We start from the raw sequence: 54,650 nt of genomic DNA, 5'->3' as shown, positions 1-54,650 counted from the left end.
GTTTCGACATTACAGCGCAGTCACGCAGTTTCCTGTTGCTCATGAGCGCTGATAACGCGAATAAGGATGAACTGTTCTGATTCATCCTGTTCAAGCGTACTGCAGCCCGCTCACTGGTCGGATGCGAGACGGGATTCCAGGGACGGCTCGACCGCTGTCCCTGAGATCCCGTTCTCGTGGCGGCGAGGCCAGTGCCAATGATGCCGCTTTCCACTCGTACCGTCATGGGCGTCCGGCGTATTGTTCGCGGACGATTCACGGGTGACCGGCACATTCACAGGGATGGGAACGGTTCGCATGCTGTCAGCCGTAGGATTGGCTGTCGCCGCATCATACTGCGCGTGAAGCAGTTGCGCTTGCATACGGTCGGTTTCAATCGCGGCAATCTGCCGGGTGAACACGACAAACCATCCGAGAAACAGCAGTCCGGCAAGCGCTTCGACATTGGTGAGCGTATTGTTGCCCTCCAGCCAGATGACGCCCGCATACGCGCACACCACAATCGCGAGATCGGAAATCACGTAGACGGCTTTTGACAGTTGTGGAGCCAGCCAGGGCAGTGCGATAAGCAGAATACCCATGACGCCGGGAAGGCTTCTGGCGAACACGTTGTGCAGGATGGGGTGGGGCGTGTAGCGGAACATGCCGATGCCGAAGAATTCAATGCCGGCGAGCGTCAACAGGATAGCGAGAATAACGGTGCGCTGAACGAAATGGGGGATAGGGCCCGACCCTAGTTTGGTCGCATCGCCATGCCAGCGCAACCGTTGCCGGTAGTTTGCTACCAGTTCGGTGATGGCGAAGTAGCTGATGATGACGATGCAAATGCCGCCAAGCATGAGCGTGGAATTGAACATGCGCGCGGCGAACGTGGTGCGGTCACCCAACTGAGAGAAATTGTTGTTCGCCCAATACGGGTCGTCGCTGGTCGAGCCGGCGGTGCTCACGCCTGCGATGATGAAGAACGACAGCAGCGATGCCAAGGTTTTCGCGTTCATCAACTCCGCTTGCACGAACGTGACGTAGCCGAAGATTGCGCAGAACGCCGCGCAGATTGCGGGGAGGTATCCGCTCATGGCCTTGCCCATCATCCCGTTGATCATGTCGAGGAACATGAAGGATGTCAGGAATATCGTCGACCCGTAGACCACGGATAGGGCGAGGACCTCGAACAGCCGGCGTACTACGAGATACCAATGGCGCTGCTCGTGCAGCGAGCGGGAGAAATGCGTGTATCCGACGATGAACGAGAAGACCGCGCATGCGGCGTCGATTGCGGCGCATGCGGTGAACGTGCGTTGGGTGAGCTGCCAGATCGCGGGAGCGTGAGCGCGATACAACGTCATCGCCATGAATCCGACCGCCGCACAGATGACGCAGGAAATAAGCCCGAACGATTCAGCCCGCTGATTGCGCCCCACCTTGGTCTCCTCTCTGTCTGACTGAGGCCATTGTATCGCCAGCGATAGAGGGGCGGCGATGCGGGCTTTTCAGCCAAAGCCGTTACGATTGAACAGCAGGATGGAGGCGGTGTAGCATTTAGGCGTATGCGTGGATTTCTGTGTCCATGTCAATGTGTGGCGAAAACAGGTGTGACGCAATCTTTGTCGACAACCATGGTGTTATCGGTGGAGTGCCAGAAACTAAGCTGTGAGCGGTAGGAATTGCCGCCGCTGGTTGTGCGATTTAGCGTAAGCTTGCCGTGTACGCCGTCGAATACATCGCACACGATTGTTCCGTTGTTCTGTGGTTTGCACTCGCTTATGTACAGTGAGTCGCTGCTGAGCTTGCCTGGTGTGTACGTGACCGTCCACGCGGAATAGACTTGCGGATCGAGGTATTTCGAGATGAACGTGCACGTGTTGTCTGACAGGTCACGCGCATTGAGCTTGCTGACGCAGCTGCGCGTATGAACGTCCAACTGTCGCAACATCGAAGTCTTGGCTTGATCGGTGAAATCATAGTCAATGGAGAAGGAATATGACAAACTCGCATTGACGACGGCAACCCATGTGCCGTCGTCGGAACGTGTTTCACCGTAGCGATAACGGTCTGATTCGGTATCGTCAGTACTGGTGGCGTCGGAACCATCCGTATTGCCGGAACCGTCGGCGCTGCCGGCAGCGTTGTCACCATCGGTTCCGGATGTTTCAGGAACTCGCGTATTGGAGGAACCATACGGAATGAAGAAATGTCGTTGGACAACGGTGAACAGTTTCGGATTGTCCGCAGGTAGAGGCGTGCTGACCGCATAGATGCCTGGGTATGCGGGAACATAGAAATCATCGTTGTCGATGTCAAGCATTAACTTGCTCTTGCAGTATTTCTTCGATGTAGGACATATCGAGTTCAGGTTGAAACCGGTATCGGACACTGGCACACCATTCACCGTGAATCGTTCGGACCGTGGCAGTTTCATCACGTTGAGCAGGCTATCATCAAACGCCCATGAGCCATTGGGCTTCATGTGCAGGCGGAGTATGCTTGAACCACGATATTGTTCCCCTTGCTTATTGCCCAGAGTGTAGAACATATGAACCGAGTATTGCAACGGCGAGAAGGATTCGTGCTTGAAATCGATGTCATACGATGTGATGCGATGATTGGCATCCAGCACGCCGTGGGCGAACAGTGCACGCGCGGATTGCGGCACATTTGGGTTGGCGAGTTGTGTAGCATGTTCGAAATCGCCATTCGCAACGGCACGGACATACGAGGCAACCAGTTCACGCGGCGCCTTAACCCGAGGCAAGATAAGCGAAGCCGCGATAAGCGCCACGATGATGACGACAACTGCGACGATACACGACGAGGGCTGCAATGCGGCAAACGGCGATGTCTTCTTGGAAAAGATATCGAGCTCCTGATCCGCGGATGTGTCGGCCGACGATTCCTCGAAGGGAAAAGCTGAATCATGGTACGATGATGAATCCATGTCGACCGGTGTCGGGGCCGTGTCGTCCTCGCCGTTTGGAGCATCCAGGTGGGAGCGCCATCCGTCCATATAATTGCCTTTCGTGAATCGGTATTCGTCATTGTGCTACGGTCACTTGCAGCGTCATGCCACGGTGACATGTCATGGTGAGTCTTGGAAAGGAAAAAACCAAATCATTGGACCCCCAACGATTTGGCTTTTGCGGTCGGGCTGACAGGATTTGAACCTGCGACATCCTGTTATATCTGGTGGTTCTTAGGTTTGGTTTGACAGAATGTTTGGAGATTGGGAAACGTTGGTATTTCAACGCTTTTGCCATCCTGCAAGTTGTGACTGGTTATGACTGTATGGGATGCAACGTGACGGTCTTTGTATGTGGTTTGTATGCGGAATGTATGCGGAATGAAGAAAAAGCCCCTTCCATGGAGCGAATACCACGGAAGGGGCTATATATGGACTCTTAGTCAGAGATTTGAGTCTTGCTGAGCTTGCCGCCGAATGCCTGATTGACCAGCACGTACACGGCCTGCGCGACGCCCACCACTGCGGCGAGCGCCACTGCCCATGTCGCGTGGTTGAAGCCTCCGGTAGCGCCGACGGCGATGACGCCGAGGATGATGGATGAGCCGAGGCTTGCCAGTCCGACGTAATCGGCTGGGATGTATTTCTTGAACGCCTGCACCAGTGCCGGTGCGACGAGTGCGACGATCGCGGATGCGAGCGCCGTTGCGTTGGAGATGTCCATTTTGATCCTTTCTGAATGTTGTAGATATGGCTCCCGCAACGTTTGCGTTGCGGGAGTGTTTTATCAGCGGAGCACTTGGCCGGGGTGGATGATGTAGGGGTAGCTGAGGCCGTTGCGTTGCGCGGCCGCCTGCCATCCAGCCGCGCCGTAGATGGTCCACAGGCTCTCGCCTGCTGTGACCACGTGGGACGTGCCGATGACGTGCGCGCCGACACTGGAAGCGGTGGAGCCTCCATAGCAGACGCGCTGCCCAGGCCAGATGCGGTTGATGTTGCCGCTTGGCACGCTCCACGCGCTGGCCGGGGTGCGGCCGGTACGGCTGGCGATCGCTCCCATGGTGTCACCGCTGGACACAACGACGCAGTAGGCTCCGCCGTTGTTTCCGGACATGCTGCCCGAGGATCCGGCTAGACGACGGTTGACGATGGCCATGACCTCCGTGTAGCGGCCGCCGAGCAGCTGGCGGCGTTGCGGGTCGTTGCCGTACTCGCCTCGGATCACGGCCGAGGCGAGTGTGTTCGCGTCGGCGACCGGGGCTCCGTTGGTCTTGTTGTTCGTCGGCGGCGTGGTCGCGTTGGACGTGACGGAGGATGCCGGAGCGCCTGCGTACTTCGCCCAGGTCACGGCGTCGCCGTAGAACCAGTTGACGTCCACCGCGCCGCTGATGCCGCCGACCGCGCCGGAACTGGAATACTGCCACGCGGCCGCGAACGGCCACGGGCTGACGCTGTACGGCACGGAGCCGGGATTACGCAGCCGGTCGCCCATGTAGCCGTGCGGATAGCCCGCGACCCACAGTCCGGCGTTCGTGGCCACGACGGCCGACCAGTCGCCGGTCGGAATCATGGCCGCGCTCATGTAGATCATCGGGTTGACGCCCCATGTGGACTTGACGCGGTTGACCCAGCGCAAAGCCCACCATGTCTGCTTGCCCCAATATCCGCCGGGAGCGGAAGGCTCCCAGTCGAGCACTGGGATGGCGCGGCCGACCATGCCGCGCGCCCGCGCCTCGGCCACGAACTTGTCGGCCTCGGCCTCCGGACTGCTGGTCTGTGGACTGGCGAAGTCGTAGGCGCCCTCGCGGATGCCGTTGGCTCGTGCGGCGTTGACCTGGCATGTGGCGTATGGGTTGACGTATCCCGTGCCCTGATTGAGCTTGATGAACGCGAAGTTGACGCCGGACGACTTGGCCTGCGCGCCGTCCCAGCAACCTTGATAGCTGGCCGTGTCGATGCCGGTGTCGGCCATCGCACATGGGGCGATGGCGAGGCATGCGGCGATGAGGAACGCGATCGTCGGCTGGCGGTAGCGTCGTCGTGACTTGGCGAGCTTCGGTGTTCCTTTGTTGGCTGTTGTCATTCCTTTCCTTTTCCTTTCCTTTCTTGTGTCTGTCAGTAGTCCCAGTCGTCGGATGCGAGACGGCGGCTGTAGTCGGCCTTGAGCTGCGTGATGCGCACATGGCCGGCGCCGTTGTATCCGGCGGCGAGGTATCGTTTGCCGACCTCGAGCTGGTGTTCGTGTTGGGTTCGGTCATGGGTGGCGGCGAAGAGCTCCGATCTCATGGCCGACTGTTCGATGCTGTTGAGGCGTCGGTTGTCGTTGTCGAGCTTCGAGCAGACTTTGGCGAGCTGGACGTCGAGTTTGGCGATCTCGCCGGCGAGACGGTCGATGTCGGCCTTGGTGGCCCAGCCTGCGTCGAAGCGTTTGGTGGCCCAGCCGACGATGCCTCCGCCGCACGCCGTGATGATGCTGACGATGATGGTGAGCCATGCCGGCGAGCTCATGTCACTCCCTCGTGTTCTCGGCGGCCCCGGCCTGTTCCTCTTCCTTGGCGCCGAGGGCTGTCTTGACGTCGTCTCGTATGGGGGCCGGCACCTGGTCGATGGTGCGCAGGCCGTTGCGGACGAGGGCGACGTAGATGGGGATCATCTTCTTCCTCACTGTTCACCTCCCATCGATTCGTACAGGCTTGCGATCGCGTCGAGTCCGTCGAGCTGGAGCTGTTTGAGTTCATCGATGCGCTGACGGTCGGTCTTGGAGTCCTCCTCGGCCTCGGCGAAGAGCTGGTCGGCCTGCTCGACGGCTTCCTGTTCGAGCAGGTTGTATCTGACGATGTAGGCTTCGCGCGCGGTCCACTGTTCTCCGGCGGGCTGGCCGTCGATCGCCGGGGTCTCGACCTTGGCGATGTCCCTGCGGATGCGGATATCGGCACCTCCGTCGGCGCGTGGATGGTAGTCCACCTCCGCCGGTTCGGCCGAGTAGGTCACGGTCTGGATCATGGTGTCTCCTTTCACGCCGCGAGGACCTTCCTCGCGCGGCGCATGGTCTTGTCGATGCCGTTGCGACGCCGATATGTGATCGAGTCGCTCCATTTGAAGTAGCCGTAATAGCTGGCCAAACGGCGAGCCAGCCAGACGGGGATGCTCGCCGTCCGTCGTGCGCGGCGGAAGTGATGAGGGGGCGTTCGTCCCCTCGCTTCGCTCACCCCCACCGCTCTCGTCTACGCCTTCGAGCGGCCAAGCGCAGACAGGCGGCCCCCGTTGCTCCACCAGCGGCCGGCCGGATCGTTCCCGAGGTTCGAGGCGAAAGCGCCGTAGTGCGCGCCGTCCCAGAGGTTGCCGAAGCGCCGGTGCATCTTGATGCCGGGCTGTTTGATCGGGTCGCCGCCGAAGGCGTCGCACAGGCCGGTGGCGCTGCTGGCTCCGGTGCCGACCGGCAGCGGGATGCCGGCGGCGATGGAGATGTCCTGGCCGTACTGCCATTGGCCGGAGGTCTGGGCGGTGAAGGCCGGGAAGTCTCCGATGTGCGTGTAGTCGGCGGTGACGGCGGTCTTGTTGGCCTTGGTGGTGTCGTAGGTCTTCCACAGTTCGCAGTGTCCTGCGGTGTCGGAGTCCTTGACCGCCTTGATGAGCGTGTCCTGTTCTCCTTCGTACATGCCGCAGAACAGTTCGATGTTCTGGAGCTTGATGGGCTGGTGCATGATGCTGAGCTCGCCGTGTGGGATGCCGTCGGTGCCGAGGATCCGGTCGGTGGCGCCGGTCTTGTATGGCATGACGGATACGTAGTCCTTGAGGTTGCCGGTCGGGTTGGTGGTGGTGATGGCGTCGCCGTCCAGGTCGAGGGCCGTGTTGGTGGCGTCGATGACGGTCTTGCCGATGATCCTGCGGCATTCGGCGACGGAGTGGTTTCCTGTGTTGTTGCGTTCGCCGTCTGTGCCGACGTTGACGTAGTTGTCGATGTCGAATCCTGCGGCGTCGGCGGTGCTGACGATGACGCGGTGCGCGTTCGATTCGCCTTTGGTGACGGTGGCCTGCATGGTGTGCTGGAACATGCCGCCGAGCACGTCGCTGTTGGTGGTGGCCCATTTCATTAGGAGCATGATCTGGATGTATGCCGCGTCGGCGGATGTGAGGCCGCTGTAGCCTTTGCCGAGTTTCGCGGCGCGGTCGATGTAGTCGTTCTGGCATCCGAAGTCTTGCGACGGCTGGATGCCGCTCCAGCTGGTCGGCTTGCCGTTGGCGTCGAGGCCGGCCATGTATTTGGCGTGCAGCATGCAGGCTCGTTCCGTGCCGTCCGGCAGGAGCAGGCCTGGCATCGGCGAGAAGCCGGTCCATTTGCTGTCGGAGATGAGGATCTCGATGCTGGTGGAGGTCTCGCGGACCGCGTAGTAGAGCGGCGGGGTCATGATCCAGACGAGGCCGTTGCGCCCGTACTGGTCGTAATGCTGGTCATATCCTTCGATCGCGGTGACGTGCGGCTTGCCGTCGTCTCCGACGGTGGCGTTGACGTTCATGCATTGGAAGGCGTTGAGCGCGCGGTAGTCGTCGCGTCCGGCGGTGGTGTTGGTGGATTTCTCGATGACGAGGCCGGTGTTGTCGCGGGTCTTGACGCATGCTGGGCTGTTGGACGCGGCCCATTTCGGTTTCTGTACGCCGTAGACGGCGCCGGTGCGGTGCGCCTTCCAGTATTCCGCGATGTTCGTGTATTCGCCTTTGGCGTCGTCGCGGGTCAGCGCGCGGCCCGTGTCGGCTTTGCCGATGGTGGCGTTGAGGCTCGCGGTGATGGCGCGGGCGAGGCCGTCGACGCGGACGACTTTCTTGGTGTCGACTGTCATTCCTGTTCCTTTCAGTTGGCGAGGTGTGTGCCGGCGGCGACGAACTGGCTGATCCAGTCGATGTCCTCGTCGGTGAGTTCGGTGAGCGGGCTGGTCTGGCCGAGCGGCGCGAAACTGCCGCCGTCCACGTAGCTCAGGTCGCTGTAGTTGGCGGTGTCGCTGCCGGCCGGTAGCTCGAAGTAGCGGATGCGTTGGACGGTGTCGCCGATCATCTCGGCCACCTTCCAGACCCACCTGCCGTCGGTGTTCTCGAGCTTCACGGTGGCTTTGCCCTGTTTGTCGAGGTCGATTTTGAACGGCTTCGGCAGGATCAGGTCGGTGCCGGCGAAGTGGTGGCGTTCCGGCTGGAAGATCAGCGTTCCGGCTGCGGGATCGGTGGTGCCGTCGCTTTTGGGAAGGCGGATGCTGATGTTGATTGTCGTGGCCATGGTTTCGTTCCTTTCTCTAGGCCGTGTACCAGGTGGTGTGCAGGTAGATCGGATTGCTGGACCCGTCGTTGCCTTGCTCGCATCGGATGGTGCCGTCCGTGCCGATGACCCACCACTGTGATGAGAAGTAGTGGTTGGGCGTCTTGGTATGACGGTCTGGCCGGTAGCCTTCTGGGATGGTCGCGCAGACATATCCGGTCTGGAAGCCTCCGGTTCGTGAGATGGAGCCGTCGAGTGTGACCATGCCTCCGTCTTTGCGGATGGCAAGTGGCGGATTGTTTTGTTTCCAGCTGCTGTCGGTCGGTTGGAGCGTGGTCCATTTGCTTGCGCCGGTGGCGGGCGGGAGCAGGTGCGTGGCGATGGCGAGCGCTCCTTGGATGGTGATGAGGCATCGGTCTCCTGGGTTTGCGGTGATGGTTTCCGGTGTGGCTTGGATGTTGGTGAGTGTGGTGCCGTCGATGGTGATGTCGACGGTGGTGTTGTGGGTTTGGGTGATGGTGGCGATGCGGGTGGTGGTGTTTTGTGTGGTTGGTTGGTTGGTGATTTGCAGGCCGAGTTGTCGGCCGAGTTGTCGTGCGATGGTGGTGTCGGTGTTCATGAGGCTTCTCTGAGTTCGGTTTGGGTGGGGAGTCCTGGTTTGAGGGTGATGGTTTGTGTTCGGATGGCGTAGGTGCCGTTGATGTGTTGTGTGGGGAGGTCGAGGGTGATGGTGTCGCCGATGGTGATGGGTGCGATGATGTGTGTGCCGGTGACGCGGTGGATGGCGTGTTGGTTGGTGGCGAGGAGTTCGGCGGCTTTTTGGTCGGCCATTTGTTGGAGTTGTTGGTCGGTTTGGTTTTCGGGGATGTCGTCGTATCGGTATTTTTTGCTGATGACGCGGCCGCGGTTGGGGATGCTTGTGGGGCTGTTTGGGTCGGTGTCTTTGGCGGTGCCGATGATTTCTTTTTCCTGGCTGGTGTAGATGGTGATGATCTGGTTGGCGGTGTCGAAGGTTTCGCGTTCGTCGGTGGTTTGTTTGGTCCATCGGCAGGTTGGTCCTTCGGTGAATGTCCAGGATGGTTTGCGTCGGCTTGGGTTGGTGTATGGCTGGAGGATGACGTGGCCGTATGGGTCGGTGCGGCAGGTGGTCCAGCCGGCGATGGTGAGCAGGTCGTTGGCGATGGCGAGTTTGTTGTCTGTCTGGTCGTCGGTGAGCCCGTAGGTGAGGGTGGTGCCGGTGCGGTAGTCGCTGTTGGGGTGTGGGAGGACGGTGAGGCCGTTGCCTGTGATGATTTTCTCGGCTTCGGCGACGGGGTCGCTTCCGGCGGGGATGCTGATCGGGGTGGCGTATTGGTCGTCGGCGAGTTCGCGGAGGCGGCCGTAGAGGGTGAGCGGGATGGTGGTGGTCGGTCCGTTGGTTTGGCGTTTGTCGGCAGACCAGAGGTAGGTGCCGAGTGGGATGCTTTCGCTGGTTTGGTCGGCGTAGGTGATGTCTGCCCAGATGCGGAGCAGGTCGCTGCCGAACAGGCTGGAGCCTTCGAGGTCGAGGGTTGCCTGTTCGGTGACCGTGGTGTCCTGGTTGCGTTCGATGCTGCCGCCTTGGACGATGCCATGGACGATGCCTGTTTCGTTGCCTGTGTTTCGGTCGACGCGCATGACGCGGATTTCTGTGTCGAATCGCATGGCGTGGTGGCGCTGGTCCATGGCTTGCCCCTTAGTTGTTTGGTTCCTCCCAGAGGATTTCGGTCATGTCGATGTCGAGGGTGGCCGTTGGTCCTTTGGCTTTGATGTGTGTGCTGATTTCGGCTTTGACGAAGGCTCTGGTGCCGTCGACGTTTCGCCACCATGCGTAGGTGTTGGCGCGGGCGAGGCGGCGGATGCGCTGGTAGAGTTGGCCGTCGAGGTAGTCGAGGGTTGTGCTGGCGGTGATCTGGTTGTCGAGCCGGCGGCTGGAGTAGCTGGCCGGCAGGTCGGTGTCGCTGCCGAGTTCGAAGTGGTATTCCTCGGTGTCGTGCGACTGTTTTTCGCCGATGTCGAAGCTTCCGCCGATGGGGATGGCTTCGCCTGCGTCGCTGCCGAAGTTGAGCATGCACATGTCCGTGGTGACGGTGGTGGTGACGATGGTTTCGCTGACCGCTCCGCTGGCGGCGTGGGCTGTGATGCGGTAGCCGATCTTCCGGTTGAGCGGCGGGAGTCGGTCGATGGTCTGCCGTCCGTCTGCGAGGCGTGACGAGAGTGTCAGTTCGTTTCCGTCGAGGAGGCGGGTCACGGCCATCCATTCGGTCTTCGGCTGGTCGTCTTTCGGGGTGCCGGCGAGCGCGGTGACCATGATGCTGAGGTTGCTTCCGTCGATGTCGATGTTGGCGGTCGGCGATGCGGGTGGGGTGTAGGAGACAGTCGCTCCTCGGCTGGCGGTGGTGGTGAGGGTGCTGCCGCCTTGGACGGTGACGTCGATGATGAGTTCGGTGCCGTTTTCGGGCAGGTATGTCGCCTGGTCGATGGTCAGGCTTCTGGCGGTGCCGTTGAGGTCGGTCTGGTAGACGACGGCTCCGTCCTTGCGGATGCGGACGCTCTGGTGGGCGACTCCGGTGGTGTCGGCGACCGACCATGCGATGTCGAACGGGCTGGCGGTGATGGTGGTGGGGTCGGTGACGGTGACGTTTGGCGGTGTCGCCGTGCGGATGGTGGTTGGTTGGCTCCATTCTCCCCAGTCGGCGTGCAGGCCTTTGGTGCGGACTCGGATCTGCCATCGGCCGTTCTCGTCGGTATGGAGCCTGTAGGCGGTGTCCGTGGCGACGGATGCCGTCGTGACGGTTCCGTCCGGATTGGTGAGTTCGATCTGGGCGGCGGTCTGGCTGGATCCGTCCGGATGGTTCGGCGTCCATCTGATGTCGGACGTGAGCGGCGTGGCGAGGGTCGCACCCTGCGCTGGAGCGGTGATGGTTGGAGCGCCCGGCGGGCAGATGGTGGTGATCTGGTTGGATTGCGTCCACTCTCCGGTGAGGATGCCTTTGGCCGCGTCGTCGTCGTAGATGGGGCGGCGCGCCCGTGCACGGTATTCGATGACGCCTGCCGGGGTGTCGCTGTCGAGGACCTGTGCGGGTTTGCCGGCGTAGGCGCCGGTGGTGAGGTCCTGCCAGTCTCCTCCGGCGAGGCGTCGTTGGACGTCGTAGCCGTTGGCGTAGCCGCCGGACAGGTCGATGAGGATTTGCGCGGATTTGGCTCCGGTCTTGATGGCTTCGACCTTGGCTGGCGTGCGTGGCGTGGTGTAGATGACCGGCGAGTCGACGTGTGTGGAGTCGCCGGCCTGGTTGCGGGCGTAGACGGCGAACTGGTAGCGGCCGTTCGGTCGCAGGTTGGTCGCGTCGAAGTTGGTTTTGTCCCAGTTGAGGACGCCGGAGCCGCCTTGATAGTTGCTCCATGTGTTCCAGTTGCCGCCGTCGAGCGCGATGCGCTGGTCGACGAGGATCTGTTTCCATGGTTTGAGCGCGCCGTTGTCCCAGTTGCCTTGCCAGGTGATGGACGCCTTGTTGTCGCTCACACGTTTGAACGATACGTTTTTCGGTGGGTTCGGGCTGTGGTAGTTGATGCCGCCGGTGTACACACCGCAGCTGGAGTTGCTGGTGCCGGAGTTGGGGCCGTTCCAGTAGATGTTGCCGCTGCAGGTGATGTTGCGCGCCGATTCCGCTTTGGCGACCGTCAGGTCTGCGGCGAGGATGCACACCTCGCTGTTGTGGCCGAGGTTTTTGTTGCCGGAGTTCGGGGTGTGCGCGACCTGCTGTCCGTTGATCCACGCCGTGGCCGCGACCCAGCCGTAGTAGTTCCATCCGTTGAGCGACTGCCACCATACCTCGACGTGGATGGTGTCGGTGGTGTCGGTCCATCCGGTGACCCACGCCTTGACGTGCGTGCGCCAGTTTCCGCAGATGTTGCCGTATCCGTCGGCCATTGTTCATCAGCTCCTTGCGGTGACGGTCGCGCCGCAGGCGGAGACGAGTTCGGCGAGGAGCCGTTGGAGTCGTTCGTTGCCTTCGATGGCGCGGTTGTTGAGTGTGATGTTGTAGGTCGTCGCCGTCGACGCGGACGGTATCGCCGTGGACTGTGCGGAGCAGCGCATGTCTCCGGCGGTGATGGATGACGTGGCCTTGCGCACGCTGTCCTTGAGCGCGTCGGTCGAGATTGTCGGCAGCGGGATGCTTTGCGGGATGGCGTCGGCGACCATGGCGTCGGCGGCGGCCTTGAACGCCGGAGCGCTTCGTTCGACGCCGATGGCGGCGCCTCGGCCGATCATCACGCCGACCTGGTCGCGGAAGACTCGTGATGGCGAGTGGATGCCGAGCTTGCTTTTGACCCAGTCGAGCGCGTTCTTCGCCGCGTTGACCGCAGCGTTGACGAGCTCTCCGGCTGCGGAGGCGACACCGCTGGCGATGCCTCTGATGATGTTCATGCCGACGCTGCCCCAGTTGACGCTGGTGAATGCGTTTTTGATGCTCGAGATGATCGATGGGATCTTGCCGACCAATTGCGGGATGGCGGAGACGAGGCCGGATGCGAGTGTGACGAGCATCCGGACGCCTGTGGAGAGGATCTGCGGCAGATGGCTGGCGATCGTGTTGACGATGCCGGCGATGATCTGCGGCACGTAGGCGACGAGCCGGGGGAGCGCCTGCGCGAGTCCGGTCACGAGGGTGGAGAGCATCTGCATGCCGGTGGAGAGGATGTTCGGCAGGTTGGCGCACAGTCCGTCGATGAGTGTCGAGATGATCTGCGGCACCTGCTCGACGAGCTGGGGCATCGCGGACACGAGGCCGTTGACCAGGTTCATGACCATCTGCACGCCCTGCTCCATGAGCTGCGGAAGCCCCGTGGCGAGCGCGGTGATGATGGCCGTGATGATCTGCGGGATGGCCGCGGCGAGTGTAGGCAGGCTGGAGACGATGCCCTGCAGGAGTCCGTCGAGCAGTGTCAGACCGGCGCTCATGAGCTGTGGCGCGGCGGCGATGAGGCTGGTCACGAGGGTGGTCACGAGGGTGACGGCCATCGGCATGAGCACGGGCAGGTGGGAGGCCAGACTGGAGACGATGGTGTCGATGAGCAGCGTGCCTACCGAGACGAGCGACGGGAGTGCCGTGGTGACGCCCTGGAGCACCATTTCGATGATGTAGGTGCCCGAGGAGACGAACTGCGGCAGGCTGGACTGGATCCACGTCTCGGCTTTGGAGAGGATGTCGGGCAGTGATGCGAACGCGGAGTCGATGACCCGCGACAGTTGTCCGCCCATCTGGCTGTCGATCATGCCGATGCCGGCCACGAGTGCGGCGGCGAGCGCTCCGATGCCGAGGAATTTGATGAAGTTTCCAGGTGCGAAGAATCTGGTGACGAGGCCGCCGATGGCGTTGAGGCCGTTCTGCAGTCCTGTTCCGGCTTTGCCGATGGCGTTTTGCAGTGGTCCGCCGATGGCGTCGCCGAGGCCGCCGAAGATGTTGCCGAACGCGGTTTTGAATGGTGCGGCGAAGCTGGAGAGTTTGCCGGTGATGGCGCTGGTTTTGCCGCTGATTTTGGAGAGTGCGCTGGCGAAGGGGTCGCCGTCGAGGGTCATGGCTTCGCGGATGGTTTTGTTGAACAGCGGTTTTGTTTTGTTGCCTATGGCGGTGATGGCGCTGCCGAGTGGTGAGGTGTTGATTTTTCCGGCGGCGGTTCCGAGGCCTTTGGTGATGGCGTCGCCGATTTGTCCGGCTTTGGTTTTGATGCCGGTGGTGGCGGCGGTGAGTCCGGTGTATAGGCTGCTGTTTTCCCATTTGAAGGCGATGCTTGCCATGCCTGGCGTGAGTTTCGTGCGGATGGTTTTTAAGATGCCGTCTGTGGCGGAGGCGAGTTGGCTTCCGCCTTGTTTGATGCGGTTGATGGCGTTGGCGAAGGGGTCGCCGTCTATGGCCATGGCGTCGCGCAGGCTTGGGCTGAGGTAGCCTTTGGCGTTGGCGATTTTGGTTTTGATGGCGTCGAATGCGCCGCCGATGTCGCTGCCTCCTTTTTTGAGGTTGGCGATGAGGTCGGCGATGCCTTTGTCTCCGGATTTGCCGAGTTGGTCGAGGACCGAGGTGATTTTGTCCGCGTTGCCTCCGACGGTGGCGAGGGTGGCGAAGCCGCCGGCGAGGGTGGCGACCTGTGCGGCGAGGTCGGCGATGCTGGTTTTGCCGCTGGCGATGCTGTTGCCGAGGTCTTCGATCTTCTGCGCGGCGATGGATGCGGCGGTGTTGAGGCGGTCTTGGAATTGGTCGGCGAGTTTTCCGGTGGCGCTGGCGGTCTGGTCGATGATGGGGATGAGCTTGCCGCCTACTTTGGTGGCGGCGCTGATGAGTGGGGTCTCGAACTGCGCGCCGAGTCGGCCGATGGCGGCTTTGACGTTGCCGACCATGCCGTCGAAGCTTTCGCCGGCGTTTTTGGCGGCGCCGCCGATGTGTTCCTTCATGGCGGCCTCGAAGTCGGCGAAGCTGACTTTGCCGTCGGACACCATGTCGCTGGCCGCTTCGGTGGTGGTGTGGAAATGATCGGCCAGATACTGCAGGACGGGAATGCCGGAGCCCATGAGCTGGAGCATGTCGTCGCCCTGCAGCTTGCCTTTCGCGGCGACCTGGGAGAAGATCAGGCCCATGTCCTGGAAGCTGCGGCCGCTGATCTGGGCGGCGTCGCCGACCGTGGTCAGCACTCCCTCGAGGTCGCCGCCCTGCTTGATGCCGGATGCGACGAGCGTGGCGGCGACGCTTGCGGCGTCGCCGAGTCCGAAGGCCGTGCCTTTGACGGAGGCGAGCGCGTTGCCCATGATCTTGTCGACGCTGGCGGTGTCGTATTTGAGGGCTTTGAGCTTGGTTTGGGCGCGTTCGATGTTGAGTGCGCGGTCGAAGCCGCCTTTCGCGGTCAGGCCGGCGATGCCGGATGCGATGCCGGCGATGGTGCCGACTCCGACTTTGCCGATTTTGCCGAACGCGCCGCCGATGGTGGAGATGATGCTTTTGCCGCTTTTTTTGGTGCCGGTGGTGGTGCCGTCGCTGATGGAGCCTTCGATGGCTTTGCCGAGGCCTTTGGTGCTTGGGCTGATGATGATGTAGCCGGTGCCGAGTTCCTGCGCCATCGTTGGCTCCTTCGCTTTTCGGTTATTCCTCGTTCATGTAGCCCTCCGGCAGGCCGAGGCGGCGGTTGAGCAGTGCGCGCCTCCTGTGGTCGTGCTGGTGTTTGGGTGGTGTCGGCTCCGAGAGGAGCGTGTCCGGTTTCGCCCAGTCGGGCGTGAGGCTGAGTTTCGACTGGCCCTGGTTGATGGATTGAACGAGTTTGTCGGTGTCGTCCGGGATGTATGCCCAGCCGGCGAGTGCGGCGAAGCTGTGGCTTCGTCGGTTTTTGAGGATTTCCCTGCACATCGGCCATGCGATGTTGAGGGGTGTGGTTTTCGGGTCGAGGGGCTGGTGCCAGACTTGCATCCAGTCGTATTGCAGGGCTGCACGGTGGTCCTGCCAGAGGGTGATGAGGATCAGGCTTTTGGGTCGGTCTTGCCTGCCTGCGCCCATGCGTCGATGATGCGGCCGATGTCGGCGATTTTGTCGCCGCTCTTGGTGTCGAGTTCGCGTTCGATGAGCGGGTATTCGCGGACGAGGTAGGTGAGGATGGTGGCCATGAAGTTGATTTTTTCCTCTTGGGTGAGGTTCTTCCATCCGCGGCTGACGGCGGTGAGGCCGACGATGATGACGCTGGTCGGCAGGTTCGCGCTGTCGTCGAGGCGTGGGAGGTCCATTTTCACGTCGCCGTATTGGATGTGGACGGGGCGAGCCTCTTCGGGGTCGGCGATGGCTGTGGGGGTGATGGTCTGGATGTTGTCGGTCATTGGTCGCCTTTCTGCAATGCGCCGGCTGCTTTGTGGGCGGGTGGGCCCCGCCGCCGGCAGCAGGCGCGGGAACGGCGGCGGGGCGTGGGTTGAGGGTCAGACGTCCATGGGGAAGCCGTAGAGCTTCATGAAGTACGGCGTGGCGGGCACGTCCTTGTAGGTGCGCAGGGTCATGCCGAAGTTCATCAGGTCGCTGACCTTCCATTCGATGTCCTCGCGTTCGTTGACCTTGCATTTCGGCGCGTGCAGGAGCAGGAGGTGGTCGGATTGGGTGACGCCTGCGACGACGTACTGCGCGGTCTTGTTGCATTCCACGTGGTCGATGGTCAGGCTGCCGTCCGCGCCGACGGATGCGTCGAAGTACGTTTCGACGATTTCCTTCTTCGATTCGAGGCCGGTGAAGCCGATGGTCCAGTATCCGCCGGAGCTCCAGGAGAGCACGTTGTCTCCGTTGTGGGCGGTGAAGTCGTTGGTGTCGCCGTCCTCCGGGTGGATGGTGATGCCGTCTTCGGAGAAGTAGCCGAACGGCTTCTTTCCGGATGCGGGACGCCAGTCCTTGCCGAAGGTGCCGATGTTCTCTCCGACGTCGTACCGGTAGATCGCCGCCTCTTTGATGAGGTTGACGTAGTTCTTGTTGTTGCCTTCGGACGCGAAGCTCAGGCCGGCGGCGCCGGCGGCGAGCAGCTGCGCCTCGAGGGCGGCGGTGTCGTTTGCCATTGGTGTGGCTCCTTTGTTTGTGGTGTTGGTCATGCGGCTTCGACGGTGAGCAGGATGACGGTGTAGGCGAAGTCCTGTCGCAGGTCGTCGTCGTGTGTCTGGAGTGGTCCGGATTCGACGCTGGCGTCGATGAGGGGCCGCTTGCGCCGGTTGTCGAGCAGCCATCGGCAGATGGTCTCGCTGAGCGCCAGGGCTTTGGGCCAGTCGCATGTCCTGCCGTCGTCTTGTGGCGCGTACACGCTGGCGCGCAGACGCATGTACTGGCTGACCGCCGTCGGATAGGCGGCGCGGTCGAGCGCGAGGCGCACGCGCGGCATGGTCGACGAGGCGGGCATGTCCCAGCCGATGGCCGCTTCGGGGATGGCCTGTGCGAGTCCGTCGAGGATGAGGCCGCTTGGATCCCTGCCGATCGCGTTCATACGCTCACCTGGCCGAGGATGCGGGTGAGTGTGCCGTGTTTGGCTTCGAGCGCGACCGGTGCCGTGGCGACGACGTTGCCGTGCCTGGCGTCGTCGTTGCGGTACACGGTGATGCGCGGGTCTCCGGCTGCGGCGCGTTCGACCTGGGCCTGCACGTTGTCGAGTAGGGCCTTGTTGTGCAGGAGCTGTCGTTCGACGTTCCCGCGGTTGAGGACGAATCTGATGTTGCTCATTGGTCCTCTCCTTCCTCGGCGTGGATCTTCACGCCGATGCCGGTGTCGCCGCGCTGCCAGACCTCGGGTGTCCGGGTGACGCGCATGGTCCGGCCCCGGACGGTGAGCAGGTCGCCGGCGAGGATCCCGAACGGCAGGCCTCCGCGGTGGTAGAGGTTGCAGCCGTGCGTGACGGTGCGTCGTCCGGCGGTGTCGGTGAGGTCGTATGCGCATGGCTCCACGAGCGCCTGTATGGCGCCGACCGTGGACGGCGCGCCGGCGGTGCGGCGTCCTTCGGTGGTTGTTTCGTCGGCTCGGGCGACGGTGATGGTTTCGGTCGGCGGTGTTCTCATGTGCCTCCCGTCATGGCGATGGTGAACATGCGGCCGCTGCCGGCGGCGTCGAGGTCGGCGACCTCGCTGGATGTGAGGTACAGGTCTCCGTTTGGGTTGCTGTACGACCAGCTGTCGGCGAAGGGGCCGGTGGTCTGTGATCCCTGGCTGAGTCCTTCGGGGTTCGTCTCCTCGGCGACCATGGCGCGTTTGACCATGTTGCAGCAGATGTCCTTGCAGATGCCGGGCTCGGCCTCCTCCGCCTGCGCCCATGAGGGGCATTGCAGGCGGATCTTGCGGCTCGCCGCGGCGAGGAGGCGTTCGGCCTTGGTTTTGTCCGTGTCGTCGAGTGTCCGCCAGATCTCCTCGAGGTCGGCGGCGGTGGCGAAGGGGTCGGCCATGGTCATGCCTCTGCGATGCGTTGCTCGCCGGTGTCGATGTCGCGGGTGACGGTCACGCGCGTGCCGTCCGGGCGGACCGTGTCGAATCGTTCGCTGCGGTGTCCGGCGGGAGGGAACGGGGCGGGCTCCTCCGGCTGCGGGTCCGGAGTGGTGGCGGGCTCCTCCGGCTGCGCCGGGGTGTCCCCGCCGATCTCCTCGGCCGGTTCCTGCGGGGTGACGTCAAGCTTCCTGTCAGCCATTGATGACTCCCTTCAGTCGTGCCGCGGCCTTGCCTGAGAACACGCCGAGTCCGCAGTAGAATTCGATGCGGGTGCGGTAGGCGGGCTTTTCCTGCAGCTGGCCGAGGTCCTCGACCTGCACGCCGCCGTTGGTCAGGCCGGTGACGCCTTGGTCGCCCTCGCTGGAACCGAACTTGACGGCGTAGATGCTGGTGGTGGTGGAATTGGTGCCCTGCGTCTCGTCGTTGTCGAGGATCTCCTTGCCGGCGGTGGTCTGTCCGGCCTCGAGCAGCGGGATGCCGTTCCACTGCATGACGCGCTTGCCGACGATGTCCTGCTGGAGGGTGGTGTCGTAGGAGATGTGGCGCATGGCGCTGCCGATCTTGCGGATGATGGCGGCGGAGGCGTAGATGGCGCCGTTGGTGGGGTTGATGCCGGGGACTGCGCCGAGCAGTTCGTCAAGCTTGTCGAAGAACCTGTGGATGTCGGCGTTGGAGTCGCCGAGAACCGGCATGCCGTTGGTGGCGGCGTCGATGACCTGCTTGCCGGTGAGGCGCTTCTTGAGGCCGTCGAAGCTCTTGGTGTCGACGCTGGAGTCGCCGTTGAAGAAGGTTTCCTGGTACTTGTAGCTGATCGCCTTGACCTTGAGCGTGGTCTGTTCGGCACGCTGGTCGTTGACGTTGCTGCGGGTCTGCTGGATGAACCTGTCGACGTCCGCGTCGCCGCCGAGGATGACGAGCCTCTCGCTCTTCTGGTTGAAGGTGCCTGTGGACTCGGTGTAGGACTCGTTGACACCTCGGAAGGCAACGCCCGGAAGGGTGGCCTCCTCGTTGTAGGCGTAGGCGTTTCCGTCGATGTTCATGAGTGGGATGCGGTCGAGGATCGGGCTGACCTGCACGAAGGTCTCGAGGACGCCCTTGGCGAGGGTGTCGGTGGAGAGCTTCGCGGCCTCGGTGATGTTGAGTGCCATGGTTGTGTGCCTTTCTGATGGTTATTTGGCCGCGTAGGCTTGCGAGAGAAGCTGCAGCGGCGTCATGCTGCCAGTGGTTGCGGTGGCCGTTTTGTCGGCCGGTGGGGTGGGCAGTCCGAGGTTTGGCCTGAGACTGTCCTTGAGCGCCTTCGCGTTCGCTTTGAGTTCGTCTCCGTCGCCTTTGAGCCGTCCGATGACGTCGCGGTCGAGTCCGGTGTCCTTGGCGATCTGGCCGATGAGGGCCTCGCGGTCGGCGGTGGCCTTGAGCGCGGCGATCTCATGCGTCAGCGATTCGATCTTCTTGTCGGCCGCTTCGAGCTTCGCGGCGTTGTCGCCTTCGCCGGCGTCGTATTTGGCGGCTTTGGCCTTGTATTCGTCGTATCCGGCGTATTTGGCTTCGAGTTTCGCTTTTTCCTCTTCGACGCGGGCGGCGAGCGCGTGGCTGAACTCCTTGGCGTTGTCGGTCGTGGGGTTCTTCGCGTTGTCGCCTTCGCCGTGGGTGTTCTGGCCTGCCGGTGGCTCGCCTTCGCCTCCTTGCGGTTCTCCGCCTTCGATGAGGAGGAGGTGGCGCATGAGGTTGCGGCGGTGGCGAAGGATGAAGTGCATTGGTGCTCCTTTGGTTTTTGCGCACGGTTAGCGACGCGGCGTGCGGGGTCCGCGGTGAGTGGCTGGCGCAGGATTCGGACCTGCGTGGCGCGTGTGGCGCGGCCGATTTACAGTCGGCTCCGTTCGGCCTCTTCGGTAGCCAGCCTTGGCTGTGTTATGATTGATGCTGATAAAGGTCTCATTGACACCATTTGGTGACATTGAGGCCTTTATCGTGCTCTGGTGAGTTTTCCGTCGTGGCGGATGATGTAGACTTTTCCGTCGCGGAAGGCCAGGCATCTTCTGATGCGGGCGATGAGGTCTTCATCTGACATTCCGTCGTTTTCGCTGTTGTCCATGACGACGGTTTTGGCGTCCGGTTTCTTCGATGCCGATTTCAGATGAGAGTTGATGGTGTTTGTCGATGATGTGTTTTTCAGCGTCTTGATCTCGATGCCGTTTTCGAGGTCCGCATATCCTATGTCGTGCGTGCCTTTGCCGTTTTCGTTGGGGACCTTCTTGACGTCGATCTTGAAGGTCGCCTTTACTCCGTTGTCGGCGAGGCGCTGCGCCGTTCGTATTTCGTGCGGGCGGATGTTTGATATTTCCCTTTGGAGTTCCGGCGGGTTGTAACCGACCGGTGGCGGCGTGCCGGTGTTGAGCCATGTGCGGTCGCGCCATCGCATTTCGGCGAGTTCGAGGTCTCGTTTCCATTTCTTGTATTCGGGGGCTTTGGCCTTCTCCTTGTCGGAGAGGGTCGAGAGGTATTCCTTGTATTTGTCCTGGGTGGTGAGGGTGGATATGGTGTCGGCGCATGACTTGTATTGCCTGTAGAGCGTGTCTGGATGGTATCCGGCGATGTGCCGTTCGCCCCATGATGGGACTATGTTGCAGTCGCATCGGCCGTTGTGGAAGCCGCCGCCGAGGCTGGCGGTCTCGCGTGTCAGGTATACGAAGCCGCGTGAGGCGAGCATGACGCAGAACTCGCACGTCTCCCCGACCGGCACTCTGGCCCATCGCGGTTTCGACGGGTCGGATCCAATCTGGTCGAGCATGCCGATGCGGCTGCTGGTGGAGACGACGTGCCGCAGGTACGTCTTCCATTGGTCGAGGTTCGCGTGTTTCGGCCAGAGGTCGTCGATGCGCAGGCCGTATTTGTTGTGGACTTGGCCGTTGGCGTCGGGGATGACGTCTTCGTATCTGAGTCCTGGATAGTCGGTGTTGTTGGATCCACCGGCGAGTTTCCAGACCGCGCGGCCGGCGTCCGGGAGTGGCGGACGGTCGAAGTCCGGCAGGTCCTTGCCGAGGTAGTTCGACCATTCGCTTCGGATCTGCTCGAAGTAGTCGGCGGCGGCCTGCGCCGCCTTGTCGTTATAGCTTTCCACTTCTTTGCAGGCGGCTTCCCATCGGCTTTCGTCGTCCGGATACCAGTATTCGTCTCCCCATATCGAATCCAGGCTCCATCCAGATTCGAGTTTGAGGCGTTCGAGTCGTTGCAGGTAGGCGTCATGCAGTTGGTCGAGCCGTTTGTCCAGGGCTTCCTGCGTCTTCGGCAGCTGGCTGTCCGTTTGCATTGTCGGCTCCTTGCTGCTGGGCGGCTATGGTCTGGTCGATGCGGTCGAGCGCCTGCTGTGCTCGTTTGGCGCGTTGCTCGCGCCGGAGTGTCTGGCGTTGCCGGTCGCTCAGGTCGAGCATGTCGTAGGTGACGTCGCTGTCGGCCGGGAGGATGTTGGCCCCGACGAGTTTTACGGCCGCGTCCGCGGCGGCGGCGCGGCTCGGCGTTGCCGGGTTGCGCCATTGGCTGGACACCGCGGTGGCATGGTCGTCGCCTGCGATGCGGGCGGCTGTGGCGATGATTCGTTCCCATGCGGGTCCGAAGCGTCGCTGGCAGCTTTCGGCGTTCAGGCAGAGTTCTTTGACGGCCTTGTCGATCGCTTCGGCCGAGCTTGGATTGTCGGTGAGCACGCCCATCGAGTCGGGCGGCAGACTGGTGGCTGCGGCGAACATCGAGGCGGTCTGGCGCAGTTGCGCGGCGTGCGGCTCGAAGCTCGCTTGGGTGAACGTGCCGACCTGCGGCAGGTTGCCCTGCTTGTCGCGCGGCAGCGCGAGGACCTGGTCGAGCATGATCTGCCATCGTGGTTTGAGGTTGCCGTCCTTGCCGCGGAACATGTCCTCGGTGACGCCCAGGAAGTATCGTGGCGGGACCGAGTAGAGTTCGGCCTGCACTTCGCTGCGCAGGAAGGTGCGCACGGCGCTGTCGGTCAGGCTCATGACGGTTCGGCTGATGCGCGATCGGCCGAACGGTCGTTTGCTGTCCGGCCGGTATGCGAGCAGTTCGACGGGCAGTCGGCCCTGCCATGTGGTGCGCGCGTACACGCTCCACTGCCAGTCGCGCATCGCGCAGCCGATGAGTTTGCCGGGGAGCATGAGGTAGCATGCGCGGATCTGGCGGCCGTAGGTCTCGTCCTCGTCGACATCGTAGAGCAGGGCTTCGGTGAGGCCGTGGATGCGGCTGTCCCATGTGCCCGTCGCCACGTCGGCTGGGAACTCCTGGATGATTGCGGCGGGCTCTCCTCTGTCCGGCGCGCCCTGGAGCGCGGCGACGAAGCTGCAGGAGTGGACTAGGGCGTCGGTGTGCGCGTTTTCGGCGGTCTGCGCGAGGTCGTTGGCGTCGAGCAGGTCGTTGACCTGTTTGCTCAGGTCGCTGCCGTCCTGGGCGGTGATGCCGTCGAGCACGACGCGGTTGGCGAGTCCCTCGATTGCCTTTTCCGGCCATCCGACGACGATTTCGACGTCTTTGGCGATCGGCGGGAGGCTGTAGCCGAGGTCGTGGAGTTCGTTGCGGCCGTTGTAGTAGGCGGTGCGGATGCGGTTGCGGGTGCGGTGGCGGATGATTTTCGCGGTGAGGCGTCGGAAGGCGTCGTCTTCGTCGGGCGTCAGGCCGGCGACGGTGGCCGGCAGCGGTTCGAGGAGTGTCATGGCAGTTCGATCATCCTTTGTTCTGGTTCGTCGCCCGGCCGGCGTGTGCTGGTGACGGCGCCATGTAGGGCGAGGGTGGCGGCGACGAGCGGGCTGATGTCGACGTCGGATCCGAGTTTGTTCCATCCGAACGCGCCTTCGACGCCGATCTTGCGGACGGTCGCGCCGGCGACGGCCTGGTCGAGCGGGCGCACGTCCGGCTTGTGGCGCAGTTCGTGGTATTGGAGCATGTCGAGGAGACGCCCGCATGCCTTGCCCATGTCGCTCGCGCTGGTGACGGTCACGTCGATGCCGGCGGCCTTGAGTGGGGGGATGAGCACCGTGGCCGGTGACTGGGCGTCGATGACGACGGCGGCGAGGTGCGGCCAGCGGCGGGCGAGGAAATCGACGGGCCATTTGGTGCCGTGTTTTCTGACGCCTTTGAGTGCCGCGATGTCGATGTATGCGGTGCCGTCCTCGTAGGCTTGGCATGCGCCGATGGTGATCCATCCGCGGTGCGGCGGCATGTCGATGGCCATGGCGGTCCATCCGCCGGATGCTCGTTCCGGTGTGGCGGCCTGTGCCCAGAGTTCCGGGTCGATGGCCGCGTGTTCGGTGTCCTGGTCCCAGATGCCGAGGGCCTCGCGGCGGAAGCTGTCCTCTCCGAGGTTCTTGAGCATGCGGAGCATGGCGTTGGCGGTCGTGCGGTGCGGGTAGCTCGGGTTGGCCTGGGCCCATGCGTCGGGGTCGGCGGTGTCGCAGTCGCGGTCGGCGCCGAACTCGATCCATGTGCTGTCCGGGTCGTGCGCGAGGCCGGCGGTGCGGCGGCTGGTGAACACTTCGCCGGGGTCGACCGGTCTGGGTGGCGTGCCCATGTGGATGATGAGCGGGTTTTTCGCGGCGTTGGCGGTCGGGATCATGTCCTCGAGGGCTTTTTCGGTGAGGATCTGCGCTTCGTCGAAGATGATGACGTCGACCGCGGCGAAGCCTCGGCCGAAGCCTTGTTCGCGGGCGCCGAAGAGGATGCGGCTGCCGTTGGCGAAGGCGATCTCCTCCTGGCCGTTGGTCTGGCGGATGGCTTTGCAGTGTCGTGATAGGCCGGGGCGTTTGACGAGCGCCTGCATCGATTTGAAGGTTTCGGCCGAGGTCCTGGTGCGGTGCGCGGTCCAGATGACCTTGAGGTTTGGTGTGGTCAGGCACAGGATGACGATGATAGTGCCGACGGTGAAGGTCTTGCCTGTCTGTCGGCAGATGCTCATGCCGATGCCGCCGACCGAGCTGGCGTAGGTGCCGTCGGCGCGTTTGGCGAGCATGAGTGCGCCGATGCCCTCCTGCCATCGGTCGAACCGGATGCCGAGCCGGTCGGCGACGCGGCGGACGCGGCCGAAGCCGGTGGTGACGATGCCGTCGGGGATGTTCAGGACTCGGGCGGCGTCAGATAGTTTCGGCGTCGAAGGGGTCGTCTTCGATGCCATCTGCCATCTCCTCCGGGTCGTCGAGTATCGGGTCTGGTTCCTTCTCCCGGTCCATCTCGAGCAGTTCCTTGCCGACGGCGAGGAGCTGTTTGCTCAGCCCGGCGACGGCCGTGGCCGGACAGTGCGGGTCCTCGAGGTTGCGCGTGAGCGCGGTGCGGCTGACCTCGAGCATGTCGCGGTATGTGGCCGGCGCGGTCGACTGCTGTGGCGACGGTTCGTTGGCCGGCGGCGTCGTGGGCGACGTTTGATGTTGTGGTGAATGTCTGTGTTTGCTGGCGAGTTTTCGGCAGTTGTCCGAGCAGTATTTTCGTTTGGCGCTGGCGTTTTTCGGCATGGCATGGCCGCATTGCGCGCAGGTTCGGATCGGCATGGCGCCTCCTTTGCCGTCGATGGTGTCGCCGGCGACGATTATTTTTCGCGGGGAGAGAGATAGGCGCTGCACACGAGGTCGCCTCCAAAACGACTACGGGGGTATACCCCCGTGGGCTTCACCAGTCGGCGGCCTCGAAGTCGCGCGGCTTCGACGCGGCTGCGGGCTTGCCGCCGGCGAGTCTTCGTTTCACTTCGGCGCGCGCCCATTCGAGCGTGTGCGTGCCTTTGACCGCGTTGCACCAGCGGTGCGCCGGCCCGCTGTTCGCGCGGCAGACGCGGCCGCCGTTGGCTATGGCCACGGTCTCGTCGATGACGAAGCTCCATGGATCCGGCGGCCGCAGACCGTAGTCGATCGGCCTGCCGCAGATGTAGCAGTCGGCGCGGCGTGCACGATAGTATGCCTGCACCTCCCGCCGTCGGTGGCCGTTATGGTAGCGCGGATTGCTCATGGCATCAGCCACAGGGCGATGAGACAGGCGGAGAACGCCACGCATGAGCCGATGATGACGATAAGCATGTCCATGACGCCTCCCTTTTGCGGTGCCCCCACTCGGACTCGAACCGAGGACCCATGGTTTAACAGACCACTGCTCTGTCGACTGAGCTACAGGGGCTGGGGTAAAAGAAAAGCACCAGCCCCTTCGGGCATGGTGCAAGTTCTTTTACAGAATACATGGACTCAGCCGGATGCGCAACTATGCGCGATTACGCACCTCGATGAGCTCGGCCTGATTGAACTCCCACACGCCATGCCCCAATCGACGCGCCTTCGAAAGCCTGCCGCGCGCCAGCCAGTTCGACACCTGCTTGCGCGTGGTGCGCAGCCCGGCCCGGTCGGTCAGCCAGTCCGCCGCCTCCGCAGGCGAGCACGTCATGACGGCACGGCACGCCGCATCCAACCTGCCCGAGACCAGCATGTCCAGATCGAGGCGCTCGCCGCATTCCGGACACCAGCCATCCCGCATGCCCTGCGGCACCGCCAACGACGTCGAACAGTCGGGACACTGAACGACGGTCACCCTGCCGTCCGACGGCGTGGATAGCCGGTCGATGCGTCTGAGCATCCGGTCCAGCCGATCGGCCAGCTCGCCCGCGGACGGAGAACACACCACACGCGACCACGAACGACAGATCGCCCGATACGCCGGACGCCACCCTTCAACCGGCAACAGCATCCACTTCAAATCCACGCAACCCGCCAGCCGAAGCATCAAACGGGCCGCCTCCTCATACACCTCCAACCAATGCACACTCACCGGAAGACCAGGCTCACCACCACGCACACCACCACAGCGCTCGCCAATGTGCGCCTTGCGTTCGGCGAGCGCGCGGAGTTCCGGGATGGTTTTGGCGAGACTGCTGGCCTGTCGTCTCATGTGTTTGGCGCAGTTTTTGCAGAGGGTGGTTTGTGCTGGTTCGCCGCATTGTTGGCATTGACTGGTCATGGTTCCTGCTTTCCGGCTAGAATGGTGGTCGGTTTCTTGGGGTTCTGCCGGCTTGGCGGGGCCTCTCTTCTTATTCGGTGGCGAAGTCCTGTTGTTCAAGGTCGACATGTTCGATCTCGGCTCTGCGGCGGAGCAGATTGGCGTATTCATCCATGACGTCAAGCTGCCTGCTCAACAGACCGATCGGACAGACGGGCTCGAAGTCAAGCGTGCCGTCCGCATACCGCTGCAGCATGCCCCTGAGCCTGCCGGCACGAGCGGCCAACTCACGGTATTCGACGCGCATCCGCTCCTTATAATCGGATCCGTCGGCGCTCGCGGGTTGCGCTTGGTCGGCGGTGGCGAGCACTTCGATGGCTTGGCGCAGGTATCCGTCGTGGATCCAGTCGGCCGCATGCTCCCATTCGTCGTGGATGTGTTTCGGATCGTCCTTGCGGAGTGCAAATTTGAGTCCGAACAGGCGTTCGGCGACGGCTTCGGTGCGCGCGTCGATTGGCGGCAGTGGCGGTTCGAGTGTTTTATCACTCATTTGTCGTGTTTCCTTCCAGTTGGTGGTTCTTTTCGTCAAGGCGTATCTCATTTCCCGGCACATGTCAGCGAGCGCCTTCCTGATCTCATCCTTGGCGGTGAGGAAGGCGTTGTGTAGGGTCTGGGCGTAGCCGCCGAAGGGGGTATTGCCGTCCCTTGTCGCGGCGCGGACGGCTTCGAGTTCCTGGTCGATGAGTTTGTTGAGCACGCCGATGGCGATGTCTGCTTCACTGTCTTTCATTGTTGTTCCTTTTCCTTGTCGTGTTCCGCCACCCATCTGAGCAGGGCGTTGACGGCGATTTCGCACGCCTGCCGACACTCGTCATCCTCTGGTGCGATATGTGCGGCGCCGCATTGCGACCAGATTTTCACTGTGGCTCCTTGTCTGCAACGCTCATATGGATCCAGTCGCAGGACAGGCCGGCCTGCTTGCCGTTCGTCGAGTAGACGATGCAGTCCACTTGCCTCGTGTCGGTCAGGGTGACGACGCATTCCGTGAATACGTCGGCCCCGGCGGAGCACTGCGAGTCGACTGACCTGACCGCATGCGCTGGCGTGGAAGGCTCCGACGCGCTTCCGCATCCTGCGAGCGCGGTGCAGAGGGTGAGGGTGATGGCGGTAAGTGTGGCGCAGATGGTGTTTCTCATTGGGTTCCCTTTTTCATGTGTGTGGTCCGGTAGTTCCATCGGTCAGTCCTTTCCGTAGATGGCGAGGCTTCGTATGCCGTCGCTCATGCTGTTGGAACATGTGTTCGGATCGTGGGCGATGATGTCGTTTCCGATGCCTGGGAAGCGGAGGCTGGCGGTGCCGTCCGGATGTCGGATGAGTTCGAGTCGTCCGTCGATGATGACGTCCTGGTCGGTTTGGGCGATGCAGCGGCGGCCGATCAGGATGGCCGGGTCGGCCGACCGCCATTTATGCAGCGGGACGTTGACGCTCACCGCGGCTCCTCGCCTTCGTTTTCGCCTTGGGCGTCCTTTTCGGCCGCGTCGTAGCCTTCGTCGTACACGTCGTCGAGCAGCGTCTGGAACTCGGGAGAGGCGAAGAACGTTTTGATGGCGTCCTTGGCCACGCGTCTCCATGGCTCTTTGCTCTCCATGGGCATTTCGTTCCATGGGCGTGGATGGCGGCGGCCGTTGCTATACCAGCGCAGGTAGATGGCCTCGGCCACCTTGTTCTGTGTCTCCAGACCGATCGGAATGGTCTCCTGGTCTGCCATGATGGCTCCTTTCAGTATGTTTCCGGCGGTTCCACGGCGGTGCGGTCCGCAATGATGTAGGCGGCGAGCGCGATGCATAGGGTGAGGACGATGAGCATGGCGTGCATGGCGAGCCATTGGATGGGGATCCAGCGGTGGAGGCCGACGCCGATGCTCGTCCGGATGATGGCGTGCGGCACGAGCAGCAGCGCGGTGAGGGTGAACAGCGTGGCGAACCAGTCGCCGACGCGGCTGGAGATGCGGTTGATGGTCTGTTTCATTCCGGGGTTCCTTTCATTGTTGGTACGGTTCATGGCCTGTTGGCCATCCAGCCGATCAGGATGGCGGCGCACAGGAGGATCACTGCTGCGACGCTCATCACTTTGCTGCTTCCGTGGCGATGTATCGGACCGGATGTTCGGAGAGGTGGCGGATGATGCGCGCGTATTGACGGATGTCGCGGTCGAGGCATGTGCTGGTGCGGTGGGCGCTGGCTGCAGGCGTCTCCTCTTCCGGCCTCACGTCCCAGCCGGCGGCTTCGAGACTGTCGCGGATGGTGGCCATGTCGATGCGGTGGTAGTGCAGCGGGAGGTTCGGGCAGAGTCGTCCGATGAAGTCGAGGTCGAACTGCGGGTTGCTGCCGGCCGGATGGAGGGTGAATGATTGCGCGAGGCTGTCGACGTATTCCTCGAGCGCGTTCGCCGTCGCCGCTTCCGTATACCCGGCGTCGAGTGCGCCTTCGAGCAGTCCGTTGGCGCAGTGCATGCGCCACGCCTTGAGATTCTCGTCCGTGATGGATGTCTTGCGGCCTTCCAGTCCGATGATGCGGTGGAAACCGCCGACGCACCGCACGCCTCTCATGTCGGTGCAACGCATTTCCACCTCGAGGATCCTGTCATGGTCCGGGTCGAGACCCGTGGTCTCCACGTCCACCCAAAGCAGCATGTCCTTTTTGGTCGTTTCCTCTCCCATTATTTGTTTCCTTTCGTTCGGAGGAGAATGATTTCGGTCTGCGTGAGCGGCGTCGCGGTCCCGTCCTTGTTGAGCCTCAGCCATCGGCCCTCCCAGTCGAACACCGGCACATCACGCGGATCCGCGCCGAATGGCACGATCAACCCCAGTCGCTCCGCCTCGGCCACATGCTGGTGGACCCAGCCGTGGCAGCCGGTCGTGCCCGAACCGCACAGCTCGACGATGTTGGCCGGACTGTGCCTCACATCCGGATCCGCCGCCCGCCGCAGTTGACGGTGATGGCCACTGCGTCCAGGCCAGCGTGATGGATCATGGATGTTCGTCCCGCAGCGCAGGCAATGCCAGCCCTGGCGTTCCAAAGCGATGCGCTTCGAGTCCTCGAACTCACTCACAACGCGCTCCTTCCTGCATCAGGCCGTTGACCAGCACCAGACATGAAGTGCAGTTCGTTCTTAGTCCGGAGGCCATCGCGGCGATGCCGTTATCGGCCTTGCCGCCGGCGAGCGCCTGGAGTTCGATGTTCGCCGCGGTTTCCGCGGTGTCGGTGATGAGTTGGGCGAGTCTGTTGATCTGTTCCTTGGTCATTCGTCTTCCTCCTCGTCTTCTTCCGTGATGGCGGCAACAAGCTGGTCGAGGTGTTCGGTCTCGTCGTCGGATGGCTCATAGCCGAGGTCTTGAAGGATCAGGTAATAGCCGGGGATGCGGCGGCTGACGTTGTCGTCGCCACTCCAGTCCCAGTCATTTGGGCTGATGAACCATTCGATTCTGGCGGTGAGGATCATGACAGCGTATGTCGGCCAGTCCGGTGAGTTGAGGTGCGTGTGGAGTTCCGCGAGCGCCTGTTCCGGTTTGATGCCGGCGATGGCGGCGAACTGTTCCCGGGCGCATGCGGCGTCGTTCCAGGTGTGTAGGTCTTTGGTGAAGCCGGTCGGGTCCGGGTCAATTGTCTGCAGGAGTCCGAGCCTTGCCGTGGTCTCGATGAGCTTGGCGCGCTTGATGGCATGGAGATGGCCGTGGAGCCATGCCATGCGCTTGTCAGCCGTCGTGGCGGCGTATTCCTCGAGCACGTGCTGTCGGGCGTCGCGTTCGGCCTGTTCGGCGGCTCGCTGGGCTTCCTCTTCGGCTTCGGCGGCCGCATCACGACGATCCCAGAGGTATATCGTCTGTGTCGCTTCATGGACGGAGACCGCGTCTGGATTCTGCTTGCGGAGCTCTTCGATGGTTTCTTCCGGAGTGCCCGCGGCGGGGAAGATGGCGCCGGAGTAATGCCATTCGGAATCCGAGAAGGTCTCTCCGGGATCCTCGATGACGTTGAGACCGGTGGTGCCGGTGGCGAGGAGCGCGGAGACATCGGCGAACCACTGGCTCCGGCGATCTTCCACTTCGATGTTGTGGAGGATGTAGTCGAAGTTCGAGGTCCCCGCGGCGTGCGCGAGGCGTTCCTGACGGTCCGGCTGGCCGTCGTATCGTGCGATGGCCATGAGTTGGCCGATGGTGAGCTGGTCGAAGTCGTCGCGTGTCTTCCTGACGTCCGCCTTGATGCTCGCCGCTTTCGCTCTGTCACGCACATAGTCGGCGCTTCGGCCGAGCCTGTGCGCGACGGCGGCGGTGGTGGCTCCGAGGTCGAGCATGCCCTGGATGGCGTCGGCCTCCTCGAGGACGGTGAGCTGTTCGCGCTGGCAGTTTTCGGTGACCATGGCCTCCAACTGCTGCAACGGGTCTAAGTCAAGCACGAAACACGGCACGGCTCCGGTGCCGGCCTGCTTGCATGCGGCGAGACGACGATGGCCGGCGATGACACGATAGCGCTCGCCGTTGGGTACGACGGAGAGCGGCGAGAGCAGGCCGTTGGCTTTGATGCTGGCCGCGAGGTCGGTCACGTCGCCGATGTTTTTGCGTGGATTGTCCGGGTGTGGGTCGATCAGGCTCGGGTTGATGAGCTTGATCTGGTCGCTTTGGTAGTTGCTCATTGCTTCTCCTTGCTGGTTTGTTGTTGGTTGAGTTCTTCGGCGCACGCCTGGCATGCCTTCCACCATTCGCTTGGCTTGCCTTTGCGGAGGCTGCCGGTGTGGTCGTATTCGTCCTCATGCGGGTCCATGAGCTGGTGGACGTGTTCGCAGTTCCAGGTGTGCTTGTGCTGGTACGTGGGTGTGATGGGTTCCGGCGCCCAGGTTTCCCATTGGTCGCGGAGCCATGTGTTGAGCCGTGGGATGTGGCCGGTGCGGATTTGACCGTCGTTGACGGCGTGCTTGTAGCGGCGGAGCGCGGTTTGGAGGCGGGTGAGTTCGACGGGGTTTCCGGCGATGGCTGCGTACAGGGCTCTGGCTTCGGCTTCGGTCTTGCGGCCTTTCGCGCCGACGGATCCGGGATAGGCTTCGGCGAAATGGTCGAAGCCGGATTCCGGCGTGGCAGGTTGCTTCGGTTTGCCGGCGGGAGGGGTCGGAGAGGGTATATCGGTATCGGTATCGGTATCGGTTTTATGCCATGTTTTTGCTTGGCTGTCCTCTAGCAACTTGCTAGACGGTTTGCTACCTGTCTCGCTACTGTTTTGCTCTTCGTTTGCTTGGCTTTTTTCTGGCAAGTCGCCAGATGTCTGCTTGGCTTTCTGGTTGGCCGCCTTGCGGCGTCCTCCCTTGCTTCCGGCCTTGCGGCGCGCCTCGCGTTGCTCTTCGGTCAGCACTCGGGGCTCCCTGCATATGCCTTCCGCGTAAACGGGGCGCCAGCCGCCGTCGTGCTCTTCCATGAGCCCGGAGTCGATGAGCTGCTGGAGCTGTTTCATGGTGCCGCCGGCGTCCTTGAGGTCGAGCTTGTCGAAGTGGCCGGGGTATGCGGCCGGGTCCTTGGCCTGCATCGAGACGCCTTTGGAGTGGATGACGCACAGCTTGACCCACAGTCCCACGGTGGCGAGCGGCAGGCGGCGGATGCGCCTGTCGTCGGCCATCTGGTCGTCGATGATGAACCACATCTCTTCTTCTCCTTCCGATGGTTCAGATTTCGCCGGTGGCCGGATCGACGGTCGCCTCCACGTCGCCGTCGTCCATGTCGAGGCTGCGGCGCAGGTCGTCGATGAGGATCATCTGCCGTGACGTGGCGGGCTTCGCGCACATGTTCTCCATGGCCAGTCCCGCGTCGAGGATGCGCTGCGCGAGGTCTGCGCAGTCGTACACGGCTTCGGTGATGGCGTGGATGCCGCCCCACTTGTCGATGTGCTCCTGCTTGTTTTTGGTGTCCATGACGGTGCGGCATGCCTTGAGCACGACGGCCGCGGCTTTGGTGACCTGCTGGGTCTTGCCGATGAGGTCGATGAGTGTGTCGGGCGTGGCCTCCTGCGGGATGAGCGCCTGTTGTTCGCTGGCTTTCATTGCTGCTCCTTAGAATTCCGGTTCCGGATCGGGTTTGCCGAAGTCTCCGAATGATGACTGGTCGTCCGACGGCGCGCCCCACGGATCATCGGCCGGAGGCTGGGCGGGTTGCTGTGTCTGCGCCGGCTGTTGCGGCCGTTGGCTCCAGCCGTCTGCGCCGGTGTTGACGGTCGGCTGCGTCGATGCGGGGTTGCCGTAGACGGGGCCGCCCTGGTGGCTGATGCGGGCGACCTGCGCCGTGGCGTACCGCAGCGATGGCCCGATTTCGTCGACCGTCAGCTCCACGATGGTTCTGTTGGTGCCGTCCTGCGCCTGATACGAGTGCTGTCGGAGCCTGCCCTGGGCGATGACGCGCATGCCTTTGGCCAGTGACTGCGCGCAATGCTGGGCGAGGTCATTCCATGCCGAACAGCGCATGAACAGCGCCGGTCCATCCTCGTACTGGCCGGTCTGCTTGTTATATACGCGCGCGGTGTTTGCGATGGTGAAGCTGGCGACATGCGCGCCCTGGCCGGTGGTTCTCAGTTCCGGATCTGCGGTGAGGTTGCCGACGATGGTGATGACGGTCTCTCCTATGGCCATGTCAGGCTCCCCTCACGTATCCGTCGGGCTCGGGGCCGAGCTGGCTGGGATCCTTGGCCTTCCACGCGCATTTCGCGCGGAGGCATCCGGCCTCGCGGTCGATGACGATCTCGCCGAAGCGTGCGGGGGCGACCATGGTGAGGTTCCAGCCCCTGTCGCGGTTGAGCGCGCTGATGGTCTCGTACAGTTCGCCGATCAGTTCGGCGGCCGTCATGCCGGCGCTGGCGGGTGTGAGCGGCCATTCGAACCACTTTTCGCCTTCCGGCCTGTCTGTGTTTGTCAACGTTTGCCTCCTTTGGATTGATGTCGTGCCGGGACGCGGATTCGAACCGCGCATCCAACCGCCGGCGTGACCTGAACACGCCGATCCATGGCGCCCGCATCCTGTCGCGGGTCCCGGCGAGGGCCGGGCGGGAGGAGAAGAGAGAAGATGACCCGTCCGGCTGGTTTTAACGTCTTTTCCTTGACGGGTGGGCGGTTCCGGCATGGCCGCGCATGACGAACCACGTCCATGCCGCAATGTGTGCGGAGCCGTCCAAGTCCTTCACTGCCGTTACTCGTCCAGCCATCGCATGAAGCGAGGGGAAGCGGCAAGGCGGCGCATGATGACGGCCGTCGGGATGAGCACCGCGAACGGCACGGCGATGAGATGTTCGATGGGGTGCGTGCAGGCCGGCGTGCAATACAGCACCCACATGGCCAGTAGCCACACCGCGAAGATCAGCTGGTGCAGGATGACACGGATAAGAACCTTCATCGTTCGCCTCCGTCCGTAGAATCGGTGGAATGGACATCAATGTGGTCACCGGCGTCGTTGGCGCCGTCACGGGATTGGTTGGCGGTGTCTCCGGATGTGTCGCCTTGTTCCAAACGCATGCTGGAAACAAGCTCGCCAAGGACGCCAACGACTCGGCGGAAGAAGCCAACGGGATCGCCACCGACTCGAAGGGGATCGCCGAACACGCCAACGACCTTGCCGGCAAAGCGAACGAGATAGCAGCAGACGCGAACGCGATCAGCCAACGGGCGTTGGCAGTCACCGCCGACCAGACGGTTTACAAGTGGAGGGTCGAGTACGATGGAGAAACTTCCACCGTCTTTCTTGTCAACGATTGCGGCAACATCGCACGAGACGTTCATGTGTTCGTCCGCTTTGAAGACCAGACCATTGCGCAGGCGCGCGTCGACAAGACAATGCCGTTCTGCGAGATCGCGCTCGAAAGCGAGTTCTTCTCCAAGCAGATAATCAAAGACCAATCCGAGATCGACGCCATCAACTCCGGAAACGGCTTCTTCTCTGCCGGCATCGGAACATGCCGCGTCACTGTACACGTCACATACACCACCGAACTGGGCAGCAGACGCAACACTGAGATCGAGCAGCGCCTGACCAACAGCCAAAGGCATTGATTCCATCACAGCTCCTTGTTGATGGTGTCGACGACGATGTCCACGAGGTCGGTCACGTCGATGTCGACGCAGGCTTTGCGGATGTCGTTCATTTGTTCTCCTTTTCTTCCGAGATACCGGTTCGAGCATTCGAGACTGGGATTATGGTTATTTGCACATCCCCGACTGCATCCGCTTTCCCGGACTCTTGACATTCCCCCAACGACAGGATCCAACCGATCGGATCAAGATCAACGAGGATCCGAAGCAAAGCCAGGGAAAGACTGAACAGCCCGGCCGTGAGTGATATGCATGCCGGCAGCCATGTCTCACCCATCACGCACCCACCTCTTCCTCGTATTCGGCCGTGCACTGGTACAGGTGTTGCGCTAAATAGGCGATCATCTGCTCCTTCGGATACATGACGGTCCGTCCCACCTTCACGAACTTCGGGCCGATGCCCGCGCTACGCCAGTACGCCAGGGTGCCTTCCTTGATGCCGCAGTTGTCCGCGATGTCCTTCGTTGTGTTCATCGGCTTCAACGCCGCCGCCAATGCGGCGAACACCTCTTTGTCATCCATCACGCGCCCGCTCCTTTCATGCGTTGGTAAGCGCCGATTGCTTTTCCGACGTGTCTCGTTTGAGGACCTTCCTGCCGAGTGGGAGAATGAGCAGACCCGCGCAAAGAAGGGAGGTGATAACATGCAACGCGATCCAGTGAATTCCGCTGATGACGCGAAGACCTACGCACAATCCGGAAACATTCAGCAGGCCATCGTGTCGCTGGCCGATGCCGTGCAGGGCATCGCCGAATACCAGCGGTACATCCGGAACGACCAGTTGAAGATCAAACGTGCGCTGAACATCAGCTGACGTTCGGCCGTCCGCGTGAGAGAGTTCCAATTCCTTGCGGACGGCTTCCCTTATCGCGCCAAGCATCGCCGGGTGCAGGCGTTCGAACTCCTCAACGGAAATCGGGTTCATAGATTCGTCCGGCGTCTCGGCAGGAATGTTGATACTCATCTCGGGTTCTCCTTTCGATTCATTCGTCGGCGAGCGCTTCTTTGTCATCCATCACTTGCCCACCCTTCCCGCTGCGACAGCCTTGAAATTCGCGTCGAGGATGTCCTCGGTCAGGAAGTCCAGGCGCTCCCTGAGCTTGAGGAGCTCCGAAAGGCTGAGGGTGATTTCACGCTTGCCGAGCCCCTCGCCGACGATCAGGACCCCGCCGACCGGCTCCCAGTAGGTGTGGTCGAACGCGGGTTTGAGTGTGATGGGCATATCGCCCCGGTCGATGACCTCCCCGCCGAGCGGGCTGACGTCGAGCAGACGGCCGACTGCGGTCGGCTCCTCGACCGGCTCCTCGGCCGGCGCTTCGGACTCGGTGGTATCATGGTTTTCGAGAATCATTGTCAATACACCTTTCTGGTTCTCATCGCCCGCAGTGTCACCTGCGGGCATTTTCTTTGTCGGCGAGCGCCTCAGCTTCAGAGACAATTGACGACAGTTTCTTTCCTGTGACTTGCGAGATTTTGGAGAGTTCTTCGAAGTTGAAGGTTCCGCCATGCATCTTTCTGAGGAGTGTGCTCCGCGGAATCCCGGTCAATGTTGCCGTTTCCTCTTGGGTGAGGTTGGCGCCCTTGATTGTCCGCTTGAGGATTTCTCCAAGGTCAGCGGCCGTTGGTATTGGTCTCAATCTGCGCTCCTTTCGTTTCCTTCCAAACCGTTCGTGTTTCATATAAGACATGATACGGCGATTGCTTGTCTCAGTCAAAACACGGCGTGTCTTATATGAGACATATTTAGGCCAATACGAAGTAGTCTGGTGCCATGGCAAAGGGAGCAAAAATACCGACCGTAGAGTCGAAGTCACTATCCATCGCAGTAAAGCGCGCAATGGCCGCACGCGATATCAAGACACCGGCTTTGGCGAAAGAATCTGGCGTGCCATATGGCACATTAAGACGGATTCTCGAGCTCAATACCGTCGCCGATTATGAGCAGCTCCAAAAGATTGCTACGGCGCTCAGGATGCCGCTCTCACGCATAATCGCGGATGCGGAACGCCTCGCACAGGACCCTGAGATACAGGCCGAGTCTGTCTCCACGGCCGGCGAGCGCCGGCCTGTTGACGGCGCCGATGAGGGGTCGACGACGACTGCACAAGTCACCGATGATCTCATCGACCGTATCGCCGCCCACCCAGAGGACTATGACGTGGCCGCCAACAAGGATCCGAACGCGCGCTTCGAAGCGGAAACGCCAAGAGATTGAATTTTTAATGCAAATCAACCAAGGAAAGAAGGAAACCATGTACAGGAAGACAATCGCAACGGCCGTCGCGGCGATACTTGCACTCGGACTCGGCGCGTGCGGCAACGCCAACGACGCCAGAACCGCCGACGCCGGCAGTACGAGCCAATCGCAGACGACGAAGAAGCCGGCAGAGAAGAAGCCGGTAGAACAGCCTGCGGATCTGACCGGCACGTGGAAGCAGACCAACTCCGGCAGCACGGATTCCTGGATGGAGGCCGAGATCACGGCCGACACGATCACCGTCCAGTGGGTCAGTGACAACGGCGATACGAAGAGCCTGTATTGGAAGGGCTCCTACAATGCGCCGGACAAGGCCGGCGACTGGAAGTGGACGAGCCAGGGAGACACCGCGGCGATGCAGGCGTCCCTGCTCGGCTCGCAGGACGCCACCAAGGACTTCACCTATACCAAGGCGGACGGCGTCAGCTGGGAAACCACCGCGATGGGCACCACCACAGTGGTGAAGACCGCCAAGCAGTGAACGACAAGCCGACCAAAAACCATTGGAAACATTGGCAATAGACCATTTTGCCGACGTCAGGAAAATGGTTGGGGAAGGATGAATATGGACAAGGAAACCATTGCCCGATACGCCGCGTCCTTGGATACGCTCCTCAATAAGGATGAGAATGGCGTGGAATTCTGGCATGCAAGAGAACTGATGAAGTATATGGGCTATACGAAATGGGAGAACTTCGCAAAGGTAATACAGCGCGCCCAATCGGCATGTCAGAACGCCGGGCAGCCGGTCGAAGCGCACTTCCGCGACACCAAACGGGACGTCGAGCTTGGCAGCGGCGCCATTCGTTCCATCGATGATGTGAAGCTGACCCGTTACGCCTGCTATCTGGTGGCCCAGAACGGCGATCCGCGCAAGGAGGAGGTCGCGCTGCTGCAAAGCTATTTCGCCGTGCAGACGCGCACCGCGGAGCTTCTTGAGCAGCGCATGGGCGAGATCCTGCGCATCGCGGGAAGGCACGCGTTGACCGCCGAGGAGAAGCAGCTCAGCTCGCTCGCATACAAGCGCGGGGTCGGGGAGAAGGACTTCGGCGTGATCCGTTCGCGCGGCGATCAGGCGCTGTTCGGCATGAGTACGACGGAAATGAAATTCAGGCTCGATGTGCCGAAGAGCCGTCCGCTGGCCGATGTGCTCCATCCTATCGCCGTGACGGCGAAGCAGCTCGCCACGCAGATGACGAACTACGGGATCCAGGAACGCGACCTGCACGGGACACCGGCAATCACCCAAGAGCATGTGGACAACAACAAGGCCGTGCGAAAGAGCCTGTTCAGCCGTGGCATCGCGCCGGAAGACCTCCCGGCGATGGAGGACATCAAGAAGGTCGAGCGCAGGGCGAAGCGCGACGAGAAGCGCATCGAGGGAACCGGCTTCAGAAACGAGGATGCCGAAGCAGGTGAATGACAGCATCCTGACATCCTGGTCGGAAACATTGGGGGTCCGGATCGAGGAACGCCGGTTGGCCGGAGACAGGTGCGGACTCTACTACGATCCGCTCCGTCTCATCATCATCGACGAACGGCTGGCCGGTTTCCAACGCCGCTGCACATTGTGCCACGAGCTCATACACGCCAGACACCACGACCCCGGATGCGGCAGCCAATACGGAATCAAATGCGAGCGCCGTTGCCGTAGGGAGACCGCGTTGGCGTTGATCAGTCCGGTGGATTATGGCATGGCCGAGACGGTGTACGAGGGCAATACGTGGATGATGGCCGTGGAGCTGGGCGTGACAGTGCAGGTGTTGGAGGATTACCGGCAGCTGCTCCGCGATTCCGGCGTGTGCATGCAATGAAAAAGGCCACGGTGCCCGCATATCCGCGAGCGCCGGGGCGAAAAACATGTGGGAGGAAGCGCCATGAAAGTGACCATTGATGACCTGTGGCTCAAGAATGACGATGATGGCAATCCGCCGAGTCGTGCGGCCAAACGCTCTTTGGCGAACTCACGCGATCCGATGAAGGCCAATGTGCCTGAGAAGTGGCGTAAAAGCCGTTATGGGGTCGGGATGCGCTGGCGTTGTCATTGGACCATCGTCAAGGATGGTAGACGTGTGCAGAGGGTGAAGCAGTTCGCCAGGCTCGCCGAAGCGCAGGAATATGCCGCGGCCATGGAGGACGACATCAGGCGGGGACGCTACCGCGATCCCCGTCAGGAGCTTCGTGTCCTGGATGATGTGGCCGGCGAATGGCTCGCGTCGAAGGTCGATCTGAAACCCGGCACCGCAGGCCGGTATGCGAGGGAGCTGCGCCTGTACATCCTGCCCAAATGGGGTGGCATGACGTTGCGTGAGCTTCGCCCTGACATGCTGCAGGAGTGGGTCGGCCAGCTCATGGACGGTGGTTATCCGGCCGCGTTGCCGGACGGGCGTGATTCGAAGCCGCTGAGCGCGAGAAGCATCCGCAATATCATGAAAGTCGTCCTCAAGGGCATCTTTGACTACGCCGTCTCGAACGGGTGGATCGGTGAGAATCCTGTGGACAGGGTCACCGTGCCGAAGATCGTCTCCGACGACGACATGGTGTTCCTCTCGGTCCGCGAGGTCGAGTTGCTCGCGGACGAGGCGGAGAGGATCGGGAAGCCGGTGGACGGTCTGCTGGTCAGATGGCAGGCCTATACGGGATGCCGCATAGGCGAATCGCTTGCCCTCAAGGTCGGTGACGTGGACGCGGACAAACGGCGAGCCAGGATAGGCCGCACATGGACTGACGACGGGCACGGCGGCAGCATGCTCGGCACCCCGAAGAACGGAAAGGCCCGCAACATCGCGATACCACGGTTCCTCATGCCGCAGATCAAGGCGCAGATGGATGGCATGGGTGATGACGACTGGCTGTTCCGTGCCACCCGTGGCGGGAACGTCTGGACGAACACGTGGCGGACAAGGATATGGAACAAGGCCGTCAAAGCGGCCGGCATGGAGGACGCGGGCGTGACCATACACAGTCTGCGCCACACATACGCGAGCTTCGCGATCGCCCAGGGCGCGGACGTGAAGACCCTGCAGATGCAGCTCGGCCACTCCTCTCCCAGCATTACATTGAACACCTACACGGCGCTCTGGCCGGAACGATTGGACGACGTGGCCGACGCGATCGGAGCCCTCCGCGAGCGCGAACTCGTGTGAATCGGGCGTGGAGGTACCGCGGCGTTTGTATGCATTTGTATGCGGATTGTTTTCGACGGAAAAAATAAGCCCTTGAAAACCTAATGTTTCCAAGGGCTCCGGTCGGGCTGACAGGATTCGAACCTGCGACATCCTGCTCCCAAAGCAGGCGCGCTACCAAACTGCGCTACAGCCCGATGTGTCAAACGGCACAATCACCCATTATACCTAAAGCCAAGACGAGTACGACACGACACTGTTATTCCATCGCCATTTCGCCGGAGTTCCACCGTTATTGCATTGTCATTCCCGCCGCCCTTCCGTTCTGTCTGCACTGGCTTGTCTCGCAGACTTTTCTCCCATATGCTGTGATGAGGCGTCGCCAGATGCGGCGTTTCGGATACTATGGTGACCATGACCGAACACGCATATCCCGACCCTTGGCCCGCGCCGGTGGCGAGCCGTCCGCTTAACGCGACTGTGACCATTCCGGGCAGCAAATCGCTGTCCAACCGTTTCCTCATCCTCGCCGCGCTTGGCACGAAGCCGGTCACGCTGCACGGATTGCTGCGTTCACGAGACACCGAACTCATGATGGACGCACTGCGCACGCTCGGTGTGCATTGCGAGGCGAATCCAGACACCGAGACCACGGTGACGGTGACGCCCCCGGCCGGCGGGCGGTTCCACGGTTCGGATACCGTGTATTGCGGGCTCGCCGGCACGGTGATGCGTTTCGTGCCCGGCCTCGTCCTGTTCGCCGACGGTCCGGTCCGCTTTGACGGGGACGAGCAAGCCTATCAGCGGCCGATGGGGCCAATCCTCGACGGTCTCGAGCAACTCGGCGCGACAATCGCCTACGAGGGGGAGCCCGGACGATTGCCGTTCACCATCACCCCGCCACAGCATGCGCATATCGACGGCCAGCGTCGGCATGTCGCCATCGACTCGTCATCATCCTCCCAGTTCATCTCCGGGCTGCTGCTGATCGGTTCGCGGCTCCCCGGCGGGCTTGACCTCGCCCACACCGGCGAACACCTGCCCAGCATGCCGCATATCCGCATGACCATGCATGATGTCGAAGCCGCGGGTGGGCATATCAGCATGCCCGAGCCGGGACACTGGATCGTGGATCCCGCGCAGCTTGCACTGCCTGCGGACGTCACCGTCGAACCGGACCTGTCCAATGCCGCGCCCTTCCTCGAGGCGGCGATGATCGCTTCCGGCAGCGTGTCCATACCGAACTGGCCGTATATCACCACCCAGCCCGGGGGACTGCTGCCCGGAATCCTGCAACATATGGGCGCGAGCATCACCCTCGACGGCACACCATTCGACGAAGCCATGCGTCAAGCCCAAACCCAACCACACGCATACACCCACCGGTCGGGAACACTGACCTTGACCGGCAACGGCACCATCCACGGGCTTGGAGATTACGACATGTCCGCCGCGGGGGAGATCGCCCCGAGCATCGCCGCCGCGGCCGCGCTCGCCGACACGCCGTCAGCGCTGCATGGCATCGGGCATCTGCGCGGCCATGAGACCAATCGTTTGGCCGCGTTGGTCACCGAAATCAAGCGGATCGGCGGAAAAGCCGAGGAGCTGCCTGACGGGCTTGCCATCGAACCTGTCCCGCGCGCTTCACTGCACGCTGCGGTCATGGAAAGCTACGCCGACCACCGTATGGCGACCTTCGCCGCCATGATCGGGCTCGCCGTGCCAGGCATCGAAATTCGCAACATCGCGACCACACGCAAGACGATTCCCGATTTCCCCGGCATGTGGTCGGATATGCTCGCGCAACACTGATTCGCGTCATCGCTGTTGTGGCAACTGGGATTGTGTGATCGCGCCGTATTGCTTGTGATTGCTCCCATCTCTGTTTCTGCCGACGCTGACAGTCCGCTCAGCGTCGGCAGAAACAGAGATGGGATCCGCTGGGGGTGCAAAGGAAGGCACCACGCACCTGATTGTGACACGCAAGTATATACGAATGAGGGGCTGTGAGGATGTTTCTGCGCATCCTCACAGCCCCTCAACTGTGCCAACGTTCAGCGGTTACCGACTGTGTCATTGACCAGCCGGTCAAACTGACTGGCGTATTCAGCGGGTGAACTCGTTGCCATAGGAGTCCTTGCCCTCCGCGGCGATGGTCGCGGACTTGCGGGCGATGGCGAGCTCCTCGTTGGTCGGCACGACGGCGATGACCACGGAGCTGTCCGGCGTGGAGATGACGCGCGGCTGCTTGGAACGCGTATTGTTCTTCTCCTCGTCGAGCTTGACACCGAACGGGGCGAGACGATCGCACACCATCTTGCGCACGATTTCGTCGTTCTCGCCGACACCGGCGGTGAAGGTGATCACGTCGACGCCACCCATCTGAGCGGTGAAGTCGCCCACGTACTTGATGATGCGGTGCACGTACACGTCGAGCGCGAGCTTGGCATCCTTGTCGCCGGCGGCGACGAGCTTGTGGACCTCACGCATATCGGCGTGGCCGCACATGCCGGTCAGGCCGGAACGCTTGTTGAACAGGGTGTCCAGCTCGTCCACGCTCATGTGGGCGTTGCGAATCAGGTGGAAGACGGCAGCCGGGTCGATATCGCCGGTACGGCCGCCCATCATGAGGCCCTCGAGCGGGGTCAGACCCATGGAGGTGTCGATCGGCTTGCCGGAGATCTGGGCGGAGGCAGAAGCGCCGTTGCCGATATGCAGGACGATCTGCTTGAGGCCTTCAGCGGGCTTGCCGATGATATCCGGGACGACGGAGCCGACATACTCGTGGGAGGTGCCGTGAGCGCCGTAGCGGCGGATGTGGTACTGCTCGGCGATGTCCTTGTTCAGCGCGTAGGTGCTGGCCTCGGCCGGCAGCTGGAAGAAGAAGGAGGAATCGAACACGAAGACCTGCGGCACGTCAGGCAGCAGCTGACGCATGACTTCAGCGCCCTTGGCCTCCGGGCCGTTGTGCAGCGGGGCGAGCACGGCGAGATCCTTGACCTGGTTGATGGTCTTGTCGGTGACGAGCGCCGGCTTCGGGAAGATGTAGCCGCCCTGGACCACGCGGTGACCGACAGCCACGATGCCAGCCTCGGACAGCTTCGGGCCGTACTGCTCGAAGAAGCCGAGGACACGCTTCAGGCCCTGCTCATGATCGTGGATGGGCTCTTCGAGCTCATGCTTCTCACCGTTGTACTCGTGCTTGTAATGGCCGTCGGTCGGCTCGCCGATCTTCTCAACGAGGCCGGAAGCGAGACCTTCACCGGTCTCGAGGTCGACCAGCTGGTACTTGATCGAGCTGGAACCCGAATTGATGACAAGGACGGTTTTCGCCATAGTGGGCATCCTCCATTGTTGTGTACGATCCGTGCGGTTTTGCACGGCTACCATTGCTGACTTTACTCGTGAGCGGCTACAAATCGGGGCGTACGCCATGGCGAATCCATGAGCGTACGCCCCTCGTCACAGGGCTTGCCCGGCAGCTCCGGCTCCGGTCCAGCCCGCCCGCGGTCAGTTTTCTTTCGTCTGCAACGCCGTCAATGCGATGGTGTTGATGATATCCTGGACGGTCGCGCCGCGAGACAGGTCGTTGACCGGTCGGTTGAGGCCCTGCAGCACTGGCCCGATTGCGCGGGCGCCCGACGCACGCTGGACTGCCTTGTACCCGATATTGCCGGCGCTCAGGTCCGGGAAGACGAACACGCTGACGTGCCCGGCGACCGGGTTGCCAGGCGCCTTGGTTGCAGCCACCTCCGGCTCCCACGCGGCATCGAACTGGATTGGCCCGACCAGGGGCAAATCCGGCTGCTGTTCATGCACCAATGCGGTGGCTTCCTCGACCAAGTCGACGTCCGGCCCCTTGCCCGAGCCGAGCGTCGAATACGACAGCATGCCCACCCGTGGCGCGATGCCGAGACTTTTGGCCGTGCGCGCCGATTCGATGGCGATTTCTGCGAGTTGACGGGCATCCGGATTCGGTGTGATTGCCACGTCCGCGAAGACGGCGACATGCGTCTTGAAGCACATGAGGAACGCGCCGGACACCAGCGAATTGCCTGGCTTGGTCTTGATGACCTGCAAGGCTGGCCGCACGGTGTTCGCTGTGGAGTTGACTGAGCCGGACACCAGCCCGTCTGCCTTGCCGAGCACGACAAGCATCGTGCCGAAATAGCTCGGATCCTTGAGCTGCTCGCGCGCCTTATCAGGTGTCATGCCTTTCTTGGCCCGCAGCTCGCACAGCTTGTCAATCATCGGGGCGAGAACGGTTTCATCGTTCATGCTCTGGAAGTGTGCCTTGGACAGGTGTTTGAGTCCGAGTTCGTCGCCATGCTTGAGGATGTCATCGCGTTCGCCGAGAATCAGCAGGTCGACGACCTCGCGTTCGAGCAGATAATCCGCGGCCTCGAGAATACGGCATTCTTCGCCTTCCGGCAGTACGATGGTCGCGCCGGACTCCTTGGCACCATGCAGCAGTTTGTTCTGGAACGCGTATGGCGTGGTGGCAGGGGAGAAGGGCGTGTTGATTGCCGCACGCACCTCGTCGGCGGGAGCGTTGTCGCGGAATGCTTTGAGCGCGCGCTCTGCGGCATCGTCATGCTCGGGATCGGGGAAATCGACCGCGGGAATCGTCCACACCGGAATATCGAGCTCGGACAAGGCCTGACGCGCATCCGCCGCTTTCTCGGGCGTGCAGCCGGTCACGAAGACACCGACGACGGCCGAGCCGCCGTGTTCGATCGCCTGACGGCAGGATTCGACGGTCGCGAGCACTTCCTCGCCATTGCGTCGCATAGTGCACACCGCCAGGAACACCGGGGATTTGAGGTCGGCGGCGATATCGACGTCAAGTTCGAAGCTGTGCGGATTGAACACGTGGGAGGCGTCGGTGCCGACGATGACCATGGCTTCCGCGTCGCTGGCTTTCACAGTGTCGTAGTAGGCGGAGACGATGTCGGGGCGGACGCACTGCGGGTGCTCGCGTGCATACTTGGGGCATACTCCGCGCACATCCTCAAGGCTCTGACCCGCATTCGACGCTTCGACAAGGGACTGCGTGATGGGGCTTTTTCGACATGCGATCGGGCGGAACACCCCGGTGCGTGCCACGGCGGTCAGGGCGTCAAGCACCCCGTACGCCACGACGTTGCGGCCATTGCCGCCTTCTGGGCTTGCGATATAAATCACTCGTTCCGACATACTGCTCCTTGATTCAGGCCGTCGCGCGTCTATGCACGAGGCTTGGACGTGAACTGTTCCGTTCTATTGTACGGTCGTTGCGTTTCGCGGTATATCACTGTGTCGAAAGAGGAGCTGTCTGTGTCACTGCCTCAGCGGGCTGTCGACATACGGACAGGAGTATGAGATTTCAAGGTGCGTATTCGGCAGCCGGGAGATGATGAGTTTGCCGCCTTTCACCGTGTGAGCGGAGCCGTCGCATCGGTAATATAGCGCCTTGTCGACCTCCACGTCCTCCTGCTTACCATTCGCGTCCGTCCCTACAACATGGTAGAAGGTTCTATGGCATCCATAGTTGCCACAATTCACATCATATCCCTCTTGTCTGGACGTGCTGATGTTGGTCAGTGTGACCTGTTCAGGATTGCCGACGTAAGGTATGTCCTTGACCGCAGGAATGAAGAAGAAATGTGTAGAGGCGATGAGCGCGGCAACAATGACCAGGATGGCTATCACAGCTTCGAAGGGTCGCAGATTGGGCCCGGTTTCGGACTTGTGCTGGAAGCCGTCTCGCAGCAAGGCGCAGCACATCACCGCTGTTACCGTGAGCATGGGCACGCACAACAGTGCGCAGATGTAATAGAAGCGGTCAAGCACCCGCCACTCGCTCATCGGGAAATCAAAGCCTCCGATGAGAATCGCCGGAACGATGGCGATGATGGGCATGATGACACTGAGCATACCGACCAGCACAGCGAAGACAAGGGTGAATGTCTCGCTGAAGTCGAATCTGGCATTCAGAATCTTCTCTTTTGTTGTCTTACCGGTCTCCTGCACCCAGTCTTGTCTGTCCGGTGGCGTGGCGCCGGCGGTGTCCGGAGCGGTAACCGGTGCCGAAGGACTGGTCGGCGAGTATTGCTGGGGCGGAATGGTATTCTCTGATGCGTCATCCATGACGGCGGGCTCTCTTCCAATGTGCTGTGTATAGCAGAAGCTGCATCATTATATCATCGGCGACTTGGAGGACCAACATCGGGTAAACGGTAGGCGAATTGTGGCAGGTAACGGATACATGCGTCATCGAGTGACTGCAAGGTCCCGTAGTCTGTGCACGATGCCATCCATGAGTATGCTCTGCTGTGTCGCGTATATCACTGCATGCGTAACACGACGGATGCCTAGGGGGAGAGTTGCTTGGTGTTGTGTGTCCGGTATCTTACGTATGCCCCGGCATGCTCAACATGGCAGATGCCGGAGTATCTGCCATCATTCCCCGTGTTCTTGCCGGTTGTGTATGTCGCGGCATGCGTAACACGGTGAGCCTGAGAAAACGGATAATATCGGTCTGTCTTTTCCGATGTTGTCTGCGATTCCCCCGACATTACGGCAGGAGGGGCACCGGGATGTTGTTCCCGATGCCCCTCCTGAGCTTAAGGCTTATGCCTCATGCGTCTTGCGACGCTTCAATCACTCGTTGTCGCCAGCGGTTGCGGCGGTGGCGGTGACGGCGCCCTGCTTGGCGGTGTTCACGCCCGGCCACACCCAGTCGGTGTAATCCGGATGATCGTAGCCCTTGTCGACCGCGAACTGGAAGGCTTCGTCGCGGAAGGCCTCCAGCTTGTCGATCTCAGCGGCGTACTTGTCGGTATCAACCATGCGCAGAGCCTCAGCGGTCAGCTCGTAGCGGTCGATGTTGTTGACGCGCACCATGTCGTACGGCGTGGTGGTGGAGCCCTGCTCTTCGTAGCCGTGAACGTTGAAGTTGTCGTGGTTCGGGCGATCGTAGATCAGGCCGCGCACGTCGCGGGCATAGGAGTGGTAGGCGAACAGGACCGGCTTGTCGGTGGTGAACAGGTCAGCGAACTCCTCATCGGTGAGCGCCTCGTTGTTCTCCTTGGCAGACTGGAGCTTGACCAGATCCACCACGTTGACGACCTTGAACTTGATGCCGAGCTTGTTGAGCTTGTCGGCAGCAGCCATGATCTCCTGGGTCGGAACGTCGCCGACGGAAGCGAGGACGATGTCGGCCTCGTCGTTGGACTTGACGTTGGAAGCCCACTTCCACTCGGCAGCACCCTTCTCGAGCTCGGCACGAGCCTCGTCGAGGGACAGCCAGGTGGCGGCCGGCTGCTTGCCGGCGATGATCGCGTTGATCATGTTGGTGGACTTGAAGCACTTCTCGGCGACGGCCAGCAGCATGTTGGAATCAACCGGGAAGTAGATGCCAATCACGTGGTCGTTGTTGAAGCACTTGTTCAGCAGCACGGAGGTCACACCCGGATCCTGATGGGAGAAGCCGTTGTGATCCTGACGCCACACGTGGGAGGAGACCAGCAGGTTCATGGAGGAGATCGGCTTGCGCCACGGGATCTCACGAACCGTTGCCTCGAGCCACTTTGCGTGCTGGTTCAGCATGGAGTCGATCACGTGCACGAAGGACTCGTAGGAGCTCCAGATGCCGTGACGGCCGGTGAGCAGGTAGCCTTCGAGGAAACCTTCCATCTGATGCTCGGAAAGCTGCTCGGTGACCTGGCCGGTGACGGCCATGTGCTCATCAACCTGAGCGGACAGGTAGCCGGCATCCCACTGCTTGTTGGTCACTTCATAAGCGGCAGCAAGACGGTTGGAAGCGGTCTCGTCCGGTCCGAAGATACGGAACGAATCCGGGTTGTTCTTGATGATGTCGCGGCAGTAGACACCGAGACGACGGGTGGCCTCGAGCTGACCCCAGCCGTGGCCGTACTCGGAGACTTCCTTGACCTCGTAGTCCTCGAGCTTCGGCAGGTTGAGCTCCTCGCGGATGCGGCCGCCGTTGGCGTTCGGGTTCTGGCCGATGCGCAGCTCGCCCTTCGGCATGAAGGCGGTGACTTCCGGACGCACAGCGCCCTTGTCGTCGAACAGCTCTTCCGGCTTGTAGGACTCGAGCCAGTTCTTGAGCACCTGGAAGTGCTCTTCGGTATCGCGAGCGGAAGCCAGCGGCACCTGGTGAGCGCGCCAAGAGCCCTCGGTCTTCTTGCCGTCGATGAACTTCGGGCAGGTCCAGCCCTTCGGGGTGCGGAAGATGATCATCGGGTAGAACGGACGGGTCATGTCGTCGGTCTGAGCCGCGGCCTTGATGTCGCAGATCTCGTCGAAGACGGACTCGAACAGGTCGGCGAAGCGACGGTGGATGGACATGTGGTCCTCATCGTCGAAGCCAGCGACGAACTCGTACGGCTCATAGCCCATGCCGTGGAAGAACTCATGCAGCTCTTCGTCGGAGATGCGGGAGAGGATGGTCGGGTTGGCGATCTTGTAGCCGTTGAGGTGCAGGATCGGCAGCACGATACCGTCGGTGCGCGGGTTGATGAGCTTGTTGGACTGCCAGCCGGTAGCCAGCGGGCCGGTCTCAGCTTCGCCGTCGCCGACGATGGCCGGCACGAACAGGCTCGGGTTGTTCATCACAGCGCCGTAGGCGTGGGACAGGGCGTAACCCAGCTCGCCACCTTCGTGGATGGAACCCGGAGTCTCCGGAGCGAAGTGGGACGGGATGCCGCCCGGGTAAGAGAACTGACGGAAGAACTTCTGCAGGCCAGCCTCATCCTTGGTGATGTTCGGGTAGTACTCGGTGTAGGTGCCGTCCAGGTAGGACTGAGCGGTGCCGGCCGGGCCGCCGTGGCCCGGGCCCATGATGATCACCGTGTTCTGCTGGTGATCGGCGATGAGACGGTTGATGTGGCCGATGAGGAAGTTCAGGCCCGGGGTGGTGCCCCAGTGACCGACGAGACGATGCTTCACGTCTTCGCGGGTGAACGGCTCCTTCATCAGAGGGTTGCTGCGAAGATAGATCTGGCCGATGGACAGGTAGTTGGCGGTGCGCCAGTACTTGTCAACACCTTCGAGGGCTTCCTCGGAAACCGGAGCGTCGAGCTTCTTCCAAGGGGTGCCAATAACAGGATTCGTCATGTGTACTCCTGTACTCCTGCACTGTTCGTGCGATTGGTTGTTTACGTTCGGGCTGGAACTCTTTGGGCTTTGCAGTCCGCAGACTTCCCTCCCTGTCGCGTTTCATGGTACGTGGGGCACACGACTTTTGCACGTTTTTTTGCATGTGTGTTCGGAACTGTTGCCATTATTTTATGTATTGTGAGATTGAGATGGTGAGTATGTGAAGGTGAATGAGAGGTGACATCATCTCGAAACCCGCGGAATATCAAGGAATATAGCAGGCGCCGAACATTCAGCACGTTCATTTCGCTAGAAAACATGGCGGCGTGTTGATGTTCGTCGTGTTCTTTTCGTGTTCGCTTGCGGCGAGAGTCGGTCTTTGGCGGTGGCCGTGCGTCGCTTGTGACTGGATGGTCACATGGCTGGCATGTACATGGCCGGATGGACGCGTGATGAGCGGTAACCGGCTGCCCTGCAACCGGATGGACACACGCCGGCCGGCTACCACGTTCGGCTGCCGTGCGATGGCGGATACACCGCATCCGTGCGACTGCATCATCGCACGACCGGCACTTTGTAATCATCGCGGCTTGAACCCCAACCATAACCGGCCGCTATGCGACTGGTCCGTCGCATAGCGGGCGCTATCGCCGACGCGATGCCGCGAATGATCATCGATACAGCCGCGCCGCCCGCGTCGTTGTCGCCTTGCCACGCAACAATATATATGTTGTTGTGATCAGTCGAAGATACAGATAGGGAGAGTCACCTATGGCGAAAGGTCCAGTACTCGTCGTCGATTTCGGCGCACAGTACGCCCAGCTCATCGCGCGTCGTGTGCGTGAAGCCAACGTGTATTCCGAGCTTGTGCCCCATTCCATGTCAGCCGATGAGATGCTTGCCAAGGATCCTAAGGCCATCATCCTTTCTGGCGGCCCGGCGTCCGTGTTCGAGCCCGGAGCCCCCGGCATCGACAAGAAGGTGTTCGAAGCCGGCGTTCCGGTGCTCGGCATCTGCTATGGCTTCCAGGTTATGGCATACGAGCTTGGCGGCACGGTTGATAAGGCGGCGCTCGGTGAGTACGGCAAGACCGAGACCAGCATTGATGACACTGAAGGCATTCTCGCCGGTTCCCCTGCCGAGCAGACCACGTGGATGAGCCATGGCGTGGCTGTGGAGAAGGCGCCTGAAGGGTTCAAGGTGCTCGCCCACACCGAGGGCGCTCCGGTCGCTGCGATGGAGGATGATTCCCGCAAACTGTACGGCGTGCAATGGCATCCTGAAGTCAAGCACACCCCGCGCGGCCAGGAGCTTATCGAGACCTTCCTGCACAAGTGCGCCGGTCTTGACCGCGATTGGGACGCATCGAACATCATTGAGGATCAGGTCAAGAAGATCCGTGAAGAGGTCGGCGACGCCCAGGTCATCTGCGGTCTGTCCGGCGGCGTGGATTCAGCCGTGGCGGCGGCGCTCGTGCATAAGGCGATCGGGGATCAGCTGACCTGCGTGTTCGTGGACCATGGCCTGCTGCGCAAGGGCGAAGCCGAGCAGGTCAAGCATGATTTCGTCAAGGCGACCGGCATCAAGCTCATCGCCGTTGACGCATCCGAGGACTTCCTCACCGCGCTCAAGGGCGTGTCCGAACCGGAACGCAAGCGCAAGATCATCGGTGAGAAGTTCATCCGCACGTTCGAAAAGGCCCAGCGTCAGGTCATCGAGGAAGCCGGCAAGAACGGCGCTGAGGTGAAGTATCTCGTGCAGGGCACCCTGTATCCGGATGTCGTCGAGTCCGGCGGCGGTGATGGTGCGGCCAACATCAAGAGCCACCACAATGTCGGCGGTCTGCCCAAGGACATCAAGTTCAAGCTGATTGAACCGCTGCGCACCTTATTCAAAGATGAGGTGCGTGCAATCGGCACCAAGCTTGGTCTGCCGGACGATATCGTTTGGCGTCAGCCGTTCCCCGGTCCGGGGCTTGGTATCCGCATCATCGGCGAAATCACCCGCGAACGGCTCGATTTGCTGCGTGAAGCTGACGCCATCGCCCGCGAGGAACTGTCGAAGGCCGGTCTTGACCGCGATATCTGGCAGTGCCCGGTTGTGCTTTTGGCTGACGTTCATTCCGTGGGCGTCCAGGGTGACGAACGCACCTATGGCTCGCCGATTGTGCTGCGTCCGGTCAGCTCCGAGGACGCTATGACCGCCGACTGGTCTCGCGTCCCGTATGACGTGCTCGCCACCATCTCCACGCGTATCACCAACGAATGCCGTGGCATCAACCGCGTGGTGCTTGACGTGACCAGCAAGCCGCCGGCAACCATCGAATGGGAGTGATGCCGGAGCACGCCGAATACGCGCATGCCCTGAAACCATAGGAATCTTCGGGGATCGCCGGGATAATTCGGCAATCCGGTGAGAGGCTCGCAAGTCGTCACGACGACGACTTGCGAGCCTCTTGTTGTATATCGGTCGTATCTTGTCGTATCCGATAGCAGCCGGACGCTCGTACCGCATACGTTCGCCGCGTATGTTCGACGTTTGTCGAGTACTTTCACCGTATACTCGCGTCACTGATTCCCGATGGCTTGACATCGTCACATGCCCTTGACCTAGCACGCCTACGATGGGGAACGACATTGACCGGCGCGACACTAGCCGGACGCGACACCAACCGGATTCAGCGTCGGCCGGTCACAACGCTGGTCGGACGTGTGCAGTGAGTTGGGCGTCAAACTGCATCATCGAGCTGCATGATCGACGGGAGGAACGACATGACATACCGGACATCACATGGGGTATCGCTTCAGCACGCAGGTGATGGCGCCGCCGTGCACATGGCAACCGGGGCGCGGGCCATTGATCCGACCGTCTGGCGCGTCGTCGGAACACCGCTCATTGCCGCTACCCGCCTCGGTCCGCTGTCTGGCATGGGTGTCGCAGTGAAGGATTTGTACGCGGTCGCCGGGCAACGCGTCGGGGCAGGCAATCCCACGTATTTGGCCGAAGCGCCCGTACAAGAGCATTCCGCTCCCGCGGTCCAACGTCTACTTGACGCGGGGGCGGATGTCATCGGCATCGCACAGACGGACGAATTCGCATACTCCCTTGCCGGTGCCAACGCGCATTACGGTACGCCGCCGAACCCGAGAGCGCCGGGACGCGTACCGGGAGGATCGTCTTCCGGCCCGGCAAGCGCGGTAGCCTCAACACAGGCGACCATCGGTTTGGGAACGGATACAGCGGGATCGATCCGCATTCCATCCGCATATCAAGGATTGTGGGGGTTGCGCACCACGCACGGCAGAATCAGCCGTGATGGCGTGCATCCGCTGTCCGGATCATTCGACACGGTCGGCTGGATGACCCGCGACGCACAGGCCATGGACGCCGTGACGCACGCGATGCTGCCTGACCGGGACACGGCGACATTGTCCGGCGAAGTGGCGGTCTGCGTGTTGCCCAGCCGGATGGTTGATGCGGATGTCGCCGAAGCGTTCGGGCGTTCCTGCGATATGATGCGCAACGCGATGACAGCCAACGGACTTGCCCGAACGCACACGTGGGATGAACTCACATTGGATGCCGACATGTTTGACGGGTTTCTTGACATCTTCTCCGTGGTACGCGGTTATGAGGCGTGGCAAGCCAACGGCGGCTGGGTACGTGGGCATTTCGACGCAATCGCCCCGGATATCGCCCAGCGTTTCCGCAACGATGCGCTGATCGGCGAGACCGCATATCGCCGAGGATTGGAACGGTTGGAGCAATCCCGCGCGATGGTCAGGTCACTGGTGGGCGACAGGGTGCTGCTCATGCCGACCGCCGCCACTGTCGCCCCGACCCTCACGGAACAAGATGACCACGACACTGCGGCCCGCACGCGCAAACAGACCATGCGTCTGACGTCCCTTGCCGGCATCGGAGGCCTTCCCGCCTTGAATATGCCCATCGCAACCGCGCAAGGACTGCCGTGCGGCGTGTGTCTGATCGGTCCCGCAGGGAGTGATAAGGCGTTGGTGGCGTTCGGCAAGGAGCTTCGCCGGCGGCTTTCGGCGTGAGCTCGCGCGATAGCGATAGTGATAGAGGCAGTGGGCGGCGACTGACATCGGGGGCGGAGAGTGTCGTCCGTCTGTACAGCGATTGCGATTGGCATCCGTCTGCACGGCCCGCGGGCAATCGCAGTTTGCCGCGGTGGCAGTCGATTCGGCGTATCGCCTTGCAATCATGCGGAAGTTGGAATCGTCACGCCGTTTCGCGTAGAGTAGGAGAAGGATTTCAGATGCCGCAAGAGACGCGGCAGCTGGTGGCGAAGGGCCGCGAGATATGCAGCATGAAGCAATGCAAAGCATCATGATGCAGCCAGGAGAAAGGGAAGACCATGGACGATTTCGATGACGATGAGAACATGTCCTTCGAAGAGTCACTGAGCCACGACGAGATGGGGCCGGTGACTGTGGAGACGTTGCAGAATATCGAGCAGCAGATCAACGAGCAGAACGGGGTGCCCGTGTGGGCGGTCGTGCAGAACCTGTTCGTGCCGACCGCACACCGCATTATGCAGGATGCCGGGAGCGTGGTCGGCGGACGGGCGGCGAGTTTCGTGCGTTCCACATTGGAAGAAGTGATTCGCACCACGCCGGATTCCGGCGATGACCTGCCTGATTTGTCGCTGAGCGTCACCGGCGCCATGACCTTGCTTGGTTCGTACTATTACGATGGTGTGCTCGGCGAGCAGGATTATGCCAAGGCGTTCGAATACTATAAGGCTGCTGCGGAACGTGGCGGTATACGTGCCACGCTGAATCTGGGGTACTGCTACCAGTACGCCCACGGGACCGGGCGTGATGACGGCAAAGCCTGCACCTGCTATAACGTGGCGTATCTCGCTGACCCCACCAACCCTGAAGCGCGCTACAAGATGGCCGACATGTTCTTCAACGGATATGGTGTGCCGCGCAACGAAACCGTGGCCGTACAAGCGTATCTTGAGATTCTCGACCAAGTCACCGATGATGACAATCAACAGTGGTTCGCGGAGAATGAGGAATCACTGTACCGCCGGCTCGCGCTCGCGTATCGCGATGGCAGGGGAGTCAAGCGCAGCCCGCTCAAGGCGCTTGAGTATTACGAGAAGCTGGAGATCATCCACTATCGTGACTTGGCGCATGGGCGGCGTGACACACCGTATTACAGTACTGCACAACATTTGGACAGTGTGCAGAAGGAGATCGCCAAACTGCGGGCGGAGTTGGATTCCGATCCGACGGCGGCGTCGATGTAACGTAGCAGGAAGGCAGGGGGTTTTGCCCGGGCTCAGCATACAACGCGACCGGGAAGACTGCGCATAACGCGGTGCAGACAACGCCGTTTGCGCCGCCAAGCGCACTGTGACAGGTCGAGCGGGAATCACCATTGGTCCTTTCACACGTTCTTGAGACGTTCCATGTCTGTGTGCCGGTGTTTCGTAAGGTGCGGTGGGCGAATATCTCCGGTGTGTCATCAATAGGCTTAGCCAGAAAGAAATATCAGGCAGTCACAGCCGGGAGACGTGGCCGCACTCCTCCTCACCCCACTCACCAGGCAGCAAGCCAGCTTAGCCGTCAACCTCACCCGGATGCGTACCGGCGGTTGATGGCCGCATGGATACCCAGCCAGTTGGTGAAACCGCGACGCATGGACGAGTAGACGATACGCTGCGAATTAGACCGGCTACCGTGCAGGGATATCCACGCGTGGCGTACCCTTGGCACGATTGTCGCCCGCCTCGTCGTGTAAATACGGGTTCGGCGGATCAAGTTTGAACCCCATGTCCAAGCCGATGGCAAGCAGCCATGCCGTCCACCGGGCGTCACCCGTCCGCCCGTCCAACAGCCAGTGAAGCGTGGCCGTCGCCGGAC

The 54,650-nt window shown here is 61.7% G+C and carries 64 protein-coding genes and 3 tRNA genes (1 of these 67 running past the window's edge); 11 read left to right on the top strand and 56 right to left on the bottom strand.

Annotated features, from left to right (window positions below; all coding sequences use genetic code 11):
* Positions 1-80: the 3' portion of a glycogen debranching protein GlgX gene (glgX, locus tag BBOU_RS01760; RefSeq protein ID WP_026502501.1), read on the top strand. It extends 2,041 nt beyond the left edge of the window; 80 of the gene's 2,121 nt are visible here — the last part of the coding sequence; its start codon lies beyond the left edge, outside the window; it ends in the stop codon at positions 78-80.
* A gap of 30 nt (positions 81-110) precedes the next feature.
* On the opposite strand, the gene BBOU_RS01755 is transcribed toward glgX, so the two are convergent.
* The 46 genes from BBOU_RS01755 to BBOU_RS01545 all read right to left on the bottom strand — a co-directional run bounded on the left by BBOU_RS01755 (position 111) and on the right by BBOU_RS01545 (position 33,577).
* Entirely contained in the window at positions 111-1,421 is a 1,311-nt protein-coding gene (locus BBOU_RS01755; protein ID WP_026502500.1) for a hypothetical protein, read from the bottom strand.
* Positions 1,422-1,570: 149 nt separating this feature from the next.
* Positions 1,571-3,004, bottom strand: a complete 1,434-nt coding sequence (locus tag BBOU_RS01750; protein WP_026502499.1) for a hypothetical protein — start codon at positions 3,002-3,004, stop codon at positions 1,571-1,573.
* A gap of 391 nt (positions 3,005-3,395) precedes the next feature.
* Positions 3,396-3,680, bottom strand: coding sequence for a hypothetical protein (locus BBOU_RS01745; RefSeq protein WP_026502498.1), 285 nt, complete (start codon positions 3,678-3,680; stop codon positions 3,396-3,398).
* Between the two features lie 63 nt (positions 3,681-3,743).
* Positions 3,744-5,039 carry a GH25 family lysozyme gene (locus BBOU_RS01740; RefSeq protein WP_051616628.1) on the bottom strand — a complete coding sequence of 432 codons (1,296 nt, stop codon included), beginning with the start codon at positions 5,037-5,039 and terminating at the stop codon, positions 3,744-3,746.
* A 32-nt stretch (positions 5,040-5,071) separates the two neighbouring features.
* Positions 5,072-5,464, bottom strand: a complete 393-nt coding sequence (locus BBOU_RS08775) for a hypothetical protein (RefSeq protein WP_026502497.1) — start codon at positions 5,462-5,464, stop codon at positions 5,072-5,074.
* A 1-nt stretch (position 5,465) separates the two neighbouring features.
* Positions 5,466-5,609 carry a CD1375 family protein gene (locus tag BBOU_RS09335; RefSeq protein ID WP_164468314.1) on the bottom strand — a complete coding sequence of 48 codons (144 nt, stop codon included), beginning with the start codon at positions 5,607-5,609 and terminating at the stop codon, positions 5,466-5,468.
* An 8-nt stretch (positions 5,610-5,617) separates the two neighbouring features.
* A complete protein-coding gene (locus tag BBOU_RS01730; RefSeq protein WP_026502496.1) occupies positions 5,618-5,959 on the bottom strand; it encodes a hypothetical protein in 342 nt (113 codons plus the stop codon).
* Positions 5,960-6,180: 221 nt separating this feature from the next.
* Positions 6,181-7,794, bottom strand: a complete 1,614-nt coding sequence (locus BBOU_RS01725; RefSeq protein WP_033490638.1) for a hypothetical protein — start codon at positions 7,792-7,794, stop codon at positions 6,181-6,183.
* A gap of 11 nt (positions 7,795-7,805) precedes the next feature.
* The gene (locus BBOU_RS01720; RefSeq protein WP_033490637.1) at positions 7,806-8,222 is read right to left on the bottom strand and encodes a hypothetical protein; all 417 of its coding nucleotides are present in this window, start codon (positions 8,220-8,222) and stop codon (positions 7,806-7,808) included.
* A gap of 16 nt (positions 8,223-8,238) precedes the next feature.
* Entirely contained in the window at positions 8,239-8,820 is a 582-nt protein-coding gene (locus tag BBOU_RS01715; RefSeq protein ID WP_026502494.1) for a hypothetical protein, read from the bottom strand.
* On the bottom strand, positions 8,817-9,905 hold the full coding sequence (locus tag BBOU_RS01710) for a hypothetical protein (protein ID WP_026502493.1): 1,089 nt from the start codon (positions 9,903-9,905) through the stop codon (positions 8,817-8,819). The genes BBOU_RS01715 and BBOU_RS01710 overlap by 4 nt, the downstream gene beginning before the upstream one ends.
* A 10-nt stretch (positions 9,906-9,915) precedes the next feature.
* On the bottom strand, positions 9,916-12,150 hold the full coding sequence (locus BBOU_RS01705; RefSeq protein WP_026502492.1) for a fibronectin type III domain-containing protein: 2,235 nt from the start codon (positions 12,148-12,150) through the stop codon (positions 9,916-9,918).
* A gap of 6 nt (positions 12,151-12,156) precedes the next feature.
* Entirely contained in the window at positions 12,157-15,330 is a 3,174-nt protein-coding gene (locus BBOU_RS01700) for a tape measure protein (protein ID WP_051616627.1), read from the bottom strand.
* A gap of 22 nt (positions 15,331-15,352) precedes the next feature.
* Positions 15,353-15,760, bottom strand: a complete 408-nt coding sequence (locus BBOU_RS01695; protein WP_026502491.1) for a hypothetical protein — start codon at positions 15,758-15,760, stop codon at positions 15,353-15,355.
* The gene (locus BBOU_RS01690) at positions 15,724-16,074 is read right to left on the bottom strand and encodes a hypothetical protein (RefSeq protein WP_026502490.1); all 351 of its coding nucleotides are present in this window, start codon (positions 16,072-16,074) and stop codon (positions 15,724-15,726) included. The genes BBOU_RS01695 and BBOU_RS01690 overlap by 37 nt, the downstream gene beginning before the upstream one ends.
* A gap of 96 nt (positions 16,075-16,170) precedes the next feature.
* Positions 16,171-16,791, bottom strand: coding sequence for a phage tail tube protein (locus BBOU_RS01685; protein WP_051616626.1), 621 nt, complete (start codon positions 16,789-16,791; stop codon positions 16,171-16,173).
* Between the two features lie 29 nt (positions 16,792-16,820).
* Entirely contained in the window at positions 16,821-17,210 is a 390-nt protein-coding gene (locus tag BBOU_RS01680; protein ID WP_026502489.1) for a hypothetical protein, read from the bottom strand.
* Positions 17,207-17,443 carry a hypothetical protein gene (locus BBOU_RS01675; RefSeq protein WP_026502488.1) on the bottom strand — a complete coding sequence of 79 codons (237 nt, stop codon included), beginning with the start codon at positions 17,441-17,443 and terminating at the stop codon, positions 17,207-17,209. Before BBOU_RS01675 ends, BBOU_RS01680 begins: the two co-directional genes overlap by 4 nt.
* Entirely contained in the window at positions 17,440-17,775 is a 336-nt protein-coding gene (locus tag BBOU_RS01670; RefSeq protein WP_026502487.1) for a hypothetical protein, read from the bottom strand. Before BBOU_RS01670 ends, BBOU_RS01675 begins: the two co-directional genes overlap by 4 nt.
* Positions 17,772-18,155, bottom strand: coding sequence for a Gp19/Gp15/Gp42 family protein (locus tag BBOU_RS01665; RefSeq protein WP_026502486.1), 384 nt, complete (start codon positions 18,153-18,155; stop codon positions 17,772-17,774). Before BBOU_RS01665 ends, BBOU_RS01670 begins: the two co-directional genes overlap by 4 nt.
* A 2-nt stretch (positions 18,156-18,157) precedes the next feature.
* Positions 18,158-18,394, bottom strand: a complete 237-nt coding sequence (locus tag BBOU_RS01660) for a hypothetical protein (RefSeq protein ID WP_026502485.1) — start codon at positions 18,392-18,394, stop codon at positions 18,158-18,160.
* The gene (locus BBOU_RS01655; protein WP_026502484.1) at positions 18,387-19,343 is read right to left on the bottom strand and encodes a major capsid protein; all 957 of its coding nucleotides are present in this window, start codon (positions 19,341-19,343) and stop codon (positions 18,387-18,389) included. Before BBOU_RS01655 ends, BBOU_RS01660 begins: the two co-directional genes overlap by 8 nt.
* Before the next feature lie 21 nt (positions 19,344-19,364).
* Positions 19,365-19,949, bottom strand: a complete 585-nt coding sequence (locus BBOU_RS01650) for a hypothetical protein (protein WP_026502483.1) — start codon at positions 19,947-19,949, stop codon at positions 19,365-19,367.
* Between the two features lie 59 nt (positions 19,950-20,008).
* A tRNA-Tyr gene (locus BBOU_RS09170) sits at positions 20,009-20,094 on the bottom strand.
* Between the two features lie 64 nt (positions 20,095-20,158).
* On the bottom strand, positions 20,159-21,502 hold the full coding sequence (locus BBOU_RS08770; RefSeq protein ID WP_051616625.1) for a VG15 protein: 1,344 nt from the start codon (positions 21,500-21,502) through the stop codon (positions 20,159-20,161).
* Complete coding sequence (locus tag BBOU_RS01640; RefSeq protein WP_026502482.1) at positions 21,435-22,907, bottom strand: phage portal protein; 1,473 nt, start codon at positions 22,905-22,907, stop codon at positions 21,435-21,437. Before BBOU_RS01640 ends, BBOU_RS08770 begins: the two co-directional genes overlap by 68 nt.
* On the bottom strand, positions 22,904-24,361 hold the full coding sequence (locus BBOU_RS01635; RefSeq protein WP_026502481.1) for a phage terminase large subunit: 1,458 nt from the start codon (positions 24,359-24,361) through the stop codon (positions 22,904-22,906). The genes BBOU_RS01640 and BBOU_RS01635 overlap by 4 nt, the downstream gene beginning before the upstream one ends.
* Positions 24,321-24,731, bottom strand: a complete 411-nt coding sequence (locus tag BBOU_RS01630; RefSeq protein ID WP_026502480.1) for a hypothetical protein — start codon at positions 24,729-24,731, stop codon at positions 24,321-24,323. The genes BBOU_RS01635 and BBOU_RS01630 overlap by 41 nt, the downstream gene beginning before the upstream one ends.
* A gap of 118 nt (positions 24,732-24,849) precedes the next feature.
* Positions 24,850-25,227, bottom strand: a complete 378-nt coding sequence (locus BBOU_RS01625; protein WP_152595662.1) for a hypothetical protein — start codon at positions 25,225-25,227, stop codon at positions 24,850-24,852.
* Between the two features lie 47 nt (positions 25,228-25,274).
* A tRNA-Asn gene (locus tag BBOU_RS01620) sits at positions 25,275-25,347 on the bottom strand.
* Positions 25,348-25,428: 81 nt separating this feature from the next.
* Positions 25,429-26,178: a hypothetical protein gene (locus BBOU_RS01615; protein ID WP_026502479.1), complete on the bottom strand. Its 750-nt coding sequence runs from the start codon at positions 26,176-26,178 to the stop codon at positions 25,429-25,431.
* A gap of 70 nt (positions 26,179-26,248) precedes the next feature.
* A complete protein-coding gene (locus BBOU_RS09380) occupies positions 26,249-26,947 on the bottom strand; it encodes a crAss001_48 related protein (RefSeq protein ID WP_238551951.1) in 699 nt (232 codons plus the stop codon).
* Entirely contained in the window at positions 26,944-27,078 is a 135-nt protein-coding gene (locus BBOU_RS09485) for a hypothetical protein (RefSeq protein WP_274518410.1), read from the bottom strand. Before BBOU_RS09485 ends, BBOU_RS09380 begins: the two co-directional genes overlap by 4 nt.
* Complete coding sequence (locus BBOU_RS01605) at positions 27,075-27,353, bottom strand: hypothetical protein (RefSeq protein ID WP_026502477.1); 279 nt, start codon at positions 27,351-27,353, stop codon at positions 27,075-27,077. Before BBOU_RS01605 ends, BBOU_RS09485 begins: the two co-directional genes overlap by 4 nt.
* A gap of 42 nt (positions 27,354-27,395) precedes the next feature.
* Complete coding sequence (locus BBOU_RS01600) at positions 27,396-27,647, bottom strand: hypothetical protein (protein WP_026502476.1); 252 nt, start codon at positions 27,645-27,647, stop codon at positions 27,396-27,398.
* Positions 27,644-27,925, bottom strand: a complete 282-nt coding sequence (locus BBOU_RS01595; protein WP_026502475.1) for a hypothetical protein — start codon at positions 27,923-27,925, stop codon at positions 27,644-27,646. Before BBOU_RS01595 ends, BBOU_RS01600 begins: the two co-directional genes overlap by 4 nt.
* A gap of 11 nt (positions 27,926-27,936) precedes the next feature.
* Positions 27,937-28,185: a hypothetical protein gene (locus BBOU_RS01590; RefSeq protein WP_026502474.1), complete on the bottom strand. Its 249-nt coding sequence runs from the start codon at positions 28,183-28,185 to the stop codon at positions 27,937-27,939.
* A 97-nt stretch (positions 28,186-28,282) separates the two neighbouring features.
* Entirely contained in the window at positions 28,283-28,876 is a 594-nt protein-coding gene (locus BBOU_RS01585; RefSeq protein WP_051616623.1) for a 3'-5' exonuclease family protein, read from the bottom strand.
* The gene (locus tag BBOU_RS01580) at positions 28,876-29,268 is read right to left on the bottom strand and encodes a hypothetical protein (protein WP_026502473.1); all 393 of its coding nucleotides are present in this window, start codon (positions 29,266-29,268) and stop codon (positions 28,876-28,878) included. The genes BBOU_RS01585 and BBOU_RS01580 overlap by 1 nt, the downstream gene beginning before the upstream one ends.
* On the bottom strand, positions 29,261-29,461 hold the full coding sequence (locus tag BBOU_RS01575) for a hypothetical protein (RefSeq protein WP_026502472.1): 201 nt from the start codon (positions 29,459-29,461) through the stop codon (positions 29,261-29,263). The genes BBOU_RS01580 and BBOU_RS01575 overlap by 8 nt, the downstream gene beginning before the upstream one ends.
* A complete protein-coding gene (locus BBOU_RS08765; RefSeq protein ID WP_026502471.1) occupies positions 29,458-30,846 on the bottom strand; it encodes a ParB/RepB/Spo0J family partition protein in 1,389 nt (462 codons plus the stop codon). The genes BBOU_RS01575 and BBOU_RS08765 overlap by 4 nt, the downstream gene beginning before the upstream one ends.
* Positions 30,843-31,841, bottom strand: a complete 999-nt coding sequence (locus BBOU_RS01565; protein WP_026502470.1) for a hypothetical protein — start codon at positions 31,839-31,841, stop codon at positions 30,843-30,845. The genes BBOU_RS08765 and BBOU_RS01565 overlap by 4 nt, the downstream gene beginning before the upstream one ends.
* A 22-nt stretch (positions 31,842-31,863) precedes the next feature.
* Positions 31,864-32,238 (bottom strand): hypothetical protein, encoded by a 375-nt coding sequence (locus tag BBOU_RS01560; RefSeq protein WP_026502469.1) that lies wholly within the window; start codon positions 32,236-32,238, stop codon positions 31,864-31,866.
* A 9-nt stretch (positions 32,239-32,247) separates the two neighbouring features.
* Positions 32,248-32,820, bottom strand: a complete 573-nt coding sequence (locus BBOU_RS01555) for a single-stranded DNA-binding protein (RefSeq protein ID WP_026502468.1) — start codon at positions 32,818-32,820, stop codon at positions 32,248-32,250.
* A gap of 1 nt (position 32,821) precedes the next feature.
* A complete protein-coding gene (locus BBOU_RS01550; RefSeq protein ID WP_026502467.1) occupies positions 32,822-33,103 on the bottom strand; it encodes a hypothetical protein in 282 nt (93 codons plus the stop codon).
* 270 nt (positions 33,104-33,373) lie between these two features.
* On the bottom strand, positions 33,374-33,577 hold the full coding sequence (locus BBOU_RS01545) for a hypothetical protein (RefSeq protein WP_026502466.1): 204 nt from the start codon (positions 33,575-33,577) through the stop codon (positions 33,374-33,376).
* A 29-nt stretch (positions 33,578-33,606) separates the two neighbouring features.
* Here BBOU_RS01545 and BBOU_RS01540 point away from each other — a divergent pair, with 29 nt between their 5' ends.
* Entirely contained in the window at positions 33,607-34,230 is a 624-nt protein-coding gene (locus BBOU_RS01540) for a hypothetical protein (protein ID WP_026502465.1), read from the top strand.
* A gap of 315 nt (positions 34,231-34,545) precedes the next feature.
* Here the strand turns inward: BBOU_RS01540 and BBOU_RS01530 are convergent, their stop codons facing one another.
* The 4 genes from BBOU_RS01530 to BBOU_RS01520 are packed head-to-tail and all read right to left on the bottom strand — an operon-like array spanning position 34,546 to position 35,948.
* A complete protein-coding gene (locus BBOU_RS01530; protein WP_033490635.1) occupies positions 34,546-34,791 on the bottom strand; it encodes a helix-turn-helix transcriptional regulator in 246 nt (81 codons plus the stop codon).
* A 16-nt stretch (positions 34,792-34,807) separates the two neighbouring features.
* The gene (locus BBOU_RS09165; protein ID WP_152595661.1) at positions 34,808-35,233 is read right to left on the bottom strand and encodes a hypothetical protein; all 426 of its coding nucleotides are present in this window, start codon (positions 35,231-35,233) and stop codon (positions 34,808-34,810) included.
* A 51-nt stretch (positions 35,234-35,284) separates the two neighbouring features.
* On the bottom strand, positions 35,285-35,620 hold the full coding sequence (locus BBOU_RS01525; RefSeq protein ID WP_156098061.1) for a hypothetical protein: 336 nt from the start codon (positions 35,618-35,620) through the stop codon (positions 35,285-35,287).
* Between the two features lie 37 nt (positions 35,621-35,657).
* The gene (locus tag BBOU_RS01520; RefSeq protein WP_162176996.1) at positions 35,658-35,948 is read right to left on the bottom strand and encodes a helix-turn-helix domain-containing protein; all 291 of its coding nucleotides are present in this window, start codon (positions 35,946-35,948) and stop codon (positions 35,658-35,660) included.
* A 92-nt stretch (positions 35,949-36,040) separates the two neighbouring features.
* On the opposite strand from BBOU_RS01520, the gene BBOU_RS01515 reads away from it, so the two are divergent.
* The 5 genes from BBOU_RS01515 to BBOU_RS08985 all read left to right on the top strand — a co-directional run bounded on the left by BBOU_RS01515 (position 36,041) and on the right by BBOU_RS08985 (position 39,672).
* Entirely contained in the window at positions 36,041-36,484 is a 444-nt protein-coding gene (locus BBOU_RS01515; protein ID WP_026502460.1) for a helix-turn-helix domain-containing protein, read from the top strand.
* Between the two features lie 37 nt (positions 36,485-36,521).
* The gene (locus BBOU_RS01510) at positions 36,522-37,007 is read left to right on the top strand and encodes a hypothetical protein (protein WP_026502459.1); all 486 of its coding nucleotides are present in this window, start codon (positions 36,522-36,524) and stop codon (positions 37,005-37,007) included.
* Positions 37,008-37,085: 78 nt separating this feature from the next.
* Positions 37,086-37,949: a DNA damage-inducible protein D gene (gene dinD, locus BBOU_RS01505; protein ID WP_338010545.1), complete on the top strand. Its 864-nt coding sequence runs from the start codon at positions 37,086-37,088 to the stop codon at positions 37,947-37,949.
* The gene (locus tag BBOU_RS01500; RefSeq protein WP_428829164.1) at positions 37,942-38,340 is read left to right on the top strand and encodes an ImmA/IrrE family metallo-endopeptidase; all 399 of its coding nucleotides are present in this window, start codon (positions 37,942-37,944) and stop codon (positions 38,338-38,340) included. The genes dinD and BBOU_RS01500 overlap by 8 nt, the downstream gene beginning before the upstream one ends.
* A gap of 63 nt (positions 38,341-38,403) precedes the next feature.
* Complete coding sequence (locus BBOU_RS08985) at positions 38,404-39,672, top strand: tyrosine-type recombinase/integrase (protein ID WP_081815458.1); 1,269 nt, start codon at positions 38,404-38,406, stop codon at positions 39,670-39,672.
* 102 nt (positions 39,673-39,774) lie between these two features.
* Here the strand turns inward: BBOU_RS08985 and BBOU_RS01490 are convergent.
* Positions 39,775-39,848, bottom strand: a tRNA-Pro gene (locus BBOU_RS01490).
* A gap of 217 nt (positions 39,849-40,065) precedes the next feature.
* Between BBOU_RS01490 and aroA the strand changes: the two genes are divergently transcribed.
* Entirely contained in the window at positions 40,066-41,463 is a 1,398-nt protein-coding gene (aroA, locus tag BBOU_RS01485) for a 3-phosphoshikimate 1-carboxyvinyltransferase (protein WP_026502455.1), read from the top strand.
* A 294-nt stretch (positions 41,464-41,757) separates the two neighbouring features.
* Here the strand turns inward: aroA and BBOU_RS01480 are convergent, their stop codons facing one another.
* From BBOU_RS01480 to BBOU_RS01465, 4 genes are all read right to left on the bottom strand, one after another.
* Positions 41,758-42,987, bottom strand: a complete 1,230-nt coding sequence (locus BBOU_RS01480; RefSeq protein ID WP_015450420.1) for an acetate/propionate family kinase — start codon at positions 42,985-42,987, stop codon at positions 41,758-41,760.
* Between the two features lie 174 nt (positions 42,988-43,161).
* On the bottom strand, positions 43,162-44,847 hold the full coding sequence (gene pta, locus BBOU_RS01475) for a phosphate acetyltransferase (RefSeq protein ID WP_026502454.1): 1,686 nt from the start codon (positions 44,845-44,847) through the stop codon (positions 43,162-43,164).
* A 123-nt stretch (positions 44,848-44,970) separates the two neighbouring features.
* Positions 44,971-45,780, bottom strand: coding sequence for a hypothetical protein (locus BBOU_RS01470; protein ID WP_026502453.1), 810 nt, complete (start codon positions 45,778-45,780; stop codon positions 44,971-44,973).
* Positions 45,781-46,293: 513 nt separating this feature from the next.
* The gene (locus tag BBOU_RS01465) at positions 46,294-48,771 is read right to left on the bottom strand and encodes a phosphoketolase (RefSeq protein WP_026502452.1); all 2,478 of its coding nucleotides are present in this window, start codon (positions 48,769-48,771) and stop codon (positions 46,294-46,296) included.
* Between the two features lie 753 nt (positions 48,772-49,524).
* On the opposite strand from BBOU_RS01465, the gene guaA reads away from it, so the two are divergent.
* The 3 genes from guaA to BBOU_RS01445 all read left to right on the top strand — a co-directional run bounded on the left by guaA (position 49,525) and on the right by BBOU_RS01445 (position 54,034).
* The gene (guaA, locus tag BBOU_RS01455; protein WP_026502450.1) at positions 49,525-51,087 is read left to right on the top strand and encodes a glutamine-hydrolyzing GMP synthase; all 1,563 of its coding nucleotides are present in this window, start codon (positions 49,525-49,527) and stop codon (positions 51,085-51,087) included.
* 500 nt (positions 51,088-51,587) lie between these two features.
* Complete coding sequence (locus BBOU_RS01450; RefSeq protein WP_033490630.1) at positions 51,588-52,811, top strand: amidase family protein; 1,224 nt, start codon at positions 51,588-51,590, stop codon at positions 52,809-52,811.
* Positions 52,812-53,131: 320 nt separating this feature from the next.
* Positions 53,132-54,034: a tetratricopeptide repeat protein gene (locus BBOU_RS01445; RefSeq protein WP_026502449.1), complete on the top strand. Its 903-nt coding sequence runs from the start codon at positions 53,132-53,134 to the stop codon at positions 54,032-54,034.
* Positions 54,035-54,462: 428 nt separating this feature from the next.
* On the opposite strand, the gene BBOU_RS09280 is transcribed toward BBOU_RS01445, so the two are convergent.
* A partial coding sequence (locus BBOU_RS09280) for a hypothetical protein (protein WP_035142618.1) occupies positions 54,463-54,650 on the bottom strand: 188 nt, incomplete at its 5' end.

The sequence above is a fragment of the Bifidobacterium boum genome, assembly GCF_000741535.1.
In the GTDB taxonomy this organism is placed as follows: domain Bacteria; phylum Actinomycetota; class Actinomycetes; order Actinomycetales; family Bifidobacteriaceae; genus Bifidobacterium; species Bifidobacterium boum.
This window is presented reverse-complemented; position numbering and strand designations above follow the sequence as displayed.

Bases quoted from the DNA above. Each gene is read 5' to 3' on its own strand.
- BBOU_RS01560 (WP_026502469.1), bottom strand. From the start codon at position 32,238: ATGAAAGCCAGCGAACAACAGGCGCTCATCCCGCAGGAGGCCACGCCC.
- BBOU_RS01665 (WP_026502486.1), bottom strand. From the start codon at position 18,155: ATGGCCGACCCCTTCGCCACCGCCGCCGACCTCGAGGAGATCTGGCGG.
- BBOU_RS01650 (WP_026502483.1), bottom strand. From the start codon at position 19,949: ATGCACTTCATCCTTCGCCACCGCCGCAACCTCATGCGCCACCTCCTC.
- BBOU_RS01740 (WP_051616628.1), bottom strand. From the start codon at position 5,039: ATGACAACAGCCAACAAAGGAACACCGAAGCTCGCCAAGTCACGACGA.
- BBOU_RS09165 (WP_152595661.1), bottom strand. From the start codon at position 35,233: ATGAGTATCAACATTCCTGCCGAGACGCCGGACGAATCTATGAACCCG.
- BBOU_RS01680 (WP_026502489.1), bottom strand. From the start codon at position 17,210: ATGAACGCGATCGGCAGGGATCCAAGCGGCCTCATCCTCGACGGACTC.
- dinD (WP_338010545.1), top strand. From the start codon at position 37,086: ATGAATATGGACAAGGAAACCATTGCCCGATACGCCGCGTCCTTGGAT.
- BBOU_RS01640 (WP_026502482.1), bottom strand. From the start codon at position 22,907: ATGACACTCCTCGAACCGCTGCCGGCCACCGTCGCCGGCCTGACGCCC.
- BBOU_RS01545 (WP_026502466.1), bottom strand. From the start codon at position 33,577: ATGAAGGTTCTTATCCGTGTCATCCTGCACCAGCTGATCTTCGCGGTG.
- BBOU_RS01710 (WP_026502493.1), bottom strand. From the start codon at position 9,905: ATGGACCAGCGCCACCACGCCATGCGATTCGACACAGAAATCCGCGTC.
- BBOU_RS01715 (WP_026502494.1), bottom strand. From the start codon at position 8,820: ATGAACACCGACACCACCATCGCACGACAACTCGGCCGACAACTCGGC.
- BBOU_RS01510 (WP_026502459.1), top strand. From the start codon at position 36,522: ATGTACAGGAAGACAATCGCAACGGCCGTCGCGGCGATACTTGCACTC.
- BBOU_RS01675 (WP_026502488.1), bottom strand. From the start codon at position 17,443: ATGAGCAACATCAGATTCGTCCTCAACCGCGGGAACGTCGAACGACAG.
- BBOU_RS09380 (WP_238551951.1), bottom strand. From the start codon at position 26,947: ATGAAAGACAGTGAAGCAGACATCGCCATCGGCGTGCTCAACAAACTC.
- guaA (WP_026502450.1), top strand. From the start codon at position 49,525: ATGGCGAAAGGTCCAGTACTCGTCGTCGATTTCGGCGCACAGTACGCC.
- BBOU_RS01670 (WP_026502487.1), bottom strand. From the start codon at position 17,775: ATGAGAACACCGCCGACCGAAACCATCACCGTCGCCCGAGCCGACGAA.
- pta (WP_026502454.1), bottom strand. From the start codon at position 44,847: ATGTCGGAACGAGTGATTTATATCGCAAGCCCAGAAGGCGGCAATGGC.
- aroA (WP_026502455.1), top strand. From the start codon at position 40,066: ATGACCGAACACGCATATCCCGACCCTTGGCCCGCGCCGGTGGCGAGC.
- BBOU_RS01615 (WP_026502479.1), bottom strand. From the start codon at position 26,178: ATGACCAGTCAATGCCAACAATGCGGCGAACCAGCACAAACCACCCTC.
- BBOU_RS01465 (WP_026502452.1), bottom strand. From the start codon at position 48,771: ATGACGAATCCTGTTATTGGCACCCCTTGGAAGAAGCTCGACGCTCCG.
- BBOU_RS01720 (WP_033490637.1), bottom strand. From the start codon at position 8,222: ATGGCCACGACAATCAACATCAGCATCCGCCTTCCCAAAAGCGACGGC.
- BBOU_RS01635 (WP_026502481.1), bottom strand. From the start codon at position 24,361: ATGGCATCGAAGACGACCCCTTCGACGCCGAAACTATCTGACGCCGCC.
- BBOU_RS01700 (WP_051616627.1), bottom strand. From the start codon at position 15,330: ATGGCGCAGGAACTCGGCACCGGCTACATCATCATCAGCCCAAGCACC.
- BBOU_RS08775 (WP_026502497.1), bottom strand. From the start codon at position 5,464: ATGAGCTCGCCGGCATGGCTCACCATCATCGTCAGCATCATCACGGCG.
- BBOU_RS01445 (WP_026502449.1), top strand. From the start codon at position 53,132: ATGGACGATTTCGATGACGATGAGAACATGTCCTTCGAAGAGTCACTG.
- BBOU_RS01575 (WP_026502472.1), bottom strand. From the start codon at position 29,461: ATGACCAAGGAACAGATCAACAGACTCGCCCAACTCATCACCGACACC.
- BBOU_RS01540 (WP_026502465.1), top strand. From the start codon at position 33,607: ATGGACATCAATGTGGTCACCGGCGTCGTTGGCGCCGTCACGGGATTG.
- BBOU_RS01565 (WP_026502470.1), bottom strand. From the start codon at position 31,841: ATGTGGTTCATCATCGACGACCAGATGGCCGACGACAGGCGCATCCGC.
- BBOU_RS08770 (WP_051616625.1), bottom strand. From the start codon at position 21,502: ATGCAAACGGACAGCCAGCTGCCGAAGACGCAGGAAGCCCTGGACAAA.
- BBOU_RS01745 (WP_026502498.1), bottom strand. From the start codon at position 3,680: ATGGACATCTCCAACGCAACGGCGCTCGCATCCGCGATCGTCGCACTC.
- BBOU_RS09335 (WP_164468314.1), bottom strand. From the start codon at position 5,609: ATGATCCCCATCTACGTCGCCCTCGTCCGCAACGGCCTGCGCACCATC.
- BBOU_RS01470 (WP_026502453.1), bottom strand. From the start codon at position 45,780: ATGGATGACGCATCAGAGAATACCATTCCGCCCCAGCAATACTCGCCG.
- BBOU_RS01655 (WP_026502484.1), bottom strand. From the start codon at position 19,343: ATGGCACTCAACATCACCGAGGCCGCGAAGCTCTCCACCGACACCCTC.
- BBOU_RS01515 (WP_026502460.1), top strand. From the start codon at position 36,041: ATGGCAAAGGGAGCAAAAATACCGACCGTAGAGTCGAAGTCACTATCC.
- BBOU_RS01660 (WP_026502485.1), bottom strand. From the start codon at position 18,394: ATGGCTGACAGGAAGCTTGACGTCACCCCGCAGGAACCGGCCGAGGAG.
- BBOU_RS08985 (WP_081815458.1), top strand. From the start codon at position 38,404: ATGAAAGTGACCATTGATGACCTGTGGCTCAAGAATGACGATGATGGC.
- BBOU_RS01705 (WP_026502492.1), bottom strand. From the start codon at position 12,150: ATGGCCGACGGATACGGCAACATCTGCGGAAACTGGCGCACGCACGTC.
- BBOU_RS01450 (WP_033490630.1), top strand. From the start codon at position 51,588: ATGGCAACCGGGGCGCGGGCCATTGATCCGACCGTCTGGCGCGTCGTC.
- BBOU_RS01520 (WP_162176996.1), bottom strand. From the start codon at position 35,948: ATGAAACACGAACGGTTTGGAAGGAAACGAAAGGAGCGCAGATTGAGA.
- BBOU_RS01480 (WP_015450420.1), bottom strand. From the start codon at position 42,987: ATGGCGAAAACCGTCCTTGTCATCAATTCGGGTTCCAGCTCGATCAAG.
- BBOU_RS01595 (WP_026502475.1), bottom strand. From the start codon at position 27,925: ATGGCAGACCAGGAGACCATTCCGATCGGTCTGGAGACACAGAACAAG.
- BBOU_RS01605 (WP_026502477.1), bottom strand. From the start codon at position 27,353: ATGAGAAACACCATCTGCGCCACACTTACCGCCATCACCCTCACCCTC.
- BBOU_RS01525 (WP_156098061.1), bottom strand. From the start codon at position 35,620: ATGATTCTCGAAAACCATGATACCACCGAGTCCGAAGCGCCGGCCGAG.
- BBOU_RS01730 (WP_026502496.1), bottom strand. From the start codon at position 5,959: ATGATCCAGACCGTGACCTACTCGGCCGAACCGGCGGAGGTGGACTAC.
- BBOU_RS01690 (WP_026502490.1), bottom strand. From the start codon at position 16,074: ATGACCGACAACATCCAGACCATCACCCCCACAGCCATCGCCGACCCC.
- BBOU_RS01555 (WP_026502468.1), bottom strand. From the start codon at position 32,820: ATGGCCATAGGAGAGACCGTCATCACCATCGTCGGCAACCTCACCGCA.
- BBOU_RS01695 (WP_026502491.1), bottom strand. From the start codon at position 15,760: ATGGGCGCAGGCAGGCAAGACCGACCCAAAAGCCTGATCCTCATCACC.
- BBOU_RS01750 (WP_026502499.1), bottom strand. From the start codon at position 3,004: ATGGACGGATGGCGCTCCCACCTGGATGCTCCAAACGGCGAGGACGAC.
- BBOU_RS01530 (WP_033490635.1), bottom strand. From the start codon at position 34,791: ATGGATGACAAAGAGGTGTTCGCCGCATTGGCGGCGGCGTTGAAGCCG.
- BBOU_RS01585 (WP_051616623.1), bottom strand. From the start codon at position 28,876: ATGGGAGAGGAAACGACCAAAAAGGACATGCTGCTTTGGGTGGACGTG.
- BBOU_RS01630 (WP_026502480.1), bottom strand. From the start codon at position 24,731: ATGCCGATCCGAACCTGCGCGCAATGCGGCCATGCCATGCCGAAAAAC.
- BBOU_RS01685 (WP_051616626.1), bottom strand. From the start codon at position 16,791: ATGGCAAACGACACCGCCGCCCTCGAGGCGCAGCTGCTCGCCGCCGGC.
- BBOU_RS01725 (WP_033490638.1), bottom strand. From the start codon at position 7,794: ATGACAGTCGACACCAAGAAAGTCGTCCGCGTCGACGGCCTCGCCCGC.
- BBOU_RS01625 (WP_152595662.1), bottom strand. From the start codon at position 25,227: ATGCGTGGCGTTCTCCGCCTGTCTCATCGCCCTGTGGCTGATGCCATG.
- BBOU_RS01590 (WP_026502474.1), bottom strand. From the start codon at position 28,185: ATGAAACAGACCATCAACCGCATCTCCAGCCGCGTCGGCGACTGGTTC.
- BBOU_RS08765 (WP_026502471.1), bottom strand. From the start codon at position 30,846: ATGAGCAACTACCAAAGCGACCAGATCAAGCTCATCAACCCGAGCCTG.